We start from the raw sequence: 53688 nt of genomic DNA on the forward strand, positions 1-53688 counted from the left end.
ACGGGCAGAAAATACCTTGGTGGCCTCGGCCCAGGTGTGTATGAGCAAGTCCACCGAAGCCGGGTCGAGTTGTTCGACCCACTCGGCGTGGTCTTGAAGCTGCACCGACATGGGGGTGCCTGCGTCAGAAGAAAGTGGAAACAGCGGCATCCAAAGCGTCGCGCATGTCGGGGTCGTCGGTGATTGGGCGCACCAAGGCCACACGGCAAGCGGCTTGCGCGACCACGCCTTGGGCAATCAAGCTGCCCGCGTAAATCAACATGCGGGTGGAAATGCCTTCATCCAGACCATGGCCTTTGAGGTTGCGCGCCCGCTCGGCAATGCCCACCAACTTGGCAGCCACCTCGGTACTGACGCCAGTTTCGTGCGCGACGATTTCGGTTTCGATGTCGTGTTCGGGGTAATTGAAATCCAGCGCACCAAACCGCTGTTTGGTCGACTGTTTCAGGTCTTTCATCAGGCTTTGGTAGCCGGGGTTGTACGAGATGACGATCTGAAAATCGGGGTGGGCTTGCACCAACTCGCCCTTCTTTTCCAAGGGCAAAACACGGCGGTTGTCGGTCAAGGGGTGGATGACCACGGTGGTATCTTGACGCGCCTCGACGATCTCATCGAGGTAACAAATCGCGCCATAGCGGGCGGCCACAGCCAAAGGGCCGTCTTGCCAGCGGGTGCCGTTGGCGTCCAGCAGGAAGCGGCCCACCAGGTCGCTGGCGGTCATGTCCTCGTTGCAGGCCACGGTGATCAGGGGCTTGTTCAGCTTCCAGGCCATATGTTCTACAAAGCGGGTTTTGCCGCAGCCGGTGGGGCCTTTGAGCATCATGGGCATGCGCACCGAGTAGGCGGCTTCGAACAGCTCGACCTCGTCGGCCACAGGGCGGTAATAAGGTTCTTGGGCGACGCGGTAGGCGTCAAGTGGCTCGCTCATGTTGGTCTCCACAGGTCAGGGCTGACAGTGCCCGGTGCCATTCAATGGCAAGGCACGCTTCTTTCAGCTGCACCTTGACATTGAACCCTGCACCACGAATGGCGGTGCAGGCTCCAAAGGTGGACTTACACGGTTTTTCCGCGGAAGATCACCATCGACGCACCTTGCGACTGCGTAAAGTTGTTGTAGCCGATCAAACGAATGTGGTTGTCCGGGTTGGCTTGGCGGCAGGCTTCGCATTCGGCCAGCACCTTGTCCACATCGGTTTCACCGAACATGGGCAGCTTCCACATGTACCAGTAGGAGTCCATCAGGTACTGGGGTTCGGTGTGTTCGATGGCGGGGTTCAGGCCTTTTTTGACCAGATATTCCACCTGTTTGCGAATCTCTTCCTTGGTCATCGCGGGCAGGTAAGAGAAGGTCTCGAACTTGCGGCTGGCCGGATCGGACAAGCGGGAGTTGTAGTCTTGCATGCTCATGGTGTGTGTCCTTGACTGTGTTTCGGGGATTACTTGTGGGCGATGTCGAGCTTGTCGACGGTGTCGAATTCGAACTTGATCTCTTTCCAGGTTTCCATGGCGATCTTCAGTTCGGGCGAGTGCTTGGCGGCATCGCTCAGCACAGCCTTGCCTTCTTTTTCAACGGCCACGCCTTCGTTGCGTGCCTTGACGCAAGCTTCCAAAGCCACGCGGTTGGCGGCAGCGCCGGCGGCGTTGCCCCAAGGGTGACCCAAAGTGCCACCACCGAACTGCAAGACCGAGTCGTCACCAAAGATGTTGACCAGTGCGGGCATGTGCCAGACGTGGATACCACCGGAGGCCACGGGCAAGACGCCGGGCATGGAGCCGAAGTCTTGGTCGAAGAAGATGCCGCGGCTGCGGTCCTCCTTGATGAAGTCGTCGCGCATGATGTCGATCCAGCCCAAAGTGGAGGCGCGGTCGCCTTCGAGCTTGCCCACCACGGTGCCGGAGTGCAGGTGGTCACCACCTGACAAGCGCAGCACTTTGGTCAGCACGCGGAAGTGGATGCCGTGGTGCGGGTTGCGGTCGAGCACGGCGTGCATGGCGCGGTGGATGTGCAAGAGCATGCCGTTGTCGCGGCACCAGTTGGCCAAACCGGTGTTGGCGGTCAGACCCCCAGTGAGGTAGTCGTGCATGATGATCGGCGAGCCGATTTCTTTCGCGTACTCGGCGCGCTTGTACATCTCTTCGGGGGTGGGCGCAGTCACGTTGAGGTAGTGGCCTTTGCGCTCACCGGTTTCGCGCTCGGCTTTTTCAATGGCCTCTTGCACGAAGTCAAAGCGCTGACGCCAGCGCATGAAGGGCTGTGAGTTGACGTTCTCGTCATCTTTGGTGAAGTCCAAGCCACCGCGCAGGCACTCGTACACGGCGCGGCCATAGTTCTTGCCCGACAGACCCAGCTTGGGCTTGATGGTGCAGCCCAAAAGGGGCCGACCGTATTTGTTCATGATGTCGCGCTCGACCTGGATACCGTGGGGTGGGCCGCCGCAGGTTTTGACGTAAGCAATCGGGAAACGGATGTCTTCCAAACGCAAGGCACGCAAGGCCTTGAAACCAAAAACGTTACCGACCAAGGAGGTCAGCACGTTGACGACCGAGCCCTCTTCGAACAGATCGATGGGGTAGGCCACAAAGGCGTAAAAGCAGGTGTCGTCACCGGGCACGTCTTCGATGGCGTAGGCACGGCCTTTGTAGTAGTCCAGGTCGGTGAGCAAATCGGTCCACACCGTGGTCCAGGTGCCGGTAGACGATTCAGCTGCTACCGCAGCGGCCAGCTCCTCGCGGTCCACACCGGCTTGGGGCGTGATCTTGAAACAGGCCAGTATGTCGGTGTCCTTGGGCGTGTAATGGGGTTCCCAGTAAGTGCTGCGGTATTCCTTGACACCGGCGTTGTAGGTTTTGGTGGCCATGCGTTGTGCTCCTGTTGAAAGTTGAATGTCTGGCGGATTGGCCCAAAGTGACCGAGGCATTGCGGGGGGCAAGTGGGACCGTGGTGCTCTGAACTGATGCGAATTTTTAGACAGACTGACAATAAGTAAAAGTAAAATGTTTAGATCATCATCATTTACTTTAATAAAACAATGAACCTGAGGCACGCCACCTTGCACCAGCTGCGGATTTTTCAGGCCGTGGCCGAACACAACAGCTTTGCCCGCGCGGCTGAGGCTTTGCACCTCTCGCCCCCGACCTTGTCGCTGCAGGTCAAGCAACTGGCTGAAACCGTAGGGCAACCCTTGTTTGAACAATTAGGCAAAAAGATTTTTCTGACGGCCGCAGGCAAGATCTTGGCCGAGGCCTGTCAGGACATCGCCCGGCGCATGGACCTGCTCAGCGACGACCTGGCCGCGCTGCAAGGCGTGGAGCGCGGCAGCCTGAAAATTGCCATACTCACCACCGTGAAGTACACCGTGCCCAAACTGCTGGGCGGCTTTTGCGCAGCACATCCCGGCATCGAAGTGGCCATGGTGGTGGGCAACCGCGAAAACCTGCTGCAGCGCCTGTCGCAAAACCAGGACGACCTCTACATCATGGGCCAGCCACCTGAGCACATGGACGTGTTTTGTGAAGCTTTTGCCGACAACCCCTTGGTCATGGTGGCACCGCCCACCCACCTGCTGGCGGGCAAACGCCGCATCCGCCCCGAGCGACTGCGCCACGAGCCCTTCATCATGCGCGAGCCAGGTTCGGGCACGCGCTTGACCATGGAGCGTTTTTTCAGTGAACACGGCGTGACGCCCATCAACCGGCTGGAGCTGGGCAGCAATGAGGCGATCAAAAAAACCGTCTCCGGGGGGCTGGGGCTGGCTGTCTTGTCGGCCTCCACACTCGACGCCGAACTGGCCCTGGGCGAGCTGGTTCAGCTTGACGTCGTGGGCTTTCCCCTCATCCGGCGCTGGCACCTGGTCTACCCCCAGGGCAAGCGCCAGTCGCCCGCGGCCCTGGCCTTCAAGGCCTGGTTGTTTGAGCACCGTCCATAATTTGCACTTGACCTGACCCGCTTGATCCAGGACCTGCCCGATGAAAAACGCCACCTTCCGCCAACTTCGCGTGTTCAACGAGGTGGCCCGTCACCTGAGCTTTGTGCGTGCCGCCGAAAACCTGCACCTGACCCCGCCCGCCGTGACCATGCAGGTCAAGGAACTCGAAGGCCATGTGGGCATGCCCTTGTTTGACCGGCGCGGCAAGCAAGTGAGCCTGACCACCACGGGCGAGTACATGCTGGTTTATGCCCGCAAAATTCTGGCCACCGTGAAAGACGCCGAAGACGCCGCAGCCCGTTTGCAGCGGGCCGAAACCGGGGTGCTGACGATTGGCTTTGTCAGCACAGCCAAGTATTTCCTGATGCGCTTGCTGGCCGAGTTTCGCATCCTGCACCCGGGTGTGGACATCCAGATCTCGATCGGCAACCGCGATCAACTCGTCAGCATGCTGCAAAACAGCGAGGTCGACATCGCCGTGATGGGCCGCCCCCCCAAAGAGCTGCAAACCCGGGCCGAGCCGTTTGCGGCGCACCCGCATGTGTTTGTCTCGGCCGTGGACCACCCACTGGCCCAGCGCGACCACCTGCGTGTGGAAGACCTGCGCCCCTATGATTTCATCGTGCGCGAAAAAGGCGCGGGCACCCGCGCCGCCATGGAAAAGTTCTTTGAAGACACACATGTCGAGCCGCGCATGAAGATCCAGCTGCACAGCAACGAGATCATCAAGCAGGCCGTGATGGCGGGGTTGGGCTTGGGCTTTTTGTCGCTGCACACCATTGGCCTGGAGCTGGAGCACAACTTGATCCGCATGCTCGATGTGGAAGGCGCACCCGTGGTGCGCTCATGGAACGTGGTGCACACCCAATCCAAAATGCTCTCGCCCGCGGCCGAGGCGTTTCGCTACTTCATGCTCGAAGAAGCCGAAAGCCACCTGGCGCAACGCTTTGGCATGCACTGGCCTAAGGCCGCCTGAACGCTTGTCGCTTTCAGCGCTGGCGCATGGCCAGCAGGGGCCACAGCAGCACCGCTGCCGCCACGCCCACGCCTGCGGCCATGCCCAGCAAAGCGGCCCAGTCCACCCAATAGCCCATATCGCCCAGTGTGGACATGGACAGCGACGGCAAAGCCAGCACCGCCGCCAGCGCCACCAGCACGGCCAAGGCTGCCAGCGTTGAGGCGCTGACCCGCGCCAGCTTCTTGCGGTTGATCAGCATGACCGCCGCCCACACCAGCGCCAAAGGTAACAGCGCAGGCCACAGGTCTAAAGCGATTTCGTAGGCGATGTTCATCGCCAGCCAGATTTCATACATGCACGTCTCCTGATGTTTTGAGTGGGCTTCAGACCCGGCCCTGGAGCGTCGCCATGTAGGCGGGCTTGAGCATGCGGTATTTCATCAGCCAGGCAAAGTAGCCTGCCTGCAGCGGCTCGATCATGGGCAGCGAAGGCGTGAGATTGCCCGCGTAATCGAACTCGATCAGCATGGCCGAACCCTCTTTCACGATCAGCGGGCACGAGGTGTAACCATCAAACTTTTGCCCGGGCGCGCGGCCCGCGATCACGTCCACCACATGCTCGGCCACGATGGGCGCGCTCTTTTTGACAGTGGCCGCCGTCTTGCCACGCGGCGTGCCGTTCACATCGCCCACGCCAAACACATTGGGGTAGCGGCGGTGTTGCAGGGTGTCCTTGTCCACCTCCAGCCAGCCGCCTGCGGCAAAGGGGCCCTCTTTCCAGGCCAGGTCGGAATTCTTGACCGCATCGGGCGCACGCATGGGCGGCACCACATGGATGAAGTCGTAAGGCACCTCGGTGCTCGCGCCTTCGGGCGAGACAAAACGCGCCCGCTGCGCACCGATGTCGATGCCCTGCAGCTTTTGTGTGGTCTCGACCGCGATGCCCAGATCTCTCCAGCGAGAGAGCACGTTGTCGTTGACCACCTTGACGCCAAACACATTGCCCAGCGCCGAGTAAAACGTGAGTTTGGATTGGCCCAGCGTGCCCGATTGCGCCAAGCGGTCGCGCAGCATGAAAGTCATCTTGAGGGGCGCGCCCGCGCACTTGAGCGGCGTGGCCGGCAGCGTCAGCACCGCGTTGCCGCCCTTGCGCCGAAACGCGTCCATGCTGGCCCAAGTGGCCTGTGCTGCTTCGGGGCTGGGGTAGACGCTGGTCAGGCCTTTCTGACCAATCGCGTTCACATCCATGCCCTCGATCAGCGACCAGTCCTGGTGCGTGCCCATGGCCACCACCAGGTAGTCGTATGGGACGCGCTGGCCCGATGCCGTGACCACCGAATTGCTGGCTGGGTCCAGCTCGCTGACCATGTCCTTGATCCAGTTGAGCTGCGGCGGGTGAAAGTCGGCATTGCGGTCACGCACCTTGCTCACGGGCCACACGCCCGTGGCCACCAGGGTGTAACCAGGTTGGTAGTTGTGTTCTTCCTTGGGGTCGATCAGGGTGATCTTGGCCCCGTCGAGCAAGGCATGGAGCCGATTGGCCACAGCAATGCCACCCAAGCCACCGCCCAAAATCACGATGTGCGCCTGCGTTTTGGTTTTGGCCGCTTGGGCAGCGGGGGCTGCGCTGGCCAAAACGGCAGCACCTGCCGAGCCCAGCAACCACTGGCGGCGGCTCAGCGCGTTGGACCTGTTTTTTTGGTTTTCCATGGTGTCTCCTTTGACAAGGCGGCCATCTTCTCAGTGTGTGGCCCCATGGATTTGAGCTGGATCAATTTCATGCACAAAGGCTCTGTTTGAAGCGTTTTTTTGTCGATCCCAACCCGCCCCAGCAAAAGGCGAATCCTGAATTGATTTGCATCAACCGTTTGGCCGCGCCCATTTTTAGAATGCCGACCAAGCCGGGCCACAGGCCCTTTTTTGCCCATCGAACGGAACAACACATGAAAAACATCGCAGCCTGGATTTTGGGCGTGAGCCTCTCGGGTCTGGCCTTTGGCCAAGCCGCCACCATCGCCGTGGGCACGCCGTTGAACATCATCGACACCCAAAAAACGGTCGTGGTCCAAACCGCGAAAGGGCCCGTCACCATCACCCGCACCATGACCGCTTGTGCCAAAAACGGCGGCAACTTGCAGCCCCTGGTGCCCGTGCCCGGCGTGCACCCCGTGGGTGAAATTGAGATCCTCGAAGCCTTGAGCGACCGCAACGCCATCGTGCTGGACATGCGCGACACCAACGACCGCGTCAAAGGCACGATTCCCGGCTCGGTCGGCATCCCCTACACCGAAGTGGCGGCCCGCATGAACGAATTGGGTTGCAAGAAAAATGGCAGCCAATGGAACTGCGAATCGGCCAAAAAGGTCTACGCCTTTTGCAACGGCCCCGTCTGCCCCCAAAGCCCCATGGCCATCAAAGCCATGACCCGTGATGGCTTCCCGGCCAACAAGATTTATTACTACCGTGGCGGCATGCTGGACTGGGACGCCCTGGGCCTGACCAGCGTCAAAGACGAGTTTTAATCAGCTGCCTGACCTTCAATCACTGGCGCTGCAACAAAACTTCGTTGGTGATTTCATAGCGCCGGCCCTGTTTGTCGCAGGGCTTTAAGGCACCATCGCGCACCAGGCTGCTGATTTCGCGGCTGACGGTTTCGAGTTTGATGTCAAGCATGGCGCCCATGTCATCGCGTGCAAAAAACGAGGTGATGCCCGGTTGGTCGGGGTCGCGCATTTTCAGGGCCAGGGCGGCCACGCGTTGGCGGGCCGAACCGAAGTTCAGGTCGGCCAGCCAGTCGTCGGCGTCTTTCAGGGCTTGTTGCCACTTTTGCATCAGGCGTTTGTGCAGGCGTGGTGAGTTGCCCGACAAATGGTGCAGCACCGACAAGGGAATGCGGCAAACGTGGGCTTCGACCAGAGCAATGGCTTCGCTGTCGTAGCGGGCGGTGGCCAGGGCTTCGAGGCCAATCACGTCGCCAGGGCGCAGCACGCGCACGATGCGTTCGCGGCCATCGGCGGTGGCCCGCACCAGCTTGACCATGCCTTTGCGCAGCGTGAACACGCCTACCGCCGTTTGGCCTTCGGTATAGAGCGGGGCGTCAGCCGCGAACACCATGTCGTCGATGGGGGTGTGGATTTCGCCAAAGTCCTGTTCGTTCAGGTCGGCAAAGAGCACCATGTCGCGGATACCGCAGTTGCGGCAGTCCGAGGTGCCTTTCCAAGCCGAGTCAATCTTGATGGGGATCATGTTTTGAATTTAGCACGTCCAACGTGCCCCCAACTGACACAGGGTCTGGCTTTAGAGGGCTTTGCGCCCTTGCGCCATGCGGTCATCGAGGTAGGGACCATAAAAATCAGGTTTGTACGCGCCTTCCATGCGCTCGGCCACTTCTTTGCCGCCAGGTCCGAAAAACAGCAGCGTGGGCGTGATGGATACTTTCCACTGACGTGTGAGTTGGTCGTGTGTGGTGAGCTTGCCCGCAAAGTCGAGCACGGGTTGGTTGTTGCGCATGTCCACCTGCACGATGGCAGTGCCAGCACGCGCCATGGGTGAGAGGTGGCTTTGCCGAGCCTGGCGGCAAAACACACAGCCGTCCAGGCTGACCATGACGATCAGGGGCTGCTTGTTTTTGAGGGCGCGGGCCAGTTCGTCGGGCAGCGATTGGGCAGCGGGCAAGGTGGCATCGCGGCCCGATTGGGCCCAAACGGGGATGGCCGCAAGCGATACCCCCACCCGTAAAAGCCAGTCACGACGGCGCAAATCAGACGAGGAAAACATAGACAGGTTGGAAGCCATGAATTGCGGACCGTGGACAATAACGGGTTTTGCGTGACGGGATGACGCATCGCCTGATACCGCATTTTAAATATAAGAAACCAACGAATTATTGGAGAAATCCGTGAATCTCGCAAGCTTGCTCGAAACCTGGGGAGACTCCAATGTACTGGCCATGGCAGGTGCATTGGTGGGCTTCATCTTTGGCCTGGCGGCTCAGCGCACCCGGTTTTGTGCACGGGCAGCCGTGGTGGAGTGTTGCGAGGGAAAAACAGGTGACCGTTTCAGCGTGTGGTGGCTGGCTTTTGGGGCGGCGCTGGTGGGCGTGCAGGCGCTGGTCTTGCTGGGATGGCTGCAGCCTTCGACCTCGCGTTACATCGGTTCGCTGGGCAGCATTTCCGGCGCCATTTTGGGTGGGCTGCTGTTCGGAGCCGGCATGATTTTGACGCGCGGCTGCGCCAGCCGTTTGCTGATTTTGTCGGCCAATGGCAATTTGCGCGCCCTGCTCGCGGGCCTGGTGTTTGCTGTCACGGTGCAAGCCAGCATTGCCGGATGGCTTGCACCTGCACGCCAGGCCTTGGCCGGTTGGTGGCCTATCGATGGCGGCCCTGGGCGTGATGTGTTGCAGCTCACAGGCATCGGCCCCACGGGTGGGTTGGTGCTGGCACTTTTGGCTTTGGGCACCGGGTTTTACTTTTTCTTCAAAACGCACCAGCGCCGCTGGGGCTTGGCGCTCGGGGCCATCGCTGTGGGCCTGAGCATTGCACTGGGCTGGGGCCTGACGCAGGCGATTGCCTCCCAGTCGTTTGAAGCGGTGCAGCTTCAGGGGCTGAGCTTCAGCAGCGCATCGGCAGAGATGCTGATGCGAGTCTTGTCCAGCGCCACTTCCCCCAAATTGGGTTTTGATGCGGGTTTGCTGCCCGCCACATTTTTGGGGTCTTTGCTGGGCGCTCTGGTTGGTGGCGACTTCAAGTTCGAGGGCTTCAAGACCGAAAACAAGTTGGGCCATTACCTGATCGGCGCGGTGCTCATGGGTTTTGGCGCGGTGTTGGCGGGCGGCTGCACGGTAGGCGCGGGCATGACCGGAGGCTCGGTGTTCTCGCTCACAGCCTGGCTGACCCTGATCGCGATCTGGTTGGGCGCAGGTCTGGCCTGGCGCATCAACCGCAGCATGGGCTGGCCGATCTGAACGCTTGATCCGCGTCAATTGCGCACTACCGGTTAAGGCGTACATTTCATATCAGCAATCACTGATATGAATGGAGAGAACCATGTCGATGGCGCAATGGTTGGAAACCTATGGACAAGGCACCGTGCTGGCTGCGGGAGGGGGCCTGCTGGGTTTGTCTTTTGGATTTTTAGCGCAGCGCTCTCGCTTTTGCCTGCGGGCGGCGGTCATCGAGTTTTGGCACCGCCGGTTTGGCGAAAAGCTTTCGGTGTGGCTGCTGGCTTTTGCCTCGGCCGTCATTGGCGTGCAGTTGATGGTGTTGATGGGTTGGCTGGACACAGGCAGTGCGCGCCAAATTTCGGCCAAGGGCAGCATCTCGGGGGCTTTGATCGGTGGCTTGTTGTTTGGCGTGGGCATGGTCATGACGCGGGGTTGCGCCAGCCGTTTGCTGGTGCTGTCGGCCAATGGCAATTTACGCGCCTTGCTATCGGGTCTGATTTTTGCGGTCACGGCCCAAGCGGCTTTGGGCGGCGCTTTGTCACCGCTGCGCACGCACATCAGCAGTTGGTGGACCGTTGAGGGGGGGGCGCCACGCGACTTGTTGGCCCTGACGGGCATGAACCACTGGGCGGGTTTGGCCATGGGTGGCGTCTGGTTGGCTGCTGCCTTGTTTTTTGCCCTGCGCAGCCCGCAGCGCAATGTGTGGATGTGGCTGGGCGGCATTGGCACAGGTTTGTCCGTGGCGGGCGCATGGGGCTTTAGCCAATGGGTGGCCGCTGAGTCTTTTGACCCGGTGCAGATTCAGGGTCTGACGTTCAGCGGCCCTTCGGCCGAGTGGCTGATGCGGGTGATGCACTGGCCGGCCCCGGCTGTGGGCTTTGACTTTGGCCTGATGCCGGGGGTGTTTATCGGTTCCTTGATCGGAGCACTGGTGGGCCGCGACTGGAAGCTGGAGGGTTTTTCAGACGGTTACAGCATGCGCCGCTACATCGGTGGCGCGATCTTGATGGGCTTTGGCTCCATGCTGGCAGGCGGCTGTGCCGTGGGCGCGGGCGTGACGGGTGGGGCCATTTTTGCGCTGACCGCTTGGCTGAGTTTGGTGGGCATGTGGACAGGCGCGGGCCTGACGGACCGCTGGCTGGACGGTGGCGCTTCGGCCAAACCGACCAGCCTGCCCGCCGAGGGTTTCAAGCGGCCATAAGTTGGCGCTTGGGCGCAGAGCAAGCGCCCATCGCACACAGGATGGGCGCTTGTACAAAGCTCGCTTATTTACCGCTCAGATATTCCGCCACAGCGGCCATTTCCAAAGGTGACATTTTGCTGGCAATCGCGTGCATCACAGCGTTGTCGTTGGTGCGCTCACGCTGATTGAACTGTTTGAGCTGAGTTTCGGTATAGCCCGAATACTGCCCAGCCAGACGCGGCAATGACGTGGTGCCTTTGGCCTCGGCACCGTGACAGCTGGCGCAGGAGGCCAGGCCGCTGAACTTATTACCGTTGTGATAAATGTATTTGCCGACAGCCGCCAAGCCAGCATCTTTGGCAGGCTCTGTAGCCGCTGTTTGCTTTTCAAAGAACTTGCCCAGCGCCACCATTTCATCGGGGGTGAGCTTGGCCACCATGTCGGCCATGGCGGTGCTCTTGCGTTTGCCGGATTTGAAGTTCTCGAGTTGCTTGGCGGTGTATTCCCAGTGCTGGCCCGCTAAGCGCGGGAAGACTTCGCTGGACGATTCGCCCTCGGCACCATGGCACACAAAACAGGAGCCGCCCACGATCTTCTTGGCGCGGGCCTCATCGGCCTGGGCCATGGCCGATGGCGACAACCAGGCTGCGCAGAGCAACAAAACGGCAGGGGCCAAACGGCCAAGGGTAAAGCGTGTGTTCATGATCCACCTCGACATCGAACGCATGGGAGAAAAATTTCAGAAAAATTTGCCGTAAAAAAACGCCGCGAGTCGGGTGACTGCGGCGTTTTGGGCAAGCGCCATCAAGCCAGTGTGTCGGCCCAGATGTTGCGGGCCCAGGCGTGGGCATAGCGGCCTTCGAGCTCGTTGGCTGCGCTCGACACGCCACCCGAGCCGGGAACGGTCAGCATGGTCTTCTTCTCGGCGTCGTACTTGTGCACGCTGGCGACGTGGACCACATCTTCCGAGCTGACAAAGCTGTAGCAGGTGTTGTTGTAAATGGGCATGGGGTTGACTTGTTTGCCCATCAACAAGGCCACCACAGCAGCGGCGCAGGTTTTACCATGCTGGTTGGCCATGTGGCCAGATTTGGGCATACCCGGCGCGATCTGGATCGAGTCACCCAAAACGTGCACGTTTTTAGCCGCCTTGGATTCAAAGGTGAGGAAGTCCACTTCGCACCAGCGCTTGTTGGCGGTGGCCAGACCAGCGTTGACGGCGATGTCGCCGGCACGCATATTGGGGATGACGTTGAGCACGTTAGCCTTGATGTCGTCGTTGAACTCGAACTTCAAAGTGTTGGTGACGGCGTCCACATCGGTCACACGATGCTTACCACGGTACTCAACGATGCCTTTGTAGCGCTCGGCCCAGGCTTTTTTGAACAGCGGACCTTTGGAGGTCACGTCGTCGTTGGCGTCCAAAATCAGCACCTTGCTCTTGGGCTTGGCTTTGCTGAAGTACTCGGCCACCTGGCAGGCACGCTCGTAGGGGCCGGGAGGGCAGCGGTAGGGGGCCAGCGGGATGGACATGGCGAAGACGCCGCCGTCCGGCATGGCTTCGAGTTGTTTGCGAAGGGTGAGGGTTTGTGCGCCAGCTTTCCAGGCGTGCATGACTTTGTCCTTGGCATCCCCCTTGTTCATACCAGGCAAGGTTTCCCACATGAAGTCGATACCAGCAGAGACGATCAGGCGGTCATAGGCCAACTCGGTACCACCAGCCAGCTTCACGATGCGCTTGTCAGCATCGATGCTGTTAACGCGGTCCTTGACCACCTTCACGCCATGACGCTTGGTCAGGTTGTCATACGGGGTGGTGATGTCGGCGATGGTCTTGCTGCCACCGATCACCAAGTTGGAGATGGGGCAAGAAATGAAGGCATCGTTGGGCTCGACCAGTGTGACTTGGATTTTGTGCTCAGACCACATGCGCAGGTATTTGGCGGCCGTGGCGCCGGAATAGCCCCCACCAATGACCACCACCTTGGGGCCGCTGCCGCCACCCACGGTGGCACAGCCCGAAACCAGTCCCATGGCACCCAAAGCGGAGCCAGTCTGCAAAAAATGACGACGTTGCATGGCGGTTTTCCTTATTTCTTTTGTGCAGCAAAGTAGCCTGCGATGGCGACGATTTGCTCGTCAGAATAGCCCTTGGCGAGCTGATGCATGATCGTGGCAGGCTTGCGGCCAGCCTTGAAGTCGAGCATTTTCTTGACCATGTCATCTTTATTGGCACCGGCCAAAGACTCCATGCCTGGCTGGGCACGGCCATCGGTGCCGTGGCAAGCCGCGCACGATGCGGCCCAGCTGCGCACATGCAGCGGATCAACCTGGGCTTGTGCCAGGCCAGACATGGCGACCAGGGCGGCCGCTGTCAGAGCGTGTTGAATCTTCATGGGAAATGTCCTTGTAAAAAATCGGTCTAGCGATGACGTCAGTCGTCAGCACACTCAAGGGCGCAGGTACACAAATTTTTCGTTGGCCTGCAGCTTGGCCACTTCGGACACACCCGAGGGCACCACTTTGGCTTCCATCAGCAGCTTGTCGGCAGAAATTTTGCGCGAGACCAAGGTGTTGTTGCACACACGGAACTCCACGCCTTTGTTGACCAGATCCGCAACACCGCCAGCAAACGGCTGGTCCATCTGGTTGGTTGCGCCGTTGATCAAAAAGTCAATGCCCAGACCGTGGGTGACCACGACGATTTTGGCGGTTGGGTCGGCATTCAGGTGGTTGCGGATGTTGCCAATGGCCCGTGAAGCCTGGGGGATGCCTTCGCTCAGGTGGTACACCACCTTGACCTCGGCCCAGCTCAGGGTGCAGGCCAACAGGCCGGACATCAATAACAGGTGTTTTTTCATTCGTTGCTCCTTAAGTATGGATATTAGCCCGGTCAAGTGGGAAAGCGTGCCCGTGAAAACCCGGCCTCAAACTGACGTCGATCTTTCAATCGCTTTCGCTGGCGATCTGCACGCACACGGCGCGGCACAAGGTGACCACGCGGTCATTGATGATGCGGTAGTAAATTTGTACACCTTCGCGGCGCTTGCCCAGCACGCCCGCTTGGTAAAGGGTGTTCAGGTGCTGTGACATGTTGGGCTGGGTGGTGTCGATCTCGGCCAGCAACTCACCGACGTTCTTTTCGCCATTGCACAGGGCGCTGATGATGCGCAGGCGCATGGGGGCCGACATGACGCGAAAGACCTCGGCGGCTTTTTCAAAAACCTCTTCCGATTCGGTCAGGACGGCGTCTTCTGGTGGTGCTGTTTTGGCCATGGTGTCTTTTCTTCGAATGTCTCAAATGCCGCACGATTGTCCTTCAAAAGGCCGCGGGGCCAGCCCAGAGCGACAGTGACAGCCGGGGCGGGGAGACCTTGCAGCCATCAAGCTTTGCCATTTTTGCCGATTTTGGCGCAGTTTCCAACCATTGATTTGTTCTTTGCTTATGCAGAAATACAGATAAGCAGCCAGGCCTGCCCAGGCGGGTATGAAAAGGCCTCGGCGTTCTTGAATAAGATGGGCGGATGAACGCACATCACCCACTCCGACGTCGTCTGTTCCTGATCCTTGAAGGCCACAGCCACAAGGACCCCAAAGCGGCCGGGGTGTTTTCTTGGGTGCTGACCCTGATGGTGTTGTGCAGCGTCATGGCCGTGATCCTGGAGTCGGTGCCCGCCATCGAAGCGCAATATGGACAAAGTTTGGCCATATTTGACGCCGCGTCGATTGTGTTTTTCAGTGTGGAATACCTTCTGAGAATCTGGACGGCCGCCGAAAGGAAGCCCTCAACGCATCTCAGCGACCACCGCCGACGCCTGCGCTACGTCCTGAGCTTTCATGGCCTGATCGATCTTCTGGCCATCTTGCCTTTTTTCCTTCAGGCCTTGTTGCCAGGCCTGGACCTGCGGTTTTTGCGCGTTATCCGCGTCCTGCGCATCTTGAAGTTGTCGCACTACTCCTCGGCGCTGGAAGACCTGATGGCCGCCATCTACGCCGAGCGTGCCGCCTTCATCTCGGCGCTTTACCTGCTGGCGCTGTCGATCTTGATCACCGCTTGCCTCATGTATTACGCCGAGCACGACTTGCAGCCGGACAAAATGGGCACGATCCCGGATGCCATGTGGTGGTCCATTGTGACCATCACCACGGTGGGCTACGGCGATGTCACGCCCATCTCGCTTTGGGGCAAAGTGGTCGGGGCGTTCACAGCCTTGTCGGGGGTGTTCACGGTCGCATTGCTGACTGGCATTGTGGCTTCGGCCTTTGCCTCACGGGTGCGCACGCACGAGCTGGAGTTCGCCACCGAGGTGGAAGAACTGCTCAAAGACGGCCTGGTGGACAGCCTCGAAAAGCGAACCATTGAGCACCTGCGCCGGGAATTGGGCATCACCGAAGAGCACGCTCAGGCGATCGTGCGGCAAATCCTGGAAGAAAAATCACGGATGGGCGCTCGGGACTGAAAGACCAAAGCGCCCCAAGACGAGCGCTGCCCAAGTGATCAAGGAGCGGGTTGGCGCAAAGTCCGGCTGAGCAAAATCACCGGAATCAAACCCACCAGCACCAGCGCCAGCGAGGGCAGCGCGGCCTCGCCCAGGCGCTCGTCGCGTGCGAGCTGATAGGCCACCACAGCCAACGTGTCGCTGTTGAAGGGACGCAGCACCATGGTGGCGGGCAACTCCTTCATCACGTCCACAAACACCAGCAAGGCGGCGGCGATGGTGGTGCGTTGCAACAAAGGCGCGTGCACGCGGCGCATCAGGCCCCAGCCGGTCACGCCCAGCATGCGGGCCGAATCGTCCAGACTGCCAGGAATACGGGCATAGCCGCTTTGCACCGACTGCAAAGCCACCGCGCAAAAACGCACCAGGTAAGCCCAAACCAAACCCAAAGACGTGGCCGTGATCCAAGCGCCCGCCGAAGACGCCGGCCACGTCTGTTGAATCCATCCCACGGGTAAAAGCAGACCGACCACCACCACGGCGCCGGGGATGGCATAACCCAAGCCCACCAATTGAACGGCCCCTTGGCTGATCCGGTCAGCCCGGGTGCGCACGCCAAAGGCCAGCGCCAACGCCACCCCCACAGCCAGCACCGCCGTGACCGCGCCAAGGCGCAAGCTGGTCCAGGCCCACTGGCCAAAACGCTCCCAAGGCATCTCGCTGGTCTCGCCCACAAAAGCCCGCAGCATGATGAGCACTGGCAGCACAAAGCCCAGCAGCACGGGCACGCTGCAGACTGTCCACGCCAAAAAGCGGCGCGTGCCATGCAACTGCAAGGGCTGCGCTTCGGCCGAGCCCTGGCGCGAGCCGCGACCCTGGTTGAAGCGCATGCGTTTTTGGGCGCGTTGCTCCAGTTGCAGCAAAACCACCACCACGGCCAGCAGCACCGTGGCCAGTTGGGCCGCAGCGATGCGGTTGTCCATGGACAGCCAGGCTTTGTAGATGCCCGCCGTGAAGGTCTGGATGCCGAAGTAGCTGGACACACCGAAGTCGGCCAAGGTTTCCATCAGAGCCAGCGCCACACCCGCCGCCACGGCCGGGCGGGCCAGCGGCAAGGCAATTTCGCGGATGCGGCGGGACAAAGGTGCCCCTAACAGGCGGGCTGCCTCCATCAGACCCGAAGCCCGCTCCACCAAAGCGGTACGGGCCAGCAAATACACATAAGGGTAGAGCGACAAGGTGAACACCAGTGCCGCCCCCCAGACGCTGCGCACATCGGGCCACAAACGCCCCTGCCAACCCAGCGCCTCGCGCAAAGCCACCTGCAGCGGTCCGCTGAATTGCAAAAAGTCGGTGTAGGCGTAGGCCACCACATAGGCCGGCATGGCCAGCGGCAAGAGCAGCAGCCACTCAAAAACGCCGCGCCCCGGAAAATCAAACAGTGTGACCAGCGCCGCCGTGGCCAGGCCCAACACCGTCACACCGACCGCCACCATCAGGCACAAGCCCAGCGTGGTCAGCGCGTAATCGGGCAGCACGGTGGCCGCCATCTCGCGCAAGATGCTGGCGCTCTCGCCGCTCCACTGCAGCCACGAGCCGAGCACAGCCAAAACCGGCAAGGCCAAAGCCAGCGCCAGCAAAGCGAAGAGCAAGGAAGGTAGGCCCGAAAAACGGCGGGCCAAGGAGGTCAGCATAGTCTTGGATTGTAGGAGCGCACAACAACCTGCCTACAATCCCGAGCATGTTTCTAGAACTGCGCCAACTCGACATCCAGTACCCCGGCAGCTCTACGCCTGCGGTGCAGGGGGTGAACCTTGGGCTGCGCTCGGGCGACGTTGGCGTGCTGATCGGCCCCTCGGGCTGCGGCAAAACCACCTTGCTGCGGGCGGTGGCAGGTCTGGAGCCGGTCACAGGTGGTCAGATTTTGCTGTCCAGCCGGGTGGTCAGCGACAAAGGACACACCGAACCGGCCGAGCGCCGGCGCATTGGCATGGTGTTTCAGGACTATGCGCTGTTTCCGCACATGGATGTGGGCCGCAACGTGGGCTTTGGGCTGGCACACCTGACCTCAACAGAACGGCAGGCCCGCGTGACCGAAGTGCTTCAACTGGTGGGGCTGGAGGGCGCAGAAAAGCGCTTCCCACACGAACTCTCGGGCGGCCAGCAGCAACGCGTGGCCTTGGCTCGGGCGCTGGCACCCCAACCCGACCTGCTGCTGCTGGACGAGCCGTTTTCCAATCTGGACATCGACCTGCGCGAGCGCCTGGCCCACGAGGTGCGCAACATCCTCAAGGCCGCCAAGGCCACCGCGCTGCTGGTCACGCACGACCAGCTCGAAGCCTTTGCCATTGGCGACGTGATCGGCGTGATGAACGAAGGTCAACTGCACCAGTGGGACGACGCCTACAGCCTCTACCACCGCCCGGCCACCCGATTTGTGGCGGACTTCATTGGCCACGGCGTTTTCACGCCTGCCACGCTGCGCGAGGTGGACGGACACATTCTGGTCAGCACCCCGGTGGGCGAGCTGCGCGATGTGGCTGAATGCCCCCTGCCCTGTGCTTTTGAAGGCGGCCAATGCGATGTGCTGCTGCGGGCCGACGACATCGTGCACGACGACGATGCCCCAGTGAAGGCGCAGATCATCCGCAAGGCTTTTCGGGGCTCGGAGTTTTTGTACACCTTGCGCCTGGCCAGCGGCGATCTGCTCATGGCCCACGTGCCCAGCCACCACGACCACAAGCTGGGCGAGTGGATCGGTATCCGCGCCGAGGTGGACCACGTGGTCACCTTCAACCGCGCCTGCCCGGTGAACGACCGCGAACTGTGCCAGATGCCTTGCGCCAAAGCCGAGGCCTGTGAACACACCGACCCGCAGTACCAGCCAGTCAAGTTTGTGTGATCAAGAACCCGCTGGCCTTGTGCAAAGCGATGGCCCAGACCGCGAAAAGCCCTGCACCATCACCGAACGCAGTAGTAATAAAGCTCGTTTGAGCGGACTTCGCTTTCAGGGCGAATGGGAGAAGGATTGGGCAAGTCTGGGGCCAGCACCATTTGCTTGGCCAAAGCCCAAACGCGCCCACCGGTTCGCACGCCCTGGTTCCAATCGCCCAGATTGGACATGAACTCGTATTCTTCGGCTGTCGGCAAGCGCGCCTGAATGCTCTGGCAAGTCCGCTCTGCGGCCGCGGCACTGCGGGTGTGACTGATCGGCACGCCCGGCGCTCCGACCAGCTCCAGTGTCTGTTGGCCCATCTTGACTTTGGAGGGGAACTGGGTGTGCTGGAATTCTACAAACAACTGCCCGCCGATCGCACGCATGACTTGGTCGGGTCTGCCCTTGGCTTGGTAGCTGTAAGTTCGCCCCGTACTGACCTGAATGTGCAGGGTCACGACCAGATCGCCCTTGCATGTCGGCGCATAAGAGTAAGTACCCCAGGCCATGGCATTGAGTTTGCCCAACATGCTGGCATCCAAGTAACCCTGGCGTTTTTGATCGCGCAAATCACGGGCCAATGCATAAATGGGGGCCGGATTGAAGAACGTGATGTTGCGTTGGCGTGGTTGGAGCTTGGTGTATTGGGCATCCAATGAGGCTTTCAGACTCCCCTCCAGCAGCACATCCATCCCTTTGCCTGCGCTGGCCCTCTCTCGGTTGATTTGGGTGTTCCGGTCCAGCGCGTTGAGCAATTCCACCAACTGCGCAGGGTCTGCACCCGCGTTGATCAGTTGGATCAGTTGCTGGCTCAAGTTCTTGTGATTTTCCTGAGTCGTCGTGCCGTAAGCCTCTTGATGAAGGGCACGGTTTGCCAAACCATGATGGGGCTGTAGTGGTCAGCCCAAACAGGCAAGCAGCACAAAAGCGCAATGAGTCCTGAGCGTTTCATACGACATCCTAGCCGAGGAAATTGAAAAATCTGTCAACAATTGTCCATCTAATGATCAATCTTGGCTGTTTCATTTCTGATGTGGACTGCACTGCAAACATTGCCGGTTTACAAAATCGTGCACTCAGACCATGATGCACCACTTAATGAATACCAAACAACTCATTCATGGCAACACTGGTCAACACCCACAACCGGCCCACATCGGCTGCCGTCGACGACGCGCCGGTGGTGCAGTTGGTGCAGCAACTGCTGGAACAAGCGGTTGCACTGAAGGCCTCGGATTTGCACTTTGAACCCTATGAGCACCATTACCGGGTGCGCATGCGCATCGACGGCGAGTTGCGTGAAGTGGCCGCCCCGGCCATCGCGCTGAAAGACCGGCTGGCTTCGCGCATCAAGGTGCTGTCGCGGCTGGACATCGCCGAAAAACGCCTGCCACAAGACGGCCGCATGAAGCTGCAATTGGCCAACGGTCGGGAACTGGACTTGCGCATCAGCACATTGCCCACCTTGTTTGGCGAAAAGTTGGTCGTCCGGGTGCTGGACGCCGCGCAGGCCCCATTGGATTTGACCCGCTTGGGCTACGAGCCAGAAGACCTGGCCCGATTGGTAGAAGCCATTCAACGCCCGCATGGCATGGTGCTGGTGACCGGACCAACCGGCTCGGGCAAGACCCAGTCGCTGTACGCCTGCCTGAACCGGCTCAACACCCCGGAAGTGAACATCGCCACGGTAGAAGACCCCTGCGAGATCCAGTTGCAGGGCATCAACCAGGTGAATGTTCAAGACAAGCCCGGTCTGACCTTTGCCATCGCCTTGCGGGCTTTTCTGCGGCAAGACCCAGATGTCTTGATGGTGGGCGAGGTGCGCGATCTGGAGACGGCCAACATCGCCGTTCAGGCGGCACAGACGGGCCATCTCGTGCTGTCAACCTTGCACACCAACGACGCCCCCGGCACGCTGGTGCGCCTGCGCAACATGGGCGTCGCCCCCTACAACATGGCGGCCAGCGTCAGCCTGATCACGGCGCAACGCCTGGTGCGCTGTCTGTGCGCACTGTGCAAGGCACCAGTGAAATTGCCTGCTGGAGTCTTGGTGCAAGCGGGCATGCCCAGCGCTTGGCTGAGCGCCGATAGGGTAGACGTCTGGCAGCCCGTAGGCTGTGCGCATTGCCACAAAGGGTTTTCAGGGCGCACCGGAATTTTTCAGGTCATGCCCGTGAGCGCCGACATGCAGGCCCTGATCCTGCAAGAAGCCGGCAACCAGATGTTGGCCCAGCAGGCCCAGCGCGAGGGCGTGGTCAGCCTTCGGGCAGCAGGGTTACGCAAGGTCTTGCAAGGCATCACCTCGCTGGACGAGGTGGTGGCCAACACGCGGGACGGCTCATGAGCAAATCCCCTGTTTTCGCTTGGCAGGGACGCGATGCCCTGGGCCGCTCGGTGCAAGGGCGACTGCAGGCCCAAGGGGCCGGCTTGGCCCGCGCGCAACTGCGCCGACAAGGCGTTCAGCACGTGCGGCTGCAGCGCCTGTGGTTGGAAAGACCTGCCCGCGTGCGACCCGCCGACCTGTCGTTGATGACACGGCAACTGGCCGCTCTGCTGCGTGCGGGCGTGCCCTTGTTGCAAGCCCTGGAGATGCTCTTGCGCAGTCTGAACGCCGTGGCCCTGATGGAGGTGATGCAAACGGTGCGCGACGATGTGGCGACTGGCATGGCTTTGCACGAAGCTTTGGCCCGACACCCGAGCCACTTTTCGGGGCTGTACACCAGCATGGTGCAAGCGGGCGAGGCCGCTGGCATTCTGGACACCATGGTGGAGCGCTTGGCGCACACGCTGGAGAAAAACGAGGCCCTGCGCTCACGCGTGCGCTCGGCCCTGATGTACCCCAGCGTGGTCATGGCGGTGGCCATCGCGGTGCTGGTGCTGATTTTGGTTTTCGTGGTGCCGGTGTTCGAAGAGGTCTTCCAGTCCTTCGGGGCCGATTTGCCTTGGGCCACCCAAATGGTGGTGGCACTGAGTGAAGGCCTGAGCGCAGCAGGCCCTCTGGCGGCCTTGGGTCTGTTGCTGGGTCTGTGGTTTTGGCAGCGCCCACAAAGTGCCCCAAGCAAGATCCAAGGCTTGCGCGACCGTTGGTTGCTCAAGTTGCCACTGCTCGGGCCATTGATCGGCACGGCGGTGGTCGCCCGCTGGGCGCAAACCCTGTCGGCCTTGCTGGCGGCAGGCGTGCCCCTGAGCGAGGCACTGGGTCCCGTGGCACAGGCCTGCAACCACACCGTCTATGCACGTGTGACGGCACAGGTGCAAAGGCAAGTGGTGCAGGGCAGCCGGCTGAGTGAAGGCATGGCCCGCAGTGGCCGCTTTCCGGACATGATCGTGCAGCTGTGCGCGACAGGCGAAGAAACCGGGGCGATGGACCACTTGCTGGCGCGTGCAGGGGGTTTGATGGAAACCGAAGTCGATGACCGGCTCAACGGTTTGTCGAGTTTGCTCGAACCCTTGATCATTGTCGTGCTGGGCGGTCTGATTGGCGGTATTCTCGTGGCCATGTATTTGCCAATTTTTCGTTTGGGTCAGGTGTTCTGAGATGGTCGCCGATGGATTCCTGTGGGGCGCAGTGGCGCTGTTGGGCCTGGTGGTGGGCAGCTTTCTGAATGTGGTCATTCACCGCTTGCCCCGCATGCTGGAGGCGCAATGGGCAGCTGCCAGCGCCGATGCCGAATCCGCTGCAAAGGCCCCCGCAGGTCGCCCGTACAACATCGCCGTCCCCGGTTCCCATTGCCCCCAATGCGGTCATGTGCTGCGCTGGATGGAAAAAATACCCGTCCTCAGCTATCTGGGCCTCCAAGGCCGGTGCAGCCAATGCCACACCGCCATTGGCTGGCGTTATCCGGCCATCGAACTGCTGACAGCGGGCGTTTTTGTCTGGAGTTTTGCCCAGCACGGCGCCAGCTTCAGCGCCCTGGCCTGGGCAGGTTTTGCAGCCGCCTTGATCTGCCTGGCCGCCATTGACGCCGACACCACCTTGCTGCCGGACGCCATCACCCAGCCTTTGGTGTGGTCTGGTTTACTCGCGGCCAGCCTGGGGCTGAGCCATGTCGGTCTGGGCACGGCCTTGTGGGGGGCTGTGGCAGGTTATTTGTTGTTGTGGGCGGTGTTTTGGGTGTTCAAGGGCTTGACGGGCAAAGAAGGCATGGGTCAAGGCGACTTCAAACTGCTGGCCGCCTTGGGCGCCTGGCTGGGTTGGCCCGCTTTGCTGTCTCTGGTCTTGATCGCCTCGATCACGGGCGTGGTGGGCGGGTTGATCTTGCGCCTGCGCCAACGCATGTCCGAAGACGGCTATATTCCTTTTGGTCCTTTTTTGGCCTTGGCAGGTCTTTGGGTCATGGCCTTTGGCCCCCTGCCCGGCTTGACCGTTTGACACCATGAACACCTTCAGAGTTTGGCGCATTGGCTTGACGGGCGGCATCGGCAGCGGCAAAAGTACCGTGTCCGGCATGCTGGCCGCACGGGGCGCCGCCGTGATCGATGCCGACGCGATTTCACGCAGCCTGACCGCGCCTGGCGGCCGGGCAATCGCCCCCATTGTCCAAGCCTTTGGGCCGGACATGATCGACGCCCAGGGCGCGATGGACCGAGAGGCCATGCGCAAGACCGTTTTCCAGAATCCCGAAGCCAAAAAGCAGCTCGAAGCCATCGTCCACCCCCTGGTTGGCCAGATCACGGCTGAACAGGCCCAGGCGGCCATGCAAAGCGGTCACCGCGTGCTGGTGTTCGATGTGCCCTTGCTGGTGGAGTCAGGTGAACGCTGGCGCAAGCAGATGGACCGGGTGGTGGTGGTGGACTGCGACCCCGACACCCAGCGCCAACGGGTCATGGCCCGCAGCGGGCTGGCTGCCGAAGAGATTGACCGCATCGTGGCCCTGCAAGCGACGCGCCCACAGCGACTGGCTTGCGCCGATGTGGTGATCTTCAACCAAGGCCTGAGTCTGGTCGAATTGGAGGCCCAAGCAGCCCAAGTGGCTGCTGACTTCGGGCTATGATGTCGGCACTGGAAAAAGCCGCGTGATACTGTACGAATACCCTTTTAACGAACGCATCCGCACTTACCTGCGGCTGCAGCAACTGTTCAACCGCCTGGGCCAATTGATGGGTCGTACGCAGGCTTTGGACCACCATTTCGCACTGACCACCTTGTTCGAGATCATCGAGGTGGCCTCGCGTTCTGAACTCAAATCCGATGTGCTCAAAGACCTGGAACGCCAAAAGCAGCTCTACAACGGCTACCGTGGCAACCCGGCCATCTCGGAAAAAGCCTTGGATGGCCTGATCGCCCAGCTCGACGATCACTTTGAAGCGCTCAACCAGATCAGCGGCAAGATCGGCCAAAGCCTGAACGACAACGACTTCCTGATGGCCTTGCGCAGCCGCGCCGTGATCCCAGGCGGTACTTGCGAATTCGATTTGCCCGCCTACCATGCCTGGCAGCACCACGACGCCGCCAGCCGCGCGCAAGATCTGTCGCAATGGGTCGCGCCTTTTGGCCCTTTGGCCCAAGCCGTCAAGTTGCTGCTGCAAATGCTGCGCGAATCTGGCAGCAGCCAGAAGGTCATGGCCACAGCCGGTCAGCTGCAACAAAACCTGCCCCAAGGGCGCACTTTTCAGTTGCTGCGCCTGACATTGGACCCGGCCATGGGCATTACCCCTGAGATCAGTTGTAACCGCTTGCTGGTGGTGATCCGCATGATGCGCCAACACCACGATGGCAAATTGGTGGCCACCACCGATGACGTGCCCTTCGAGATGACTTTGTGCGCATGAGCGGCTCGAAGCAAACTCAGGAATTCGAGCCCCGCAAGGTGCGCTGCCCTGCTTGCGCAGGCACCAGCCTTTACAGCGCCCACAACCCTTATCGCCCGTTTTGCAGCGCCCGCTGCAAGGGGGTGGACTTGGGGGCCTGGGCCAGCGAAGAATTCAAACTGCCCGACGACACCCCTCCCGACGAGCCCTTTGGCGATCCACGTTTGCAGTGAGGGTCCCGGAACCTTTCGAGACTCAGGCGTGCGTGGCCTGTGTGAACTGACGCTCTTCGGCCAACCAAGTCAACACAGGGATGGTACCCGGCAGCACAGGCACCACGGCCACAGGCAAGGTCTGCCAAGCGTGTGATTGCGCTTCGCGCATTTGCAACTCACCCTGCCAGTCCCACACCTTGCAAAAGTGCAGTCGCACCAGCGCATGGGGGTAATCGACCATCTGGGTTTTCCACACCTGCGCTTGCCCGATGGTGATGCCCAGCTCTTCTTGCAGCTCCCGGCGCAGTGCCTGCTCAACCGACTCGCCGGCCTCGAGTTTCCCGCCCGGGAATTCCCAGTAGCCTGCATACACCTTGCCCTCGGGGCGCGAAGTCAGCAAAAACTGGCCATCGGCTTGCATCAGCACACCCACCGCCACATCCACCACGGCGCGCTCAGCCTGGCCTGCAGTCAGGTCTTGCCGCTCGCGCTCGCCATCGGCGACCAGCAAGTTTGCGCTCATGCGCGGTCCGATTGGCGGCCCATCATGTCGCGGGCAAACTGGTAAGCCACACGGCCACTGCGCGAGCCGCGCTCCAAAGCCCAGAGCAGCGCGTCAGGGCGTGCGGCCTCGATTTGAGCGGGCGTGGCCCCCAAAGCGCTGAGCCACTGGCCTGCGATGGTCAGGTACTCGTCTTGCGAGAAGGGGTAGAAACTGATCCACAGGCCAAAGCGCTCAGACAGGGAGATTTTTTCTTCCACGCCTTCGCCCGGATGCACTTCACCATCTTCGGTGTGTTTGTAGGTGAGGTTCTCGCTCATGTACTCGGGCAGCAGGTGCCGGCGGTTGCTGGTGGCGTACACCAGCACATTCGGGGTCGAGGCCGCCACCGTGCCGTCCAAAATGGACTTGAGCGCTTTGTAGCCCGGCTCGCCGTCTTCAAAGCTCAGGTCGTCGCAATAGACCACGAACTTCTCGGGCCGACCCGCCACCACTTCGATGATGTCGGGCAGGTCGGTGAGGTCCTCTTTGTCCACTTCTATCAAGCGCAGACCCTTAGGCGCATAGGTGTTCAGGCAGGCCTTGATGAGCGAAGATTTCCCGGTGCCGCGTGCGCCCGTGAGCAGCACGTTGTTGGCCGGATGGCCATGCACAAACTGCTCGGTGTTGCGCTGCAGCTTTTCCTTTTGGTCGTCGATTTCCTTGAGGTCGGCCAAGGTCATGGCCGCCACGTGGCGCACCGGCTCCAGCACGCCGTGGCCCGATGAGCGCTTGCGGTAGCGCCAGGCAATGGCCTGCGTCCAGTCGGGGGCCGACAGGGGTTGGGGCAAGACCGATTCGATGCGGTCCACCAGCTGGCTGACTTTGGCCAGCAGTTGGTCCAGGGCTGAAGGAGCAGGAGAGTTCATGAACGGTAGTCCGCGTTGATGGTGACGTAATCGTGGCTGAGGTCGCAGGTCCACACGGTGTCGCTGGCGTTGCCGCGGCCTAGGCCCACGCGCACGGTGATCTCACTGCCTTTCATGACACGCTGACCATCTTCTTCGCGGTATTCGGCGCGGCGGCCACCCTGCGAGACTACATGCACATCGTCCAGATGCAGCTCAATCAGGCCCTGGTCCAGGTCGTCAATCCCGGCATAACCCACAGCGGCCAGAATGCGGCCGAGATTGGGGTCGCTGGCAAAAAAAGCGGTTTTGACCAAGGGCGAATGCGCGATGGCATAGGCCACCTGACGGCATTCCTCGCCCGTGCGGCCGCCTTCAACCTGCACCGTGATGAACTTGGTCGCACCCTCCCCGTCACGCACGATGGCATGGGCCAGCTGGCGAGCCACTTGCATCAAGCCTTTCAGCAGGGCTTGGCCATCCGCGGTGTCCAGCGCGGTGATGGGCGCGTGACCGGCCTGGTGCGTGGCGATCAGCATGAAGGAGTCGTTGGTCGATGTGTCGCCGTCGATGGTGATGCGGTTAAAAGACCCATCGGCCAACTGTTTGGCCAAAGCAGGCAGCAAGGCTGGGTCGACACACGCGTCGGTGGCCACAAAGCCCAGCATGGTCGCCATATTGGGGCGAATCATGCCTGCGCCCTTGCTGATGCCAGTGATGCTGACCGTTTTGCCGCCCACTTGCACCTGCACGCTGGCGGCTTTGGGCACGGTGTCGGTGGTCATGATGCCTTCGGCCGCCGTGGCCCAGTGGTCGGCTTGCGCGTCGGCCAAGGCAGCTGGCAAGCCCGCCACGATACGGTCCACAGGCAGAGGCTCCATGATCACGCCGGTCGAAAACGGCAGCACTTGTGCGGGGCTGCAGTGCAGCAAGTTGGCCAAGGCCTCGCAGGTTTGCCGAGCATGGGCCAGGCCCGGTGCGCCCGTGCCGGCGTTGGCGTTGCCCGTGTTGATGACCAAAGCCCGAACGGCGCTGCTTGCGGCCAGGTGCTCACGGCAGACCTGCACAGGGGCCGCGCAAAAGCGGTTGCTTGTGAACACACCCGCGACGCTGGCGCCTTCGTCCAACAAAAACACGGTGAGGTCTTTGCGGTTGGCTTTGCGCACACCCGCTTGGGCGATGCCCACGCGCACGCCCGCGATGGGGCTCAGTTGTGCAGGGTCCATTGGGGGCAAATTCACGGGCATAAACATCCTTCAGGAAAACACAGGGTATTTCAGTGGGCTCACAGACAAAACGGGCCGAAGCCCGTTTTGTTGATGCGCTGCCATCAAGCCAGTTTGCCGTGGCAGTGCTTGTATTTTTTGCCACTGCCGCAGGGGCAAGGTTCATTGCGGCCCACAGGGCCAAAAGCCGGTGGCATGCCGGCCATGTCCGCGGACACGGTTTGGGGCTGACCGGACTCGTCAGGGGCGCTGTAGGTCACGTTGCTGATCTGCTCCGCACGCTCTTCGATGTCCTGGGCGGCCTGCTCGATCTGTTCGCCCGAGTCGATGCGCACAGTCATCAATGTCTTGGTGACTTCGTTCTTGACGGCGTCGAGCAACTGTCCAAACAACTCGAAAGCTTCGCGTTTGTATTCTTGCTTGGGCTGCTTTTGCGCATAGCCACGCAAGTGAATTCCTTGGCGCAGGTAGTCCAAAGCGCTCAGGTGTTCACGCCAGTGTGTGTCGATGCTTTGCAGCAAAATCATGCGCTCAAACGAGGTGAAATTGTCAGCACCCACGTTGTCGAGCTTGGCTTGGAAATGGGCGTTGGCAGCAGCCACCACCATCTCGAGAATGTCTTCGTCGGTGATGGCGCTGGAAGCCTGTACCTTGTCCTGCAAATTGAGCGTGAGCAACCACTCGTCGGTCAGCACCTTTTCCAAGCTGGGCAGGTCCCACTGCTCTTCGACCGTCTCGGCAGGCACGTATTGGCGCACCAGATCGGTGAAACAGCCTTCGCGCAAGGCGGTGATCTGACCGTTCAAGTCGTCGGCATCCAGAATGTCATTGCGCTGCTGGTAAATCACCTTGCGCTGGTCGTTGGACACGTCGTCGTATTCGAGCAGTTGCTTGCGGATGTCGAAGTTGCGCGACTCCACCTTGCGCTGGGCGCTTTCGATGCTGCGCGTGACAATACCCGCCTCGATGGCTTCGCCCTCGGGCATTTTCAGGCGGTCCATGATGGAGCGCACGCGGTCACCCGCAAAGATGCGCATCAGCGGATCGTCCAGGCTCAAATAAAAACGCGATGAGCCGGGGTCACCCTGGCGCCCGGATCGGCCGCGCAGCTGGTTGTCGATCCGACGCGACTCGTGGCGTTCGGTGGCGATGATGCGCAAACCACCCAAGGCCTTGACCTGCTCGTGCACGACTTTCCATTGCTCGCGCAATTCATTCACACGGGCTTGACGTGCCGCTTCGGACAGTGCTTCGTCGGCTTCCACTGCCTGGATGTCTTTTTCGATGTTGCCACCGAGCACAATGTCGGTGCCGCGGCCGGCCATGTTGGTGGCAATGGTGATCATGCCGGGACGTCCGGCCTGGGCCACGATGTCCGCCTCACGGGCGTGTTGCTTGGCGTTGAGCACCTGGTGTGGCAGTTTTTCCTGCATCAACAACTGGGCAATCAACTCCGAGTTTTCAATCGAAGTGGTGCCCACCAACACCGGCTGGCCACGTTCATGGCATTCACGGATGTCGGCAATCGCGGCCGTGTAGCGCTCCTGGGACGTCTTGTACACGCGGTCGAGCTGGTCTTCACGTTGGCTCTTGCGGTGCGGCGGAACGACCACGGTCTCTAGGCCATAGATTTCCTGGAATTCATAGGCCTCGGTATCGGCCGTACCGGTCATGCCGCCCATCTTGTTGTACAAGCGGAAATAGTTCTGGAACGTGATGGAGGCGAGGGTCTGGTTTTCGGCCTGGATCTGCACGCCTTCTTTGGCCTCGACGGCCTGGTGCAAGCCATCGCTCCAACGCCGTCCTGTCATCAAACGCCCGGTGAACTCGTCGACGATGACAATGTCACCTTCTTGCACCACGTAGTGCTGGTCACGGTGGTAGAGGTGTTGCGCACGCAATGCGGCGTTCAGGTGGTGCATCAGCGTGATGTTGGCCGGATCGTAGAGGCTCGCGCCTTCCGGGATCAGGCCCATCTGGGCCAGCACAGCTTCGGCTTTTTCATGGCCGTCTTCGGTCAAAAAGACCTGGTGTGATTTTTCATCCACCGTGAAGTCGCCCGGCGAGATGATGCCCTCGCCTGTGCGCGGGTCGGCCTCGCCTTCCTGGCGGGTGAGCAAAGGCACCACCTGCTTCATCGACAGGTAGGTGGCTGTATGGTCTTCGGCCTGACCGCTGATGATCAGCGGTGTTCGGGCCTCGTCAATCAGGATCGAGTCGACCTCGTCGATGATGGCGTAATTCAGGGGGCGCTGGACGCGGTCACGGGCTTCGTAGACCATGTTGTCGCGCAGGTAATCAAAACCGTACTCGTTGTTCGTGCCGTAGGTGATGTCCGAGTTGTAAGCGGCTTGCTTTTCTTCGCGGGACATTTGGGCCAGGTTGATGCCCACCGACAAGCCCAGAAAGTTGAACAGCTTGCCCATCCAGCGGGCGTCGCGGCTGGCCAGGTAATCGTTCACAGTCACCACATGCACGCCCTTGCCCGCGATGGCATTGAGGTAGGCAGGCAGCGTGGAGGTCAAGGTTTTGCCCTCGCCCGTGCGCATTTCGGCAATCTTGCCGTTGTGCAATGCAATGCCGCCAGCCATCTGCACATCAAAGTGCCGCATCTTCATGACGCGCTTGGAGCCCTCACGCACCACGGCAAAAGCTTCGGGCATCAGGGCGTCGAGGGTTTCACCTGCCGCAAATCTGTCACGAAAGCTCTGGGTCTTGTCACGCAGCGCATCGTCGCTCAGTGACTCCAGCCCGGCCTCCAGGGCGTTGATACGCTCCACTGTTTTGCGGTATTGCTTGAGCAGGCGGTCGTTGCGGCTGCCGAAAATTTTGGTGAGGAATGGGATGGCCATGTCTACAAGATCCACCTTCAGCCCAAGGCTGAGAAACAGACCGTCTATCCTGTCTAGTAAAAGGGTTCAAAACAAACCAGGCCTGCGGGTTTCACCCCCATGCCCCCGGCTGGCCCCCACGGAGGTCAGCGCAACCCGATGATTTTAGCCTCTGGCCAAGCCCGTTTTCCGCATTCCGAACCCAGCCTTGCCGGCTGCCGGATAATGACTCGTTCCACCTCCACCATGCAAAGACGACACCAAGCCATCCCCCTGCAGCAAGCCGCGCAAGAGTCCCCCACGTTTGCACGTTTGGCCGATCTGGTGCGTGAGTCGTCTGCACGTTTGCAAGCGATTCGCGGCTTGTTGCCTGCGCCTTTGCGGGCCAGCGTGCAGGCCGGCCCCCTCGAAGACGGCTGCTGGTGCCTGTTGGTCAGCTCCAACGCGGTGGCCGCCAAAATGCGACAGCTCCTGCCAGCTTTGCAGGCGCATTTGTCGATCAAGGGCCTCGGCGTCACATCGATCCGCATCAAGGTTCAAAACCGGGTGCCTTGATCGGGCCGATTTGCGGGTGTTGTGCCAGCATATGGCACCATGAAAAAAGGCCCTGATCGTGGATCAGGGCCTTTTCTGTTTTTTGGTGCCGCTTGTCGGATTCGAACTGACGACCTACCGCTTACAAGGCGGGTGCTCTACCAACTGAGCTAAAGCGGCACGGGGTAGATTCTAACGTGATCCCGGTCGGTCTCCGGACTGGGTCGCGTTAATTTTTTCACTTGACCCGTTTCAAGGCAGGGCGCGTGGGGCTGGGCTGGGGTGGGGTGGGCTCTTCGCTCTCACCATCGGTCGCTTCCTGCACGTTCACAGCGGTCAACGTGGGCGCAGAACCTGCGTCTTCGTCACTCACAGGGAACGCCATGCCTTGCCCGTTCTCACGGGCATAAATGGCCATGACGCGGTGAATGGGTACCATAATGTCGCGCGGCTTGCCGCCAAAGCGGGCTTTGAACTCGATGAATTCATTGCCCAGCTTGAGCGAACTGGTGGCATCCATGCTGACGTTGAGCACGATCTCACCGCCTTGCACGTATTCACGCGGCACCTGCACAGAGGGGTCCACCTTGACAGCCACGTAAGGCGTGAAACCGTTGTCGGAGCACCAGTCGTACAGGGCCCGAATCAGGTAGGGGCGCGTGGAGGGCAGTTCGGTGCTGCTGATCATGGTGGACTTCCCCGAATTTACTTGCGCATGACCTTCTCAGAAGGCGTCAGGGCTTCGATGTAGGCAGGGCGCGAGAAGATGCGTTCAGCGTATTTGAGCAAAGGTGCTGCGTTCTTGCTCAGCTCAATGCCGTAATAGTCGAGACGCCACAGCAGAGGGGCGATGGCCACGTCCAGCATGGAGAAGTTGTCACCCAGCATGAACTTGTTCTTCAGGAAGACAGGTGCCAATTGGGTCAAGCGGTCGCGGATGTGGGCGCGGGCTTTCTCCAGTGCTTTGTCGTTGCCTTTGAGGGCTCGGTTTTCCAGCGTCAGCACATGGGTGAACAGTTCTTTTTCGAAATTGAGCAAGAACAGGCGCACACGGGCGCGGTCGACCGGGTCACCGGGCATCAGCTGGGGATGAGGAAAGCGCTCGTCGATGTACTCGTTGATGATGTTCGACTCGTACAGGATCAGGTCGCGCTCGACCAGAATCGGCACCTGCCCGTAAGGGTTCATCACATTGATGTCTTCGGGCTTGTTGTAGAGGTCCACGTCACGGATTTCGAAATCCATGCCTTTTTCGAACAGCACAAAACGGCAACGGTGGGAAAAAGGGCAAGTGGTTCCGGAATAAAGCACCATCATGGTGGAGGCTCCTCAAAAAATCAAAAAGAGTGGAAGGCCCCAAGGCCTTCCACTCCACAAGACCCGGCCCCAAAGCCGGGTGAAAGATCAATTACTTGACGTCTTTCCAATACGCAGCGTTCAGACGCCAAGCGATGAAGGTGAAGAAGGTCAAGAAAATCAGAACCCAAACACCGATGCGAACGCGGGTGTTTTGGGCTGGCTCGGCCATCCACTGCATGTAACCCACCAGATCGCCAATCGCTTGGTCGTACTGCAAGGGGGTCATGGTGCCAGGCTTGACTTGTTTCCAGCCCGAGAAGATTTGGACTTTATGGCCATGCTCTTCTTTTTCTGTGTAAACCGGTTCGCGCTCACCTTGCAACTCCCACAGGGGGTTGGGCATGCCCACGTTGGGCATGGCCAGGTTGTTCCAGCCCGTGGGCTTGGTCTCGTCGCGGTAGTAAGTGCGCAGGTAGGTGTAGAGGTAATCCGCACCCGTGCCACCGTGGCCTGAACGCGAACGGGCCATCAGGGTCAAATCAGGAGGGTTCTTGCCGAACCAGTCTTTGGCCTGGACCGGGTCGATCGTGGCTTTCATGGTGTCGCCCACTTTTTCAGTGGCAAACAGCAAGTTGTCCTTGATCTGTTGCTCGGTCAAACCGATGTCTTTGAGGCGGTTGTAACGCATGAAAGCCGCGGAGTGGCAGTTCAGGCAGTAGTTGACGAACAACTTGGCGCCGTTTTGCAAGGCGGCCAGATCGTTGGTTTTCTTGGGCGCTTTGTCCCAGGCGATACCGCCACCAGCGGCATGGGCACCGGCCATCAGACCGAGGGCCATCACAAAGCCCAGTGCGAGTTTCTTGAGGTTTTTCATGTTCTTGAATCTCCGTGATCTCAGTGAGGCGTGAAGGTCACGCGGTCAGGAACGGGCTTGGGCGTACCGAGCTTGCTCCACCAAGGCATCAACAGGAAGAAGCCGAAATAAAACAGGGAACCGACTTGCGACACACGCTCACCAATGGGTGAGGGTGGCTGTACACCCAAATAGCCCAAGATCAAGAAATTGATCACGAACACGGCATACATGTACTTGTGCCAGTCAGGACGGTAGCGGATGGACTTGACGGGGCTGTAATCCAGCCATGGCAAGAAGAACATGATGATCACAGCACCGCCCATGACCACCACACCCCAGAACTTGGCATCAATGGCCAACATCAGGGCAGAGATCACCACCGCAGCGCCAATGACCGCACCTTTGAGCAGTGTGGGCAGTTTGCCTTTGGCCACAGCCAGCACGGCGCCCACCAGCACGCAAGCGATCAACACATACATCATCTCGCTGGTGATGGCGCGCAGCATGGAGTAATACGGCGTGAAGTACCACACGGGGGCAATGTGCAAGGGCGTGGTCAAGGGGTCGGCCGGAATGAAGTTGTTGTACTCCAAGAAATAGCCGCCGAACTCAGGCGCGAAGAACACCACCGCGGTAAAAGCCATCAAGAAGATGCTGACCGAGAAGATGTCGTGTACGGTGTAGTAAGGGTGGAAAGGAATGCCGTCCAATGGGTTGCCACGTGCGTCTTTGGGCGCATCGGGTGCCTTGATCTCCACACCGTCGGGGTTGTTGGAGCCCACTTCGTGCAAAGCAATGATGTGGGCAACCACCAAGCCCAAGAGCACCAAAGGCACGGCAATGACGTGGAAGCTGAAGAAACGGTTCAGGGTGGCATCGCCCACCACGAAGTCGCCACGGATCAGCAAAGCCAAATCAGGGCCCACGAAAGGAATGGCCGAGAACAAGTTCACGATCACCTGAGCACCCCAGTAGGACATCTGGCCCCAAGGCAGCAGGTAACCCATGAAGGCTTCGGCCATCAGGCACAGGAAAATGGCGCAACCGAAGATCCAGACCAGCTCGCGTGGCTTGCGGTAGCTGCCGTAGATCAAGCCACGGAACATGTGCAGGTAGACCACCACAAAGAAGGCGGATGCGCCAGTGGAGTGCATGTAGCGGATCAACCAGCCCCAAGGCACATCACGCATGATGTACTCCACCGAAGCGAAGGCCAAAGCGGCATCTGGCTTGTAATGCATGACCAAGAAAATACCGGTCACGATTTGGATCACGAGGACCAAGAGCGACAGAGCACCGAACACATACCAAAAATTCAAATTTTTGGATGCGTAGTATTCGGACAAATGGTCTTTGTAAAGCTTGGACAACGGAAACCGGTTGTCAACCCAATTGAGGAGCTTTTCGCCAGCTGGCGCGTTGGGTGAGATTTCTTTGAATTGAGCCATGTTGTTCTCCATCAGGCCTTCTTGTCTTCACCAATGATCAACTTGGTGTCCGACAGGTACATGTGCGGAGGCACTTCAAGGTTGTCAGGCGCAGGCTTGTTCTTGAAGACGCGGCCAGCCAGGTCAAACGTCGAACCATGGCACGCGCACAGGAAACCGCCATTCCAGTCATCGGGCAATGAAGGCTGGGGGCCTGTGGCAAATTTATCGCCTGGCGAGCAACCCAAGTGGGTGCAAATGCCCACAGCCACCATGATTTCGGGCTTGATGGAGCGGTGTGCGTTTTTGGCGTATTCGGGGGTGGGGTAAGCGTTACGGTCCGAAGCAGGGTCGGCCAGCTGACCTTCGATTTTCTTGAGGGATTCGAGCTGCTCGGGCGAGCGCTTCATGATCCAAACGGGCTTGCCGCGCCATTCAACCGTGAGCTTTTCGCCCGGGTTCAAAGCGGAAATGTCCACTTCTACGGCCGCACCAGCCGCTTTGGCTCGTTCGGAGGGTTGAAAGCTGCTGACGAAGGGGGTGGCCACAAAGCCAGCGCCTACGGCACCTGCGCAACCGGAGGCAATCAGCCAGGTCCGTTTGCTGCTGTCGACTGGGGTGTCACTCATGGGAATCCTCTAGCGAGTCGTTATCAGGGTCAACCCGAGATTGTAGCGGAGTGAAACAAACAACCGACTGACAAGACCCCTGTTGGCATGATGTTGCGTCACAATCGGTCGCTTCGGTTCAAATTTAGGAGTTATAGAGATGACATTTGCTCAAGAATTAAAATCTTTTGCCGTAAAAGGCAACGTCATGGACCTGGCCGTCGGCGTCATCATAGGCGGCGCTTTTGGCAAGATCGTCGACTCGGTGGTCGGCGACCTGATCATGCCGCTGGTCAGCCGTGCTTTCGGCGGGCTGGATTTCTCCAATTACTACCTGGGTCTGGCGGGTCAGGCGGCCGGTTTGTCTTTGGTTGAAGCCAAAAAACTCGGGGCCGTCTTCGCCTACGGCAGCTTTCTGACGGTGGCGCTGAACTTCGTCCTCCTGGCCTTCATCATCTTTGTGATGATCCGCCAGATGAACCGCCTGACGGCCGCCAAACCCGAACCAGAGGCGCCGGCGGCAGCGCCCATCACCCCCGAAGACGTTTTGTTGCTGCGCGAAATCCGCGACAGCCTTCAAAACAAAGTTTGAAACGCCCCACCGGTCAGTGCGCCGCGCTGACCATCTGGCGTGCCATGCGCAGCGCCTGGATCAAGCTGCTGGCATCCGCCACGCCTTGACCGGCCAAGTCCATGGCGGTCCCGTGGTCCGGGCTGGTCCGGATCAGGGGCAGCCCCAGGGTCACATTGACGCCCTGCTCCACCCCCAAGTACTTGACGGGGATCAGGCCCTGGTCGTGGTACATGGCGATGACCACATCGAATGCCCGATGGCCATCGGCCCGTTGCCGCGCCCGCATGAACACCGTGTCAGGCGCGTAAGGGCCATGCACATCCAACCCCTCTTGGCGCGCCAACGCCAGACAGGGCTGAAGAACGTCTATTTCCTCTCGGCCAAACAAGCCACCCTCGCCCGCATGGGGGTTGACACCCGCCACGGCGATGCGCGGTCTGCGGCCCAGCACAACACGCAATGACGCATCGGTGATGCGCAAGGTCTCGAGCACCCGCTCCAGCGTGACGGCCTCCAGCGCATCGCGCAGCGACAAATGGATGCTCACCAGCACCGTGCGCAATTCGTCGTTGGCCAGCATCATGCGCACCGGCATTTGGGCCACCGACACACCCAGATGTCTGGCCGCCTCGGCTTGCAGCAACTCGGTGTGGCCCGGGTACTGGTCATACGGGGCGCCTGCAGCATGCAAAGCTTCTTTGTGCAAAGGCGCGGTGACCAAGGCCGCCACCTCGCGCCGCAAGGCAGCCCGGGTGGCCCATAGCACCGCTTCACCGGCCAATTGGCCTGCTCGGGCATCGATTTGTCCCCAAGGCAAAACCGGGGCCACAGGCACCACCTGCAACACAGGCAAGCAGCGCGGGGGCACCTGCAGGGCTTCTTCGGGCGTCTGAATTTCGCAAACAGGGAAAGTCGGGGTCGCTTGCACCAAGGCCATGGCGCGGCGCATCAAGCCGACATCACCCGCCACAAAACAGCCTTGGGTCAAGTCAGGGGCAAGGCACCAGGCCCGCGCCACAATTTCAGGGCCAATGCCGCATGGGTCGCCCGGGGTGAGGACGATCGGCCGCTCAGTGAGGGGGGGCGACAAGTCGGTCTGGGGTGTCATGTGGAGGGCCTCAAGCCGGGTTGTCGATCTCGATGAAACGGTGCTGCAAACCCAGCTCTTGCGCCACACGTGCGGCCAAGGCCGGGGCGCCATAACGCTCGGTGGCGTGGTGGCCGCAGGCCAGAAAGGCCACGCCAGTTTCACGCGCCAGATGGGCTTGGGGCTCCGAAATTTCACCGGTGATGAAAGCGTCCACGCCCTGAGCAATGGCCGCTTCAAAATAGCCTTGCGCCCCGCCACTGCACCAAGCCACACGGCGAACCGGCCGATCGCTGCCACCCACGCAAACGACCGACCGTCCAAGCATCGCCGCCACATGGTCGGCCAAACCTTGGGCACCGGACCAAGTTTGCGTCCCAGTCCCCACAAAACCCAGGTCTTGTTCGCCAAAGCGCCCATCGGCTTGCAGGCCGAGCACGCGGGCCAGTTGGGCGTTGTTGCCCAGCTCCGGATGGGCATCGAGCGGCAGGTGGTAAGCAAACAGGTGGATGCCATGCGCCAGCAGCAAGCGCAGTCGCTCGCGCATCCAACCCGTGACGCGCCCATCCTGGCCACGCCAGAACAAGCCGTGGTGCACCACGATGGCGTCGGCTTGGGCGTCAATGGCGGCCTCTATCAAGGCCCGGCTGGCGGTGACGCCACTGACGAGCAAATGCACATCGCGGTCGCCCTCGACCTGCAAGCCGTTGGGGCCGTGATCGCGGAACTTTTCGGGTTGGAGCAAGGCGTCGAAGGCCTGGCCCAGAATTTTGGCGTGGGTCATGGCGAAAGGCTTTCTGTCTGGGTGAGCTATTGTGGCGCAAGGCAGCTGTGCCCCTGCGTCGAATCAAGCACAATCTGCACCATGAAACGTTACTGGCTTTTATTTTCGCAATGGGTGACGGTCTTGCTGGCCGTGTGGTTTGTGGTGGCCACCTTGCAGCCCGAGTGGCTGCGCAGCGCCAAGCGTTCGGCCGATGGCATGACTTTGCTGCAAGCCCCCATGGGCGCGCCACTCAGCCGCCCCGCAGGCAGCTTGAGTGCACCTGCACGCCTGGCCTCACCCGCTGTGGTCAGCATCAACACCAGCAAAGCCAAAAGCCAGAACCCCCATGGCCAGGACCCCTGGTTCCGATTTTTCTATGGGGAACAAGAAGAACAAAACCCAGCCGGCTTGGGCAGCGGGGTCATCGTCAGCCCAGAAGGCCACATCCTGACCAACAACCATGTCATCGAAGATGCGGACGACATCGAGGTGGTGCTGGCCGATGGCCGGCGCGCCGCCGCCAAAGTCATCGGCACCGATCCCGACACCGATCTGGCGCTGCTCAAAATCAGCCTCGACAAATTGCCTGTGATCGTTTTGGGGCAAACCCAAGAGCTGCAAGTGGGCGATGTGGTGCTGGCCATTGGCAACCCGTTTGGTGTGGGCCAAACCGTGACTTCGGGCATCGTCAGCGCTTTGGGGCGCAGCCAGTTGGGCATCAACACATTCGAGAACTTCATCCAAACCGACGCCGCCATCAACCCCGGCAACTCGGGCGGTGCGCTGGTTGATGTGAATGGCCACCTGATGGGCATCAACACCGCCATCTATTCCCGCTCGGGCGGCAGCATGGGCATTGGTTTTGCCATCCCGATTTCCACGGCCAAGCAGGTGATGCAGGATCTGCTGAAAAACGGCAAGGTCATCCGGGGCTGGATCGGGGTCGAACCTCAGGACATGTCGGCTGAACTGGCCGCCAGCTTCGAACTGCCCAAATCCGGCCAGACTTTACCCCTGGGCGTGGTGATCACGGGCGTGCTCAAGAACGGACCCGCCGCTGCCGCAGGCGTTCGTCCGGGTGATGTGATCGTCAAGGTGGCAGGACAACCCGTGCGCAACGTGTCAGAACTCTTGACCCAAGTGGCTGGCCTCCAACCCGGCGTTCCGGCCGAAGTCCACATCTGGCGTCGACAAGGCGAAGTCAATTTGCGCTTGACCCCGGCAGAGCGACCTGCCGCCAAGACAAGAAAGTAAGGACGCCCGCAACGCGGCCTGAGAGATGCACGGTGCACCATGACAAAGAGGCCCGCAGGCCTCTTTTGTTTTGGTGATCCCCAAAACGCTCAGGCCGGGGTATCGGGCTCTTGTGGCGCTTGGGTGTGCTTGATGAAAATTTGTGCGGCCCAAATGCCCAACTCATACAGCAAGCACATGGGGATGGCCAGCGCCAGCTGAGACACCACATCGGGCGGGGTGACCACGGCCGCGATCACAAAGGCCAAGACCACAAAGTAGCCCCGAAAATCCTTGAGTTTTTGAATGCTGACCACACCCATGCGGGCCAACACCACCACGGCCACGGGCACCTCAAACGCCAGACCAAAGGCCAGGAACATCGACAGCACAAAGCTCAGGTAAGCCTCGATGTCAGGCGCAGCGGTGATGCTTTTGGGCGCAAAGCTTTGGATGAAGCTGAACACCTGGCCAAACACAAAGAAATAACAAAAAGCCACGCCAATGAAAAACAGCAGTGTGCTCGACACCACCAAAGGCATGACCAGCTTTTTCTCGTGGCTGTAAAGACCCGGCGCAATGAAGGCCCAGACCTGGTACAAGACCACCGGCAAGGCGATGAGGAACGCGCTCATCAGCAAGATCTTCAGGGGCACCATGAACGGCGAGATGACCGACGTGGCGATCAAGGTGGCGCCTTTGGGCAAATGCACCACCAAGGGCGCAGCCAGGATGTCGTACAAATTGCCTGGGCCCGGGTAAATGGCCAAAGCTGCGGCAGCGACTGCAACAGCAGCCACCGCCCAGATCAAGCGGTCGCGCAGCTCGATCAAGTGCGCCACAAAAGGTTGCTCAGAACCTTTGAGTTCGTCGTCGGGCTGGGAGGGGGTATCGGACATGGCGGGGTCGGTTGGACGGTGCGCACACAAAGTGCGCGAGCGTCACAGGGAATTGAGGGGCTTGGGCCGGTAACGGGCCACGCGTGCAGCACCCGAAAGCGCTTTGGTGCGCACCCCCGAGCGGGCTTTGTACCACTGCGGCATCGCGCCACGCTTGAGACGCCAGTTTTTGTCGGGGCGAACGTAATAAGGCGGTGGCGGCTCGATGGCGGGCAGATCGCTGTTCAGCCCAGCTGTGGTCTCGGACCAGTCCTTTTCAAAATCAGAAGCCGTGGTCTGGACGGTTTGCTCGACATCGCGGGCCGCCGTCTCCATGGTCTCTTTCATTTTTTTGAGCTCTTCCAGGTCCATCGAGCGGTTGACCTCGGCCTTGACGTCCGACACGTAGCGCTGCGCCTTGCCCAATAAAGTGCCCAAGGTACGGGCCACTTTGGGCAGTTTTTCGGGGCCGATGACGATCAACGCCACCACCCCAATGAGTGCCATTTTCGAAAAACTTAAATCCAGCACAGTGCGGCGCTCGGTCGTTCAAGAATGCACGTGTTCAAGACTTGGTCTTGGCTTCGACGTCGATGGTGGTCTTGTCGGCCTGGGCCGTGGTCGAAGCGGTGACCTGACCGGCCACGGGCGCTGCCTCGTCTTTGGTGCCGCCCTCTTTCATGCCGTCCTTGAAGCCCTTGACAGCGCCGCCCAGGTCGGAGCCCATGTTCTTGAGCTTTTTGGTGCCGAACACCATGACCACGATCAGCAGCACGATCAGCCAGTGCCAAATGGAAAAAGTACCCATGAATATCTCCTAATGATGTTGGGATTCTAAGGGGATCGACACCCGGTATCGGATCGGCCCTGAGGAAGGAAGGATTTGGGGTGGGAAAGCGCTGTTTCAACCCCTGAGCCAGGGGCGCGGCCCGCCCATGACGTGCATGTGCAGGTGGTGCACTTCTTGCCCGCCCTCGCTGCCGTTGTTCACCACAATGCGGAAACCGCCATCCGGGTAAGGGTTGCAACCCTCTTGCAAAGCCAGCTTGGGGGCCAGGGTCATCATGTGCCCCATCAAGGCGGCGTGCTCGGGGGCCAGATGCATCATCGATGGGATGTGCAGCTTGGGGATGATCAAGAAATGGATGGGCGCCCAAGGCGCGATGTCGTGGAAGGCGAAGACATGCTCGTCCTCGTGGACTTTGCGCGACGGGATTTTGCCCGCGATGATTTTGCAAAAAAGGCAGTTGTCGTCGGTCATGGCTTGGTCGGCTTCAAAGTCAAAAAAATCAGTCGGTCACTGGGCGCTGCCCGTTCAGGCGTACCATGCCCAGCACGATGCGGTACAAAAACCAGATGGAAATGGCCACCCAGGCCAGCCAGCCTGGAAAAACAAAAAAAAACCACAGCGGCAAGGTCAGCAGGTACAGCAAAGCCGCCCAGATCACCGTGCGGACACGGTAGCTGAAATGCGCGCGCTCCCAACCCACTGCATCGCCTTTTTTGACCAGGTCAATGATGAGTGCCACCACCAGCAAGGCCGGGCCCATCTGCGCCCCCGGAATCACGGCGCTCACGGCCACGATCAGGTGCAAGATGTAGCTGACCCAGCTGATGGTATGGGTGCTGTCGTCCAGTGCTTGCTCATTCATGGTTCATTCCCCCAGGCGCTCACGTTCCTGCACTTTGCGCAAAGCTTTTTCCTCCAGCCCGCTCAGGCCCTCACGACGGGCCAGTTCGTTGACCACATCCGCTGGCGTCAGGCCATAGTGGGCCAGTGCGATCATGCTGTGAAACCACAAATCGGCCACCTCGTAGACCAGCTTGGATGCATCGCCGCCGTGGTCCACGTCTTTGGCGGCCATCACGGTTTCAGTGGCTTCTTCACCGATCTTCTTCAAAAAAGCGTCTGGGCCCTTGTGCAGCAATCGTGCGACATAACTTTTTTCGGGGTCGCCACCGTTGATGGCCTTGCGGCTTTCGATGATGGCGGCAAGGCGCGCCAAAGTGTCTTCGGAAGACGGGGCCAAGGTGTCGGTAGAACTCATCGCGTTCACTTGTAAATGGTTTCAGGGTCCTTCAGGACCGGGTCAGTCGCCTGCCAGCCATCGGGCTGCAAGCTCTGGAAAAAGCAACTGTGGCGGCCCGTATGGCAAGCGATGCCCGGCTCGTGCCCCAGCTGTGTGACTTTGAGCAGCACCACATCGTTGTCGCAATCGATGCGGATGTCGTGCACCGTCTGCACATGGCCCGACTCTTCGCCCTTGAACCACAGCTTGCCACGCGAGCGGCTGAAATACACCGCCCGCTTGAGTTCAGCCGTCTTTTGCAGCGCCTCGCGGTTCATCCAGGCGAACATCAGCACGTCGCCACTGCTTTGTTCCTGGGCGATGACCGGCACCAGGCCTTTGTCATCCCATTTGATTTTGTCGAGCCAGTTCATAGGGGAGTGATCTTAATCCGTACGCACTGACCTATCGGCCAAGGCCTTCAAAACTCAGTAATGCAGCCTTGATTAGGCGATTTGCAGCTGATCCCTCTCAACACGATAGACCATGCGGTGCTCTTCGTTGATGCGGCGTGACCAAAAACCAGAGAGCGCATGCTTCAAAGAATTAGGTTTGCCTCACTGCGCGGAAACAGCCAGAACCACCTTCGGGTTTGTACGAGCAATTGCAAGTAGCGTGCGCGCTGCACCGCTTGGCTGCTTTCGTCCTTGCTCCCATCCTTGGAGCGTCCGCACGGAGACGCCCAGCAAGTTGGCGAACTGAGATTGAGACAGGCCAGTGGCCTCTCTTGCTTCTGTGGCCGACGAGATCACAACCTTGCCTTTGCCTGCCTTCATGTCTTGGAGTGACCGAAGAATCTCAGCACCAATGTCTCGCTTCGCTTCAAACGCAGCGATTTCGGATGAATTCAGCTTCTTAGATTTCGAGGACACGACGAATCTCCTTGAGTGTGGTGAGTGAGATGTTTTCTGACTCTGACTTCGCATAAAGAGTGAGGAGATAGATCTCGCCAGCTTCGTTTCGAGCGAGGTATACGATCCTGACCCCTCCAGACTTACCTGCCCCCTCACGTAGCCATCGAACTTTGCGTACACCGCCTGAGCCGCGAACCACAGCGCCGGCTTCAGGGTTCTGTGCAATGAAAGATGCGAACTCGGCTCGTTCATCTTCGTCCCAATATCTGGGCCACAGCTTCTGGAAAATGGGGCTTTCGACGACGGTCAGCATGCTGCAACTGTACGCCTAAAGCGCATAGCCGTCAACGGACGTTTCTGTCAGATCGAACGGAAAGCCACGATGCGTTCAAGCGTGTTGACGCAGACCGAACACTGACCAATGGGGGTGCAGTCCAGGCCGAGGCCTCACCCTCGGGAGATGGGGCTGGCCAATGTGGAAGCGTTTTTGAATGAGCGTTACAAACGCACGGGAATACCGCGCTCCCGCATCCGCTCTTTCGCCTGCTGCACCGTGTATTCACCGTAGTGGAAGATGCTCGCCGCCAGCACCGCATCCGCGCCGCCAATGCTCACGCCGTCCGCCAGGTGGTCCAGGTGGCCCACACCACCGGATGCGATCACGGGCACGCTCACGGCGTCACTCACGGCGCGGGTCAGTTGCAGGTCAAAGCCGCTTTTGGTGCCGTCGCGGTCCATGCTGGTCAGCAGGATTTCGCCTGCGCCGTATTCGGCCATTTGGGAGGCCCAGGCCACCGCGTCCAGACCCACGTTTTTGCGGCCGCCATGGCTGTACACGTCCCAGCCGGGGCCCATGGCTAAGCCATTCGCGCCGATGCGCTGCTCGTCTTCCGCGCTGCGGCGCTTGGCGTCGATCGCGACCACGATGCACTGGGCGCCATATTTGGCCGAGGCGTCGCGGATGACCTGCGGGTTGGCAATGGCTGCCGAGTTGAAACTGGTTTTGTCTGCGCCGGCGTTGAGCAAGCGGCGCACGTCTTCCACGGTGCGCACACCACCGCCCACCGTGAGTGGGATGAAGACCTGGCTGGCCACGGCTTCGATGATGTGCAAGATCACATCGCGCCCATCACTGGTGGCGGTGATGTCCAAAAACGTGAGTTCGTCAGCGCCCTGCTCGTTGTAGCGGGCGGCGATTTCCACCGGGTCTCCGGCGTCGCGCAGTTCGACAAAATTGACGCCCTTGACCACGCGACCACCGGTCACGTCCAGGCAAGGGATGATGCGTTTGGCGAGCATGGCGACTTCTCTTATGGGGAATTGTTCAGGGATTCAGCACTTGCAAGCGCTGCCAGCCCGCCCAGCGCCCGCCCGCAGGCAAGGTGATGGGGGTGTAGACCTGCGCAGCTTCGACGCACAGCATGTGGCGCCAGCCGTCATCGGGCATGTCGGCCAGGCGCTTGCACAGGTCTTGCGCGGGGTTCCAGACCACGGTGTGGGCCCAGCTGGGGCTCTGGCTGATCTGCAGGGTCTGGTTCAGCGTCAAGGGATTCGTTGCAGCTTCGTACACGCGGTCAAATTCGGCGGCAAAGCGGAGCATGTCGGCCGCTTGCGCATGGGTGTCGGTGAGCGAATCCCACTCCGCTTGACCGCCCAGGCCCTGCAGCGAGGCTTGCGTCACATCGGGCACGGCCAGGTAGGTGTGCAGTGCGCCCGAAAACGCCAAGGGCTGAGCGTCGGTGTTGTGGATGTTCAGGGTCAGCTGCACAGCGCCTGGGCGCATATCGATTTGCAGCAGCGCTTCAAAGGATTGCGGCCACCACTGGCGGGTCTGGTCCTTGTCTTTCAAGCGCAGCGTGAGGCGGGCATGGTCATCGGTCAGTTCAGCAGCGTCGGCCTGCCAAGCCACATTGCGGGCAAAGCCGTGTTTGGGCAGGCGCTCGGCCAGGGGGCCGCGTTGGTTGAACTGCGGAAAGCACACCGGCACACCGCCCCGAATGGCGGCTTGCCCGTCCACACTGCTTTGGGGGCTGAGGTACAGGCGCTCTTGCCCGCCCGACACCCAGGACAACACATGCGCCCCGTGCAGCGCCACCTGCAAGCGGTCGCCTTGTGGCAGCGTCAACTCGCAAGCGGGCAGGCCTGCGTACGCGGTGTCGCGACAAGTGGCCTGAGCGCGCATCTGAAAAGGTCAGCCGTTGAGTTCGTCGGCGCGTTGCTGCGCCAAGGCGAAGTCGAGGTCGCCCGAATACACGGCGCGGCCGCAGATCACGCCTTCCACGCCTTCGTCTTCGACAGCGCACAACTGCTCGATGTCGGCCATGTTGGACAGGCCACCCGAGGCGATCACGGGGATGGTGAGGGCTTGGGCCAGCTTGACGGTGGCGTCGATGTTGATGCCGCTGAGCATGCCGTCGCGGCCGATGTCGGTGTAGATGATGGACTCGACGCCCCAGTCTTCGAACTTCTTGGCCAAGTCCACCACTTCGTGGCCGGTGAGCTTGCTCCAGCCGTCGGTGGCCACTTTGCCGTCCTTGGCGTCCAATCCGACGATGATGTGGCCGCCAAAGGCGGTGCAGGCGTCTTTCAGGAAACCGGGGTTTTTGACGGCAGCGGTGCCGATGATGACGTAGCGCAGGCCGCTGTCGATGTATTTTTCAATGGTGTCCAGATCGCGGATGCCGCCGCCCAACTGCACCGGGATGTCGTCGCCCACGGCCCTGAGGATGGACTTGATGGCGCCAAAATTTTGGGGTTTGCCTGCAAAAGCGCCGTTCAGATCCACCAGGTGCAGGCGGCGTGCGCCCTTTTCCAGCCAGGTGCGCGCCATGGCAGCGGGGTCTTCGCCAAAGGTTGTGGCTTGGTCCATATCGCCCTGTTTGAGGCGAACGCAGTGGCCGTCTTTGAGGTCAATGGCGGGGATCAGAATCATGGCGAATTAAAAGGAGCTGAGGGGCTGAGAAACGGCAGTGAAAACTTCTCAAGGCTGCCAGTGGAGGAAATTGCGGAACAGGGCCAGGCCTTGGGCCGCGCTTTTTTCGGGGTGAAATTGGGTGGCAAAAATGTTGTCACGGGCAATGGCGCAGGCAAAGCGGCCGCCGTAATCGGTCTGGGCCGCGCTGTGCGCCGGGTTGGCCACCTGGGCGTAGTAGCTGTGCACAAAATAATACCAGCTGCCGTCCTCCACGCCTTGCCACAGGGCGTGCGTTGGGCTGTCTTGCCAGACCTGGTTCCAGCCCATTTGTGGCACTTTGTAGCGGGTGCCGTCAGGCTGGATGTGTCCGGCCAGATCGAACTTGACGACCCGCCCGGGGATCAGGCCCAAGCCTGGCGTGTCGCCCTCGTCGCTGTGGTCCAGCAGCATTTGCATGCCCACGCACACACCAAACAGGGGTTTGGTGGCGGCGGCGTCAAGCACGGCGGCGAGCAGGCCCGAGTCGCGCAACTCGCGCATGCAGTCGGGCATGGCGCCTTGCCCCGGCAAGACCACGCGGTGCGCATCGCGCACCACTTGCGGGTTCGACGTCACGGTGACCTCGGCATGGTCCACGCTGGAGGCGGCGTGCATCACCGCCTGCGCCACAGAGCGCAGGTTGCCCATGCCGTAATCGACCACTGCAACGCGGTTGACGCTCATGTTCAAAGGCTTCCCTTGGTGGAAGGGATGACCCCCACCGAACGCGGGTCGAGCTCAAGTGCAGCACGCACGGCACGGGCAAAGGCCTTGAAAATGGTTTCACACTGGTGGTGCGCGTTCACGCCCTTGAGGTTATCGATGTGCAAGGTGCACAGCGCGTGGTTCACAAAGCCCTGGAAGAACTCATAAACCAGTTGTGTATCGAGCGTGCCCAGCGAGCCGGAGGTGAAGTTCACCTCCATGTGCAAACCGGGGCGACCCGAAAAGTCCACCACCACCCGGCTGAGTGCTTCATCGAGCGGCACATAGGCGTGGCCATAACGGCGAATGCCCTTCTTGTCACCCAGGGCCTGCGCAAACGCTTGGCCCAAGGTGATGCCAATGTCTTCGACCGTGTGGTGACCGTCGATGTGCAGGTCACCTTCGCAGGCGATGTCCAAATCGATCAAGCCGTGACGGGCGATCTGGTCGAGCATGTGGTCCAGAAAACCGATGCCCGAAGCCAGCTTGGCCTGGCCCGTTCCGTCCAGGTTCAGGGCGACGCGGATGTTCGTCTCAGCGGTTTGGCGTGTGACGGCTGCGGTGCGGTTCATAAAGAAGCTTTCAGAGCGGCGAGGAGTTGGTCGTTTTCTGCGGCGGTGCCCACCGTCAGGCGCAAGCAGTTGGCCAGCAATGGGTGCATTTTAGAAATGTTCTTGATCAGCACGCCGTGGGCCTTCAAACCCTCGAAGGTTTGGGCCGCATCGGGCACGCGGGCCAAAATCATGTTGGCCTCGCTCGGAAAGGGGGTCACGCCAGGCAAGGCGGCCAGCGCAGTCAACAAACGGGTGCGCTGCTCGCGCAGGTCTTTGGCCTGGGCGGCGAACACCTCGGTGTGCTCCAGCGCAAACAAAGCGCATTCGCAGTTGAGCACACTGATGTTGTAGGGCGGGCGCACTTTGTCGATCTCGGCCACCAACGCTTTGGGGCCGATCATGTAACCCAAACGCACCCCGGCCAAACCGAATTTGCTGAGCGTGCGCATCAACAGAACATGCGAATGCCGCGCGATACGGTCCGCGTAGCTGCGGCTGGCAAAGGGCTGGTAGGCCTCGTCCATCACCACCAGGCCGCCTTGCGCGCCTTGGGCGAGCACGATTTTTTCAATCGTTTCGTCGTTCCAGAGGTTGCCCGTGGGGTTGTTGGGGTAGGCCAAGTAGACGATGGAAGGCTTGTGCTGGGCAATGGCGGCCAGCATGGCGGCTTCGTCGAGTTCAAAGTCGACCGTGAGCGGCACACCGTGGAAAGCGAGGCCTTGCAACTGGGCGCTCATGGCGTACATGACAAAGCCAGGCAAAGGGGACAGGATGCTGGCACCGGGTACGTCGCAGGCCAGCGCCAGCAGCGAGATCAATTCGTCCGAGCCGTTGCCCAGCATGATGTCAAAGCCTTCGGGCATGCCTGCGTAGGCCGCGAGCGCATGGCGCAAATCGTTCACGCGGCCATCGGGGTAGCGGTTGAGCGCCAAAGCACCCAAGCGCTCGCCCAAAGCTTTTTGCAGATCAGCGGGCAAACGGTGCGGGTTCTCCATCGCGTCGAGCTTGACCATGCCCACCGAGTCTTGGATGGCATAGGCGTGCATGGACTGCACATCCTGGCGGATGCGTTGCATCAGTTGGGGGCTCACTGGGGTGGTGCTCATTGGGGGTCTCGCATGGGCGGCACAGGGTTCAGGCGCAATTCGGCGGCGCGGGCGTGGGCTTGCAGGCCTTCGCCATAGGCCAGCTCAGCGGCAATGCGGCCCAGTGTTTGCGCACCGGCTTCGCTGACCTCGATCAGGCTGCTGCGCTTTTGAAAGTCGTACACCCCCAAAGGCGAGGAAAAACGCGCCGTGCCACTGGTGGGCAGCACGTGGTTGGGGCCCGCGCAGTAGTCGCCCAAACTTTCACTGGTGAACGCGCCCAAAAAGATGGCACCTGCGTGGCGCAGCAGCGGCTCCCAGCGGTGCGGGTCGCGGCTCGAGACTTCGAGGTGCTCGGGCGCAATGCGGTTACTGATGGCGCAGGCTTCTTCCATGCTGCGTGTCAGGATCAAGGCGCCCCGGTCGTTGAGCGATTTGGCGATGATCTCGCGCCGGGGCATGGTGGGCAGCAGGCGATCGATGGCGGCCTGCACTTGCGCAATGTAGGCCGCATCGGGGCACAGCAAAATGCTTTGCGCCAATTCATCGTGCTCGGCTTGGCTGAAAAGGTCCATCGCCACCCAGTCGGCAGGCGTGCTGCCGTCGGCCAAGACCAAAATTTCGCTCGGGCCCGCAATCATGTCAATGCCCACGGTGCCGAACACCCGCTTTTTGGCGCTGGCCACATAGGCGTTGCCCGGGCCGGTGATTTTGTCGACCTTGGGGACGGTGGCAGTGCCGTAAGCCAAAGCCCCCACCGCTTGCGCGCCGCCCACGGTGAAGGCGCGGCTCACGCCAGCCACACAGGCGGCGGCCAGCACCAAGGGGTTACGCAAGCCTGCTGGCGTGGGCACCACCATGATGATCTCTTGCACCCCGGCCACATGGGCCGGAATGGCGTTCATGAGCACCGAAGAGGGGTAAGCGGCTTTGCCACCGGGCACGTAAATGCCCACGCGGTCCAGCGGTGTGACTTTTTGGCCGAGCAGCGTGCCGTCTGCATCGCGGTAGCTCCAACTCTCGCCAGAGGCTTTTTTCTGAGCCTCGTGGTATTGGCGGACTCGGGCGGCGGCGGCTTGCAGGGCTTCGCGCTGCGCTGCAGGCAGGCTGTCCAAGGCAGCTTGCAACTCCGCTTGGGTGATCTCCAAGGCCTTCACATCGGCGGCTTGCAGTCCATCAAAACGCTGGGTGTACGCCAGCACCGCCGCATCGCCACGCTGCTGCACATCGGCCAGGATGTCGGCCACGCGCTGCTCGATGGCGGCGTCGGTGTCGGCAGACCAATGCAGGCGGGCCGCAAAGGCCGCTTCAAAACCGGCGTCCGCCGTGTTCAGCTGCAGGGGTTTGGCTGGGAGACCCATGTTCAGTCTTTCTTCACGGCACCGGCAAAGGCGTCGATGATGGCGCGGATCGGTGCCTGCTTGAGCTTGAGCGCGGCCTGGTTCACCACCAGGCGCGAACTGATGTCCATGATGCGCTCGACTTCAACCAAGTGATTGGCCTTGAGTGTGTTGCCCGTGGACACCAAGTCGACGATGGCGTCGGCCAGGCCCGTGAGGGGCGCCAACTCCATGCTGCCGTAAAGCTTGATCATGTCCACGTGCACGCCCTTGGTGGCAAAAAAGTCGCGCGCAATCGCGGTGTACTTGGTGGCCACTTTCAGGCGCGAGCCTGTGCGCACCGCACGGGCGTAGTCGTAGTCGGCGCGCACTGCCACGCTCATGCGGCATTTGGCGATGTTCAGGTCCAGCGGCTGGTACAAGCCCTGCCCGCCGTGTTCGATCAGCGTGTCCAAGCCCGTCACGCCCAGATCGGCGCCTCCGTATTCCACATAAGTGGGCACATCGCTGGCGCGCACCAGCACCACTCGCACGTTCGGCTGGTTGGTGGGCAGGATCAACTTGCGAGATTTCTCGGGGTCCTCGAGCACCTCGATGCCTGCGGCCAGCAGCAAGGGTAAAGTTTCGTCAAAGATGCGTCCTTTGGACAGGGCCAGCGTGATCATTTCACCCTTTCGATGTCGGCGCCGAGTGCGCGCAATTTGGCTTCCATGCGGTCATAACCGCGGTCCAAGTGGTAAATGCGTTCGACGGTGGTTTCGCCATCGGCCACCAAACCGGCAATCACCAAACTGGCCGAAGCCCGCAAATCGGTGGCCATCACCGTGGCCCCCGAGAGCTTGGGCACGCCCTCAATCACAGACACCTTGCCGTCGATCTGGACGTGCGCGCCCAACCGAACGAGTTCGTTGACGTGCATGAAACGGTTTTCAAAAATCGTCTCCGTCACCTTGCTCGCGCCCTGCGCGATGCAGTTGAGCGCCATGAACTGGGCCTGCATGTCGGTCGGAAAGCCTGGGTATTCGGTGGTGCGAAAGCTCTGGGCTTTCAGGCGACCGTCGGCCTTGACGCGGATGAAGTCCACACCCGCTTCGATGGTGGCACCGGCATCGCGCAGCTTTTCGATCACGACTTCCAGATGGTCGGCGCGGCCGTGGCGCAACACCACATCGCCGCCCGTGGCAGCCACAGCGCACAAAAAGGTGCCCGCTTCGATGCGGTCGGCCACCACCTGGTGATGACAACCGTGTAAGCGGTCCACACCCTGAATGCGGATGCGGCGAGTGCCGTGACCCTCGATCTGCGCGCCCATTTGGATGAGCATCTCGGCCAAATCGGGGATTTCAGGCTCTTGCGCGGCGTTTTCGAGCACCGTCTCACCTTCGGCCAAGGCGGCGGCCATCAAGAAGTTTTCGGTGCCTGTGACGGTGACCATGTCGGTGGTGATGCGCGCGCCTTTGAGGCGGGTGCGGCCAGCGGGCAAACTGGCCAGCATGTAACCGTGGTCCACCGTGATCTGCGCTCCCATGGCTTGCAGACCCTTGATGTGCTGGTCCACAGGACGCGAGCCGATGGCGCAGCCACCGGGCAAGGACACCTTGGCGTGGCCAAATCGGGCCAACAAGGGCCCCAGCGCCAGCACCGAGGCGCGCATGGTTTTCACCAACTCATAGGGCGCTTCAGGGTTGTTCAAAGCCCTCGCGTCCAGCGTGACGCGACCGTCTTCGTGGTGCTCGGCCGTCACGCCCATGTTGCGGATCAGCTTGAGCATGGTCGAGACGTCTTGCAGGCGCGGCACATTGGCCAGCGTGACGGGCTCGGCGCTCAGCAATGCGGCGCACAGCTCGGGCAGGGCGGCGTTTTTGGCCCCCGACACCTCGAGCGTGCCTTGCAGGCGGTGGCCGCCGCGAATTTTCAATTTATCCATGGATCAGGTCGGTGCGTTGCGGCCCGGGGGCCTTCGGTTCATTTTGCCTGCGCAGCCCATTCGGCGGGCGTGTAGGTTTTCATCGACAAGGCGTGCACCTCGTCGGTGTGCATTTTTTGGCCCAGCGTGGCGTACACCCGTTGGTGCCGCGCAATGGGGCGCATGCCATCAAAGGCGTCGGACACGACCACGGCGCTCCAGTGGCGGCCATCGCCCTCCACCGTGAGGTGGGTGCACGCCAGGCCTGCGGCGATGATGGCTTGAAGTTGCTCAGCGTTCATGGGGGTATTAGCTTCGGATTTTGTAGCCGATGCGCAAAAGGTGAAGGGTCAGACCACTGATGGCCGCCAAGGCAGTGCCGACCACGGCCAAACTGAGCCAGGGGGACACATCACTTTGGCCAAAAAAGCCGTATCGGAAACCATCGATCATGTAGAAAAACGGGTTCAGGTGGCTGAGTTTTTGCCAAAACGGCGGCAAGGAGTGGATGGAATAGAACACACCCGACAAAAAGGTCATGGGCATGATGATGAAATTTTGAAACGCGGCCATTTGGTCGAATTTTTCAGCCCAGAGCCCGGCAATCACGCCCAAGGACCCCATCATGGCCGCGCCCATGATGGCAAAGGCCAAAATCCACAACGGGTTCACAAAAGTGATGTTGACCATCCAGCCTGTGATGACGAACACCCCCAGACCCACCGCCAAACCCCGCACGATCGACGAACCCACATAGGCCACAAACCAGCTGCGGTGCGACAAAGGGGTGAGGAGCAAAAACACCAAGCTGCCCATGATCTTGCTTTGCACCAGGCTCGACGAGCTGTTGGCAAACGCGTTTTGCAGCACGCCCATCATCATCAGGCCCGGCAGCAAAAACGAGGTGTAGGCCACCTGGTCGTACACCTTCACATGGTCTTCGAGCACATGGCCAAAAATGAGCATGTACAGCACCGACGTCAGCACGGGCGCCGCCACCGTCTGGAAAGCCACCTTCCAAAAACGCAGCACCTCTTTGTACAACAGGGTTTGCCAGCCGGTCATGCCAGGGCTCCCGAGGCGGTTTGTTTGCGGTTCATGACTTCCAGGAACACATCTTCCAGATCGGCCTGGCGAATCTCCACATCTTCCACAACCAAGCCCGCCGTGCGCAGGGTGGCCAGATGGTTTTCGATCTCGACCGCGTTGTGCACCGGCAGCTGCACGATGCGGCCGGTGACGCGGGCGATGGCCGCCACGCCAGGCGGCAAGTCGCCGTCGAGCTTGAAGCGCAGCACCTGGCTGGTGGCCGAGCGCAGCAAGTCGGATGTGCGCTCCAGCGCCAGCAACTGCCCGCGCTTGAGCATGGCGATGCGCCCGCACAGGGCTTCGGCTTCTTCGAGGTAATGGGTGGTGAGCAAGACGGTGTGGCCTTGCTTGTTGAGTTTGGCGATGAACTGCCACAGGGTCTGGCGCAGCTCCACATCCACCCCGGCCGTGGGCTCGTCGAGCACGATCACACGCGGCTTGTGCACCAAGGCTTGCGCCACCAGCACGCGGCGCTTCATGCCGCCCGAGAGTTGGCGCATGTTGGCGCCCGCCTTGTCGCTCAGGCCCAGGCTGTCCAGCAATTCATCGATCCAAGCGTCGTTGTGCTTGACGCCAAAATAGCCCGACTGGATGCGCAGTGACTCACGCACCGTGAAAAAAGGGTCAAACACCAGCTCTTGCGGCACCACGCCCAGCAGGCGGCGGGCAGCGGCGTAATCGGTCTGCACATCGTGGCCATGCACCAGCACGCGCCCTGTGGTGGGGCGACTCAGGCCGGCCAGGGTGCTGATCAGGGTGGTTTTGCCCGCGCCATTGGGGCCAAGCAGGCCGAAAAACTCGCCCTCCTCCACATCGAAGCTGATCTGGTCGAGCGCTTTGAACGCGGCTGCGCCCGCCTGTTTGGCCGGGTAGATCTTGGAGACGGATTGGAATGAGAGCGCTGGCATGGGAGAAGGCTATTTTAAGTGCTGGCCTGCAGTCACCGGGGACGAGCCTGCAGATCGGCCCCAAAAGCGTTGGCAACCGCTCACTCAGTCGGGCTGGAGCAGGTCCATCACCCCATACAAACTGGCCAGTTCACGCAAGCGCGGCGTCATGCCCACCACCCGCAAAGCACTGCCTTTGGCAGTCACCGCCCGGCGCAAGCCCAACAAAACGGCCAGCACCGAAGAGTCGAACTCGGCCAAGGCCGAGGCGTCCAGCGCCACCTCAGGCGGCCAGGCTTGCGGCGATTGGGACCATTGCGACGCCCATTGCGCCAGACAAGCATCGGCTTGGTCGTGCAGCAAGGTGGCGGGCAGTTTCAAGGGGGTCATGTCACACCGGATCAAGAGGCTTTGGCGTTGGACTTGTTGCGTGCGGCCAAGCTGGCGATCAACGCATCAATGCCACCGGCATTGATCTCTTTGGTGAACTGCGTGCGGTAGTTTTCGATCAACCAGACGCCCAGGACATTCAGATCAAAGATCATCCAGCCAGCGCCTTCGCCCGGGGTTTTTTCCAATCGGTAGTCGAGTTGGATCGGGTCACCTTTACCGCGCACCTCGGTGTTGACCACCAGATTTTTGTCTTCTTGGCCGGCACGCAGAGGCTTGACCACCACCACCTGATCGCTGACCTGACTGAGCGCACCCGAGTAGGTGCGGACCAGCAAAATCTTGAACTCTTCCTGCAGGCGTTTTTGTTGATCAGGCGTGGCTCTGCGCCAGGCAGGGCCGGTGGCCAGAGCGGTCATGCGACGGAAATTCACATGTGGCATCAACTTGACATCCACCAACTGGATGATCTTGTTGACCTCGCCGTTGCGCAAGGACTTGTCGGCCTTGATGATGTCCAGGGTCTCGGTGGTGATGCGTTTGATGAAAGCATCAGGGGCTTCGTCTGCAGCCCAAGCAGGTCCCATGTTGGACAACAAAGCGACGGCAGAGGCCATCACCAGCAGATGGCGGCGCGACAAAAGCAAGGAAATCATCTTTTTCATGGGTGCACTATACGGTCAGCAGCCTGGGCTCTTGTGAACAACTGTAACAAGGCACAGGGCCGCTTTCATGGCCTTGACTCAGGGTTTTCCAGATTCGGTGTAGTCAAAATTGGCTGGGGGATTGCCGTCATGCAC

At 60.5% G+C, this 53688-nt stretch carries 65 protein-coding genes, 1 tRNA gene and 2 pseudogenes (2 of these 68 only partly in view); 16 read left to right on the forward strand and 52 right to left on the reverse strand.

From position 1 onward, the window contains the following. From LHAB_RS01660 to LHAB_RS01675, 4 genes are all read right to left on the reverse strand, one after another. A protein-coding gene (locus LHAB_RS01660; RefSeq protein ID WP_090043634.1) for a nitric oxide reductase activation protein NorD crosses the window boundary here: on the reverse strand, window positions 1-111 show its beginning. Its footprint begins 2247 nt before the window's first position; the window shows 111 of its 2358 coding nt (coding positions 1-111); it begins with the start codon at window positions 109-111; the stop codon falls past the left edge of the window. A 13-nt stretch (window positions 112-124) separates the two neighbouring features. Further along, on the reverse strand, window positions 125-928 hold the full coding sequence (locus LHAB_RS01665; protein ID WP_090043842.1) for a CbbQ/NirQ/NorQ/GpvN family protein: 804 nt from the start codon (window positions 926-928) through the stop codon (window positions 125-127). Between the two features lie 125 nt (window positions 929-1053). After that, window positions 1054-1407 carry a ribulose bisphosphate carboxylase small subunit gene (locus LHAB_RS01670; protein ID WP_062402883.1) on the reverse strand — a complete coding sequence of 118 codons (354 nt, stop codon included), beginning with the start codon at window positions 1405-1407 and terminating at the stop codon, window positions 1054-1056. A 29-nt stretch (window positions 1408-1436) separates the two neighbouring features. Further along, on the reverse strand, window positions 1437-2858 hold the full coding sequence (locus LHAB_RS01675; protein WP_089952944.1) for a form I ribulose bisphosphate carboxylase large subunit: 1422 nt from the start codon (window positions 2856-2858) through the stop codon (window positions 1437-1439). A gap of 171 nt (window positions 2859-3029) precedes the next feature. On the opposite strand from LHAB_RS01675, the gene LHAB_RS01680 reads away from it, so the two are divergent. Both LHAB_RS01680 and LHAB_RS01685 read left to right on the forward strand, forming a co-directional pair. Further along, entirely contained in the window at window positions 3030-3926 is an 897-nt protein-coding gene (locus tag LHAB_RS01680; protein WP_090043635.1) for a LysR family transcriptional regulator, read from the forward strand. Window positions 3927-3966: 40 nt separating this feature from the next. Beyond that, the gene (locus tag LHAB_RS01685; protein WP_090043636.1) at window positions 3967-4902 is read left to right on the forward strand and encodes a LysR family transcriptional regulator; all 936 of its coding nucleotides are present in this window, start codon (window positions 3967-3969) and stop codon (window positions 4900-4902) included. Between the two features lie 13 nt (window positions 4903-4915). On the opposite strand, the gene LHAB_RS01690 is transcribed toward LHAB_RS01685, so the two are convergent. Further along, entirely contained in the window at window positions 4916-5239 is a 324-nt protein-coding gene (locus LHAB_RS01690; RefSeq protein WP_090043637.1) for a hypothetical protein, read from the reverse strand. Window positions 5240-5267: 28 nt separating this feature from the next. Then, the gene (locus tag LHAB_RS01695) at window positions 5268-6593 is read right to left on the reverse strand and encodes an NAD(P)/FAD-dependent oxidoreductase (RefSeq protein ID WP_090043638.1); all 1326 of its coding nucleotides are present in this window, start codon (window positions 6591-6593) and stop codon (window positions 5268-5270) included. 233 nt (window positions 6594-6826) lie between these two features. On the opposite strand from LHAB_RS01695, the gene LHAB_RS01700 reads away from it, so the two are divergent. After that, entirely contained in the window at window positions 6827-7405 is a 579-nt protein-coding gene (locus LHAB_RS01700; protein ID WP_090043843.1) for a rhodanese-like domain-containing protein, read from the forward strand. A 19-nt stretch (window positions 7406-7424) separates the two neighbouring features. Here the strand turns inward: LHAB_RS01700 and LHAB_RS01705 are convergent, their stop codons facing one another. Then, on the reverse strand, window positions 7425-8129 hold the full coding sequence (locus LHAB_RS01705; RefSeq protein WP_090043639.1) for a Crp/Fnr family transcriptional regulator: 705 nt from the start codon (window positions 8127-8129) through the stop codon (window positions 7425-7427). A gap of 51 nt (window positions 8130-8180) precedes the next feature. After that, entirely contained in the window at window positions 8181-8678 is a 498-nt protein-coding gene (locus LHAB_RS01710; RefSeq protein WP_228763308.1) for a thioredoxin fold domain-containing protein, read from the reverse strand. A 103-nt stretch (window positions 8679-8781) separates the two neighbouring features. Between LHAB_RS01710 and LHAB_RS01715 the strand changes: the two genes are divergently transcribed. Beyond that, on the forward strand, window positions 8782-9846 hold the full coding sequence (locus LHAB_RS01715; RefSeq protein WP_228763309.1) for a YeeE/YedE family protein: 1065 nt from the start codon (window positions 8782-8784) through the stop codon (window positions 9844-9846). A gap of 82 nt (window positions 9847-9928) precedes the next feature. After that, entirely contained in the window at window positions 9929-11026 is a 1098-nt protein-coding gene (locus LHAB_RS01720) for a YeeE/YedE family protein (RefSeq protein WP_228763310.1), read from the forward strand. 64 nt (window positions 11027-11090) lie between these two features. Here the strand turns inward: LHAB_RS01720 and LHAB_RS01725 are convergent, their stop codons facing one another. From LHAB_RS01725 to LHAB_RS01745, 5 genes are all read right to left on the reverse strand, one after another. Continuing rightward, complete coding sequence (locus tag LHAB_RS01725; protein ID WP_228763311.1) at window positions 11091-11711, reverse strand: c-type cytochrome; 621 nt, start codon at window positions 11709-11711, stop codon at window positions 11091-11093. 101 nt (window positions 11712-11812) lie between these two features. Beyond that, complete coding sequence (locus tag LHAB_RS01730; protein ID WP_090043643.1) at window positions 11813-13087, reverse strand: FCSD flavin-binding domain-containing protein; 1275 nt, start codon at window positions 13085-13087, stop codon at window positions 11813-11815. Window positions 13088-13098: 11 nt separating this feature from the next. Further along, window positions 13099-13404, reverse strand: a complete 306-nt coding sequence (locus LHAB_RS01735; protein WP_090043644.1) for a c-type cytochrome — start codon at window positions 13402-13404, stop codon at window positions 13099-13101. Window positions 13405-13458: 54 nt separating this feature from the next. Further along, on the reverse strand, window positions 13459-13869 hold the full coding sequence (locus LHAB_RS01740) for a DsrE family protein (RefSeq protein WP_090043645.1): 411 nt from the start codon (window positions 13867-13869) through the stop codon (window positions 13459-13461). Between the two features lie 85 nt (window positions 13870-13954). Then, entirely contained in the window at window positions 13955-14284 is a 330-nt protein-coding gene (locus LHAB_RS01745) for an ArsR/SmtB family transcription factor (RefSeq protein WP_090043646.1), read from the reverse strand. A gap of 248 nt (window positions 14285-14532) precedes the next feature. Here LHAB_RS01745 and LHAB_RS01750 point away from each other — a divergent pair, with 248 nt between their 5' ends. Beyond that, a complete protein-coding gene (locus LHAB_RS01750; RefSeq protein ID WP_090043647.1) occupies window positions 14533-15468 on the forward strand; it encodes an ion transporter in 936 nt (311 codons plus the stop codon). Window positions 15469-15506: 38 nt separating this feature from the next. On the opposite strand, the gene LHAB_RS01755 is transcribed toward LHAB_RS01750, so the two are convergent. Then, on the reverse strand, window positions 15507-17141 hold the full coding sequence (locus LHAB_RS01755) for an ABC transporter permease (RefSeq protein WP_090043648.1): 1635 nt from the start codon (window positions 17139-17141) through the stop codon (window positions 15507-15509). A 47-nt stretch (window positions 17142-17188) separates the two neighbouring features. Here LHAB_RS01755 and LHAB_RS01760 point away from each other — a divergent pair, with 47 nt between their 5' ends. Next, the gene (locus LHAB_RS01760) at window positions 17189-18349 is read left to right on the forward strand and encodes an ABC transporter ATP-binding protein (RefSeq protein ID WP_090043649.1); all 1161 of its coding nucleotides are present in this window, start codon (window positions 17189-17191) and stop codon (window positions 18347-18349) included. Window positions 18350-18408: 59 nt separating this feature from the next. On the opposite strand, the gene LHAB_RS01765 is transcribed toward LHAB_RS01760, so the two are convergent. Continuing rightward, a complete protein-coding gene (locus tag LHAB_RS01765; protein ID WP_090043650.1) occupies window positions 18409-19197 on the reverse strand; it encodes a hypothetical protein in 789 nt (262 codons plus the stop codon). A gap of 341 nt (window positions 19198-19538) precedes the next feature. Between LHAB_RS01765 and LHAB_RS01770 the strand changes: the two are divergent. From LHAB_RS01770 to LHAB_RS01795, 6 genes and pseudogenes are all read left to right on the forward strand, one after another. Beyond that, a pseudogene (locus tag LHAB_RS01770) lies at window positions 19539-20726 on the forward strand (GspE/PulE family protein); the annotation flags it as partial. Then, window positions 20723-21919 carry a type II secretion system F family protein gene (locus LHAB_RS01775; RefSeq protein WP_090043652.1) on the forward strand — a complete coding sequence of 399 codons (1197 nt, stop codon included), beginning with the start codon at window positions 20723-20725 and terminating at the stop codon, window positions 21917-21919. The pseudogene LHAB_RS01770 and the gene LHAB_RS01775, both read left to right, overlap by 4 nt. Window position 21920: 1 nt before the next feature. Continuing rightward, complete coding sequence (locus LHAB_RS01780; protein ID WP_090043653.1) at window positions 21921-22754, forward strand: prepilin peptidase; 834 nt, start codon at window positions 21921-21923, stop codon at window positions 22752-22754. A 4-nt stretch (window positions 22755-22758) separates the two neighbouring features. Then, the gene (gene coaE, locus LHAB_RS01785; RefSeq protein ID WP_090043654.1) at window positions 22759-23376 is read left to right on the forward strand and encodes a dephospho-CoA kinase; all 618 of its coding nucleotides are present in this window, start codon (window positions 22759-22761) and stop codon (window positions 23374-23376) included. Window positions 23377-23398: 22 nt separating this feature from the next. After that, complete coding sequence (gene zapD / locus LHAB_RS01790; protein ID WP_090043655.1) at window positions 23399-24154, forward strand: cell division protein ZapD; 756 nt, start codon at window positions 23399-23401, stop codon at window positions 24152-24154. After that, window positions 24151-24366 carry a DNA gyrase inhibitor YacG gene (locus tag LHAB_RS01795; protein ID WP_090043656.1) on the forward strand — a complete coding sequence of 72 codons (216 nt, stop codon included), beginning with the start codon at window positions 24151-24153 and terminating at the stop codon, window positions 24364-24366. The genes zapD and LHAB_RS01795 overlap by 4 nt, the downstream gene beginning before the upstream one ends. A gap of 22 nt (window positions 24367-24388) precedes the next feature. On the opposite strand, the gene LHAB_RS01800 is transcribed toward LHAB_RS01795, so the two are convergent. The 4 genes from LHAB_RS01800 to secA form a co-directional block, all read right to left on the reverse strand. Next, the gene (locus LHAB_RS01800; RefSeq protein WP_090043657.1) at window positions 24389-24871 is read right to left on the reverse strand and encodes an NUDIX domain-containing protein; all 483 of its coding nucleotides are present in this window, start codon (window positions 24869-24871) and stop codon (window positions 24389-24391) included. Then, window positions 24868-25758: an ATP-binding protein gene (locus LHAB_RS01805; protein ID WP_090043658.1), complete on the reverse strand. Its 891-nt coding sequence runs from the start codon at window positions 25756-25758 to the stop codon at window positions 24868-24870. The genes LHAB_RS01800 and LHAB_RS01805 overlap by 4 nt, the downstream gene beginning before the upstream one ends. Further along, the gene (gene argJ / locus LHAB_RS01810) at window positions 25755-26984 is read right to left on the reverse strand and encodes a bifunctional glutamate N-acetyltransferase/amino-acid acetyltransferase ArgJ (protein WP_090043659.1); all 1230 of its coding nucleotides are present in this window, start codon (window positions 26982-26984) and stop codon (window positions 25755-25757) included. Before argJ ends, LHAB_RS01805 begins: the two co-directional genes overlap by 4 nt. Before the next feature lie 83 nt (window positions 26985-27067). Further along, entirely contained in the window at window positions 27068-29815 is a 2748-nt protein-coding gene (secA, locus tag LHAB_RS01815) for a preprotein translocase subunit SecA (protein ID WP_090043660.1), read from the reverse strand. Between the two features lie 225 nt (window positions 29816-30040). Here secA and LHAB_RS01820 point away from each other — a divergent pair, with 225 nt between their 5' ends. Then, window positions 30041-30349: a DciA family protein gene (locus LHAB_RS01820; protein WP_090043845.1), complete on the forward strand. Its 309-nt coding sequence runs from the start codon at window positions 30041-30043 to the stop codon at window positions 30347-30349. Between the two features lie 83 nt (window positions 30350-30432). On the opposite strand, the gene LHAB_RS01825 is transcribed toward LHAB_RS01820, so the two are convergent. The 6 genes from LHAB_RS01825 to petA all read right to left on the reverse strand — a co-directional run bounded on the left by LHAB_RS01825 (window position 30433) and on the right by petA (window position 34539). After that, window positions 30433-30508: transfer RNA gene (locus tag LHAB_RS01825), tRNA-Thr, on the reverse strand. A 58-nt stretch (window positions 30509-30566) separates the two neighbouring features. After that, the gene (locus LHAB_RS01830; protein WP_090043661.1) at window positions 30567-31016 is read right to left on the reverse strand and encodes a ClpXP protease specificity-enhancing factor; all 450 of its coding nucleotides are present in this window, start codon (window positions 31014-31016) and stop codon (window positions 30567-30569) included. A gap of 17 nt (window positions 31017-31033) precedes the next feature. Beyond that, window positions 31034-31645, reverse strand: a complete 612-nt coding sequence (locus LHAB_RS01835) for a glutathione S-transferase N-terminal domain-containing protein (protein WP_053171731.1) — start codon at window positions 31643-31645, stop codon at window positions 31034-31036. Between the two features lie 91 nt (window positions 31646-31736). Then, window positions 31737-32501 (reverse strand): cytochrome c1, encoded by a 765-nt coding sequence (locus LHAB_RS01840; RefSeq protein ID WP_090043662.1) that lies wholly within the window; start codon window positions 32499-32501, stop codon window positions 31737-31739. A gap of 20 nt (window positions 32502-32521) precedes the next feature. Beyond that, window positions 32522-33931, reverse strand: a complete 1410-nt coding sequence (locus tag LHAB_RS01845) for a cytochrome b (protein WP_194943047.1) — start codon at window positions 33929-33931, stop codon at window positions 32522-32524. Window positions 33932-33942: 11 nt separating this feature from the next. Next, a complete protein-coding gene (petA, locus tag LHAB_RS01850) occupies window positions 33943-34539 on the reverse strand; it encodes a ubiquinol-cytochrome c reductase iron-sulfur subunit (protein WP_090043664.1) in 597 nt (198 codons plus the stop codon). Window positions 34540-34678: 139 nt separating this feature from the next. On the opposite strand from petA, the gene mscL reads away from it, so the two are divergent. After that, the gene (gene mscL, locus LHAB_RS01855; protein ID WP_090043665.1) at window positions 34679-35110 is read left to right on the forward strand and encodes a large conductance mechanosensitive channel protein MscL; all 432 of its coding nucleotides are present in this window, start codon (window positions 34679-34681) and stop codon (window positions 35108-35110) included. 13 nt (window positions 35111-35123) lie between these two features. On the opposite strand, the gene pdxA is transcribed toward mscL, so the two are convergent. Together pdxA and LHAB_RS01865 are read right to left on the reverse strand one after the other, a co-directional pair. Continuing rightward, window positions 35124-36200, reverse strand: coding sequence for a 4-hydroxythreonine-4-phosphate dehydrogenase PdxA (pdxA, locus tag LHAB_RS01860; protein ID WP_090043666.1), 1077 nt, complete (start codon window positions 36198-36200; stop codon window positions 35124-35126). A gap of 10 nt (window positions 36201-36210) precedes the next feature. Beyond that, window positions 36211-36963: a Nif3-like dinuclear metal center hexameric protein gene (locus LHAB_RS01865; protein ID WP_090043667.1), complete on the reverse strand. Its 753-nt coding sequence runs from the start codon at window positions 36961-36963 to the stop codon at window positions 36211-36213. 81 nt (window positions 36964-37044) lie between these two features. On the opposite strand from LHAB_RS01865, the gene LHAB_RS01870 reads away from it, so the two are divergent. Beyond that, a complete protein-coding gene (locus LHAB_RS01870) occupies window positions 37045-38199 on the forward strand; it encodes a S1C family serine protease (RefSeq protein ID WP_090043668.1) in 1155 nt (384 codons plus the stop codon). An 89-nt stretch (window positions 38200-38288) separates the two neighbouring features. Here the strand turns inward: LHAB_RS01870 and tatC are convergent, their stop codons facing one another. From tatC to LHAB_RS01995, 25 genes and pseudogenes are all read right to left on the reverse strand, one after another. Then, complete coding sequence (tatC, locus tag LHAB_RS01875; RefSeq protein WP_090043669.1) at window positions 38289-39077, reverse strand: twin-arginine translocase subunit TatC; 789 nt, start codon at window positions 39075-39077, stop codon at window positions 38289-38291. A gap of 42 nt (window positions 39078-39119) precedes the next feature. After that, on the reverse strand, window positions 39120-39587 hold the full coding sequence (gene tatB / locus LHAB_RS01880; RefSeq protein WP_090043670.1) for a Sec-independent protein translocase protein TatB: 468 nt from the start codon (window positions 39585-39587) through the stop codon (window positions 39120-39122). A gap of 34 nt (window positions 39588-39621) precedes the next feature. Then, on the reverse strand, window positions 39622-39864 hold the full coding sequence (gene tatA, locus LHAB_RS01885) for a Sec-independent protein translocase subunit TatA (protein WP_090043671.1): 243 nt from the start codon (window positions 39862-39864) through the stop codon (window positions 39622-39624). Between the two features lie 96 nt (window positions 39865-39960). Then, window positions 39961-40317 carry a histidine triad nucleotide-binding protein gene (locus tag LHAB_RS01890; protein ID WP_090043672.1) on the reverse strand — a complete coding sequence of 119 codons (357 nt, stop codon included), beginning with the start codon at window positions 40315-40317 and terminating at the stop codon, window positions 39961-39963. Between the two features lie 28 nt (window positions 40318-40345). Then, a complete protein-coding gene (locus LHAB_RS01895; RefSeq protein ID WP_090043673.1) occupies window positions 40346-40708 on the reverse strand; it encodes a DUF4870 family protein in 363 nt (120 codons plus the stop codon). A 3-nt stretch (window positions 40709-40711) separates the two neighbouring features. Beyond that, a complete protein-coding gene (locus LHAB_RS01900) occupies window positions 40712-41104 on the reverse strand; it encodes a phosphoribosyl-ATP diphosphatase (protein WP_090043674.1) in 393 nt (130 codons plus the stop codon). 5 nt (window positions 41105-41109) lie between these two features. After that, window positions 41110-41499 carry a phosphoribosyl-AMP cyclohydrolase gene (gene hisI / locus LHAB_RS01905; protein WP_090043675.1) on the reverse strand — a complete coding sequence of 130 codons (390 nt, stop codon included), beginning with the start codon at window positions 41497-41499 and terminating at the stop codon, window positions 41110-41112. 72 nt (window positions 41500-41571) lie between these two features. Continuing rightward, window positions 41572-41670, reverse strand: a pseudogene (locus LHAB_RS01910) (type II toxin-antitoxin system YoeB family toxin); the annotation flags it as partial. A gap of 12 nt (window positions 41671-41682) precedes the next feature. Then, window positions 41683-41997 carry a helix-turn-helix domain-containing protein gene (locus LHAB_RS01915; protein WP_228763312.1) on the reverse strand — a complete coding sequence of 105 codons (315 nt, stop codon included), beginning with the start codon at window positions 41995-41997 and terminating at the stop codon, window positions 41683-41685. Further along, window positions 41981-42292, reverse strand: coding sequence for a type II toxin-antitoxin system RelE/ParE family toxin (locus LHAB_RS01920; RefSeq protein WP_090043678.1), 312 nt, complete (start codon window positions 42290-42292; stop codon window positions 41981-41983). The genes LHAB_RS01915 and LHAB_RS01920 overlap by 17 nt, the downstream gene beginning before the upstream one ends. Before the next feature lie 185 nt (window positions 42293-42477). After that, the gene (gene hisF, locus LHAB_RS01925) at window positions 42478-43278 is read right to left on the reverse strand and encodes an imidazole glycerol phosphate synthase subunit HisF (RefSeq protein ID WP_090043679.1); all 801 of its coding nucleotides are present in this window, start codon (window positions 43276-43278) and stop codon (window positions 42478-42480) included. Between the two features lie 25 nt (window positions 43279-43303). Then, entirely contained in the window at window positions 43304-44161 is an 858-nt protein-coding gene (locus LHAB_RS01930) for a D-hexose-6-phosphate mutarotase (protein ID WP_090043680.1), read from the reverse strand. Window positions 44162-44170: 9 nt separating this feature from the next. Beyond that, window positions 44171-44911: a 1-(5-phosphoribosyl)-5-[(5-phosphoribosylamino)methylideneamino]imidazole-4-carboxamide isomerase gene (gene hisA, locus LHAB_RS01935; protein WP_090043681.1), complete on the reverse strand. Its 741-nt coding sequence runs from the start codon at window positions 44909-44911 to the stop codon at window positions 44171-44173. A 48-nt stretch (window positions 44912-44959) separates the two neighbouring features. Continuing rightward, entirely contained in the window at window positions 44960-45622 is a 663-nt protein-coding gene (hisH, locus tag LHAB_RS01940) for an imidazole glycerol phosphate synthase subunit HisH (RefSeq protein ID WP_090043682.1), read from the reverse strand. Next, window positions 45619-46209: an imidazoleglycerol-phosphate dehydratase HisB gene (gene hisB / locus LHAB_RS01945; RefSeq protein ID WP_090043683.1), complete on the reverse strand. Its 591-nt coding sequence runs from the start codon at window positions 46207-46209 to the stop codon at window positions 45619-45621. Before hisB ends, hisH begins: the two co-directional genes overlap by 4 nt. Further along, window positions 46206-47297 (reverse strand): histidinol-phosphate transaminase, encoded by a 1092-nt coding sequence (gene hisC / locus LHAB_RS01950; protein WP_090043684.1) that lies wholly within the window; start codon window positions 47295-47297, stop codon window positions 46206-46208. The genes hisB and hisC overlap by 4 nt, the downstream gene beginning before the upstream one ends. Continuing rightward, window positions 47294-48637 (reverse strand): histidinol dehydrogenase, encoded by a 1344-nt coding sequence (gene hisD / locus LHAB_RS01955; protein ID WP_090043685.1) that lies wholly within the window; start codon window positions 48635-48637, stop codon window positions 47294-47296. Before hisD ends, hisC begins: the two co-directional genes overlap by 4 nt. A gap of 2 nt (window positions 48638-48639) precedes the next feature. Further along, entirely contained in the window at window positions 48640-49281 is a 642-nt protein-coding gene (hisG, locus tag LHAB_RS01960) for an ATP phosphoribosyltransferase (protein ID WP_090043686.1), read from the reverse strand. After that, window positions 49278-50543: a UDP-N-acetylglucosamine 1-carboxyvinyltransferase gene (gene murA, locus LHAB_RS01965; RefSeq protein WP_090043687.1), complete on the reverse strand. Its 1266-nt coding sequence runs from the start codon at window positions 50541-50543 to the stop codon at window positions 49278-49280. The genes hisG and murA overlap by 4 nt, the downstream gene beginning before the upstream one ends. 38 nt (window positions 50544-50581) lie before the next feature. After that, window positions 50582-50824 carry a BolA family protein gene (locus LHAB_RS01970; RefSeq protein ID WP_090043688.1) on the reverse strand — a complete coding sequence of 81 codons (243 nt, stop codon included), beginning with the start codon at window positions 50822-50824 and terminating at the stop codon, window positions 50582-50584. A gap of 7 nt (window positions 50825-50831) precedes the next feature. Then, window positions 50832-51587 (reverse strand): ABC transporter permease, encoded by a 756-nt coding sequence (locus LHAB_RS01975; protein ID WP_090043689.1) that lies wholly within the window; start codon window positions 51585-51587, stop codon window positions 50832-50834. After that, window positions 51584-52519, reverse strand: a complete 936-nt coding sequence (locus LHAB_RS01980; protein WP_090043690.1) for an ABC transporter ATP-binding protein — start codon at window positions 52517-52519, stop codon at window positions 51584-51586. The genes LHAB_RS01975 and LHAB_RS01980 overlap by 4 nt, the downstream gene beginning before the upstream one ends. A gap of 84 nt (window positions 52520-52603) precedes the next feature. After that, window positions 52604-52888, reverse strand: coding sequence for an STAS domain-containing protein (locus tag LHAB_RS01985; RefSeq protein ID WP_090043691.1), 285 nt, complete (start codon window positions 52886-52888; stop codon window positions 52604-52606). A gap of 11 nt (window positions 52889-52899) precedes the next feature. Next, a complete protein-coding gene (locus LHAB_RS01990; RefSeq protein ID WP_194943049.1) occupies window positions 52900-53553 on the reverse strand; it encodes an MlaC/ttg2D family ABC transporter substrate-binding protein in 654 nt (217 codons plus the stop codon). A 78-nt stretch (window positions 53554-53631) separates the two neighbouring features. Continuing rightward, on the reverse strand, window positions 53632-53688 hold the final stretch of the coding sequence (locus LHAB_RS01995) for an MlaA family lipoprotein (RefSeq protein ID WP_090043692.1). The gene runs 675 nt beyond the window's last position; 57 of the gene's 732 nt are visible here — the last part of the coding sequence; the start codon falls outside the window, past its right edge — the gene reads right to left on this strand; the stop codon is at window positions 53632-53634.

The sequence above is a fragment of the Limnohabitans sp. 2KL-27 genome (genome assembly GCF_001269345.1).
Lineage (GTDB): Bacteria > Pseudomonadota > Gammaproteobacteria > Burkholderiales > Burkholderiaceae_C > Limnohabitans_A.

Coding starts and splice junctions, on each gene's coding strand:
- LHAB_RS01665 (WP_090043842.1), bottom strand. CDS start 928: ATGAGCGAGCCACTTGACGCCTACCGCGTCGCCCAAGAACCTTATTAC.
- LHAB_RS01670 (WP_062402883.1), bottom strand. CDS start 1,407: ATGAGCATGCAAGACTACAACTCCCGCTTGTCCGATCCGGCCAGCCGC.
- LHAB_RS01675 (WP_089952944.1), bottom strand. CDS start 2,858: ATGGCCACCAAAACCTACAACGCCGGTGTCAAGGAATACCGCAGCACT.
- LHAB_RS01680 (WP_090043635.1), top strand. CDS start 3,030: ATGAACCTGAGGCACGCCACCTTGCACCAGCTGCGGATTTTTCAGGCC.
- LHAB_RS01685 (WP_090043636.1), top strand. CDS start 3,967: ATGAAAAACGCCACCTTCCGCCAACTTCGCGTGTTCAACGAGGTGGCC.
- LHAB_RS01690 (WP_090043637.1), bottom strand. CDS start 5,239: ATGTATGAAATCTGGCTGGCGATGAACATCGCCTACGAAATCGCTTTA.
- LHAB_RS01695 (WP_090043638.1), bottom strand. CDS start 6,593: ATGGAAAACCAAAAAAACAGGTCCAACGCGCTGAGCCGCCGCCAGTGG.
- LHAB_RS01700 (WP_090043843.1), top strand. CDS start 6,827: ATGAAAAACATCGCAGCCTGGATTTTGGGCGTGAGCCTCTCGGGTCTG.
- LHAB_RS01705 (WP_090043639.1), bottom strand. CDS start 8,129: ATGATCCCCATCAAGATTGACTCGGCTTGGAAAGGCACCTCGGACTGC.
- LHAB_RS01710 (WP_228763308.1), bottom strand. CDS start 8,678: ATGGCTTCCAACCTGTCTATGTTTTCCTCGTCTGATTTGCGCCGTCGT.
- LHAB_RS01720 (WP_228763310.1), top strand. CDS start 9,929: ATGTCGATGGCGCAATGGTTGGAAACCTATGGACAAGGCACCGTGCTG.
- LHAB_RS01725 (WP_228763311.1), bottom strand. CDS start 11,711: ATGAACACACGCTTTACCCTTGGCCGTTTGGCCCCTGCCGTTTTGTTG.
- LHAB_RS01730 (WP_090043643.1), bottom strand. CDS start 13,087: ATGCAACGTCGTCATTTTTTGCAGACTGGCTCCGCTTTGGGTGCCATG.
- LHAB_RS01735 (WP_090043644.1), bottom strand. CDS start 13,404: ATGAAGATTCAACACGCTCTGACAGCGGCCGCCCTGGTCGCCATGTCT.
- LHAB_RS01740 (WP_090043645.1), bottom strand. CDS start 13,869: ATGAAAAAACACCTGTTATTGATGTCCGGCCTGTTGGCCTGCACCCTG.
- LHAB_RS01745 (WP_090043646.1), bottom strand. CDS start 14,284: ATGGCCAAAACAGCACCACCAGAAGACGCCGTCCTGACCGAATCGGAA.
- LHAB_RS01750 (WP_090043647.1), top strand. CDS start 14,533: ATGAACGCACATCACCCACTCCGACGTCGTCTGTTCCTGATCCTTGAA.
- LHAB_RS01755 (WP_090043648.1), bottom strand. CDS start 17,141: ATGCTGACCTCCTTGGCCCGCCGTTTTTCGGGCCTACCTTCCTTGCTC.
- LHAB_RS01760 (WP_090043649.1), top strand. CDS start 17,189: ATGTTTCTAGAACTGCGCCAACTCGACATCCAGTACCCCGGCAGCTCT.
- LHAB_RS01775 (WP_090043652.1), top strand. CDS start 20,723: ATGAGCAAATCCCCTGTTTTCGCTTGGCAGGGACGCGATGCCCTGGGC.
- LHAB_RS01780 (WP_090043653.1), top strand. CDS start 21,921: ATGGTCGCCGATGGATTCCTGTGGGGCGCAGTGGCGCTGTTGGGCCTG.
- coaE (WP_090043654.1), top strand. CDS start 22,759: ATGAACACCTTCAGAGTTTGGCGCATTGGCTTGACGGGCGGCATCGGC.
- LHAB_RS01795 (WP_090043656.1), top strand. CDS start 24,151: ATGAGCGGCTCGAAGCAAACTCAGGAATTCGAGCCCCGCAAGGTGCGC.
- LHAB_RS01800 (WP_090043657.1), bottom strand. CDS start 24,871: ATGAGCGCAAACTTGCTGGTCGCCGATGGCGAGCGCGAGCGGCAAGAC.
- LHAB_RS01805 (WP_090043658.1), bottom strand. CDS start 25,758: ATGAACTCTCCTGCTCCTTCAGCCCTGGACCAACTGCTGGCCAAAGTC.
- argJ (WP_090043659.1), bottom strand. CDS start 26,984: ATGCCCGTGAATTTGCCCCCAATGGACCCTGCACAACTGAGCCCCATC.
- secA (WP_090043660.1), bottom strand. CDS start 29,815: ATGGCCATCCCATTCCTCACCAAAATTTTCGGCAGCCGCAACGACCGC.
- LHAB_RS01820 (WP_090043845.1), top strand. CDS start 30,041: ATGCAAAGACGACACCAAGCCATCCCCCTGCAGCAAGCCGCGCAAGAG.
- LHAB_RS01830 (WP_090043661.1), bottom strand. CDS start 31,016: ATGATCAGCAGCACCGAACTGCCCTCCACGCGCCCCTACCTGATTCGG.
- LHAB_RS01835 (WP_053171731.1), bottom strand. CDS start 31,645: ATGATGGTGCTTTATTCCGGAACCACTTGCCCTTTTTCCCACCGTTGC.
- LHAB_RS01840 (WP_090043662.1), bottom strand. CDS start 32,501: ATGAAAAACCTCAAGAAACTCGCACTGGGCTTTGTGATGGCCCTCGGT.
- LHAB_RS01845 (WP_194943047.1), bottom strand. CDS start 33,931: ATGGCTCAATTCAAAGAAATCTCACCCAACGCGCCAGCTGGCGAAAAG.
- petA (WP_090043664.1), bottom strand. CDS start 34,539: ATGAGTGACACCCCAGTCGACAGCAGCAAACGGACCTGGCTGATTGCC.
- mscL (WP_090043665.1), top strand. CDS start 34,679: ATGACATTTGCTCAAGAATTAAAATCTTTTGCCGTAAAAGGCAACGTC.
- pdxA (WP_090043666.1), bottom strand. CDS start 36,200: ATGACACCCCAGACCGACTTGTCGCCCCCCCTCACTGAGCGGCCGATC.
- LHAB_RS01865 (WP_090043667.1), bottom strand. CDS start 36,963: ATGACCCACGCCAAAATTCTGGGCCAGGCCTTCGACGCCTTGCTCCAA.
- LHAB_RS01870 (WP_090043668.1), top strand. CDS start 37,045: ATGAAACGTTACTGGCTTTTATTTTCGCAATGGGTGACGGTCTTGCTG.
- tatC (WP_090043669.1), bottom strand. CDS start 39,077: ATGTCCGATACCCCCTCCCAGCCCGACGACGAACTCAAAGGTTCTGAG.
- tatA (WP_090043671.1), bottom strand. CDS start 39,864: ATGGGTACTTTTTCCATTTGGCACTGGCTGATCGTGCTGCTGATCGTG.
- LHAB_RS01890 (WP_090043672.1), bottom strand. CDS start 40,317: ATGACCGACGACAACTGCCTTTTTTGCAAAATCATCGCGGGCAAAATC.
- LHAB_RS01895 (WP_090043673.1), bottom strand. CDS start 40,708: ATGAATGAGCAAGCACTGGACGACAGCACCCATACCATCAGCTGGGTC.
- LHAB_RS01900 (WP_090043674.1), bottom strand. CDS start 41,104: ATGAGTTCTACCGACACCTTGGCCCCGTCTTCCGAAGACACTTTGGCG.
- hisI (WP_090043675.1), bottom strand. CDS start 41,499: ATGAACTGGCTCGACAAAATCAAATGGGATGACAAAGGCCTGGTGCCG.
- LHAB_RS01920 (WP_090043678.1), bottom strand. CDS start 42,292: ATGCTGACCGTCGTCGAAAGCCCCATTTTCCAGAAGCTGTGGCCCAGA.
- hisF (WP_090043679.1), bottom strand. CDS start 43,278: ATGCTCGCCAAACGCATCATCCCTTGCCTGGACGTGACCGGTGGTCGC.
- LHAB_RS01930 (WP_090043680.1), bottom strand. CDS start 44,161: ATGCGCGCTCAGGCCACTTGTCGCGACACCGCGTACGCAGGCCTGCCC.
- hisA (WP_090043681.1), bottom strand. CDS start 44,911: ATGATTCTGATCCCCGCCATTGACCTCAAAGACGGCCACTGCGTTCGC.
- hisB (WP_090043683.1), bottom strand. CDS start 46,209: ATGAACCGCACCGCAGCCGTCACACGCCAAACCGCTGAGACGAACATC.
- hisC (WP_090043684.1), bottom strand. CDS start 47,297: ATGAGCACCACCCCAGTGAGCCCCCAACTGATGCAACGCATCCGCCAG.
- hisD (WP_090043685.1), bottom strand. CDS start 48,637: ATGGGTCTCCCAGCCAAACCCCTGCAGCTGAACACGGCGGACGCCGGT.
- hisG (WP_090043686.1), bottom strand. CDS start 49,281: ATGATCACGCTGGCCCTGTCCAAAGGACGCATCTTTGACGAAACTTTA.
- murA (WP_090043687.1), bottom strand. CDS start 50,543: ATGGATAAATTGAAAATTCGCGGCGGCCACCGCCTGCAAGGCACGCTC.
- LHAB_RS01970 (WP_090043688.1), bottom strand. CDS start 50,824: ATGAACGCTGAGCAACTTCAAGCCATCATCGCCGCAGGCCTGGCGTGC.
- LHAB_RS01975 (WP_090043689.1), bottom strand. CDS start 51,587: ATGACCGGCTGGCAAACCCTGTTGTACAAAGAGGTGCTGCGTTTTTGG.
- LHAB_RS01980 (WP_090043690.1), bottom strand. CDS start 52,519: ATGCCAGCGCTCTCATTCCAATCCGTCTCCAAGATCTACCCGGCCAAA.
- LHAB_RS01985 (WP_090043691.1), bottom strand. CDS start 52,888: ATGACCCCCTTGAAACTGCCCGCCACCTTGCTGCACGACCAAGCCGAT.
- LHAB_RS01990 (WP_194943049.1), bottom strand. CDS start 53,553: ATGAAAAAGATGATTTCCTTGCTTTTGTCGCGCCGCCATCTGCTGGTG.